The 57671-nt window shown below is 35.7% G+C and carries 47 protein-coding genes, 14 tRNA genes and 2 rRNA genes (1 of these 63 running past the window's edge); 50 read left to right on the forward strand and 13 right to left on the reverse strand.

The genetic code is table 11. The features are described from left to right. The 16 genes from D2K60_RS19005 to D2K60_RS19080 all read left to right on the forward strand — a co-directional run. A 23S ribosomal RNA gene (locus D2K60_RS19005) occupies positions 1 to 122 on the forward strand; the annotation flags it as partial. Between the two features lie 155 nt (positions 123 to 277). After that, a 5S ribosomal RNA gene (gene rrf, locus D2K60_RS19010) occupies positions 278 to 393 on the forward strand. Between the two features lie 14 nt (positions 394 to 407). Then, positions 408 to 482, forward strand: a tRNA-Asn gene (locus D2K60_RS19015). Positions 483 to 485: 3 nt separating this feature from the next. After that, a tRNA-Ser gene (locus D2K60_RS19020) sits at positions 486 to 577 on the forward strand. A gap of 27 nt (positions 578 to 604) precedes the next feature. Further along, positions 605 to 679 (forward strand) — tRNA-Glu (locus tag D2K60_RS19025). A 2-nt stretch (positions 680 to 681) separates the two neighbouring features. Continuing rightward, positions 682 to 757: transfer RNA gene (locus D2K60_RS19030), tRNA-Val, on the forward strand. Between the two features lie 47 nt (positions 758 to 804). Further along, positions 805 to 881: transfer RNA gene (locus D2K60_RS19035), tRNA-Met, on the forward strand. Positions 882 to 888: 7 nt separating this feature from the next. Continuing rightward, positions 889 to 965: transfer RNA gene (locus D2K60_RS19040), tRNA-Asp, on the forward strand. A gap of 33 nt (positions 966 to 998) precedes the next feature. Continuing rightward, a tRNA-Phe gene (locus D2K60_RS19045) sits at positions 999 to 1071 on the forward strand. A gap of 14 nt (positions 1072 to 1085) precedes the next feature. Further along, a tRNA-Tyr gene (locus tag D2K60_RS19050) sits at positions 1086 to 1171 on the forward strand. A gap of 28 nt (positions 1172 to 1199) precedes the next feature. Continuing rightward, a tRNA-Trp gene (locus D2K60_RS19055) sits at positions 1200 to 1270 on the forward strand. Positions 1271 to 1285: 15 nt separating this feature from the next. Beyond that, a tRNA-His gene (locus D2K60_RS19060) sits at positions 1286 to 1358 on the forward strand. 14 nt (positions 1359 to 1372) lie between these two features. Continuing rightward, positions 1373 to 1447: transfer RNA gene (locus tag D2K60_RS19065), tRNA-Gln, on the forward strand. 7 nt (positions 1448 to 1454) lie between these two features. Further along, positions 1455 to 1526 (forward strand) — tRNA-Gly (locus tag D2K60_RS19070). Positions 1527 to 1552: 26 nt separating this feature from the next. Next, positions 1553 to 1626: transfer RNA gene (locus D2K60_RS19075), tRNA-Cys, on the forward strand. A 9-nt stretch (positions 1627 to 1635) separates the two neighbouring features. Then, a tRNA-Leu gene (locus D2K60_RS19080) sits at positions 1636 to 1717 on the forward strand. Positions 1718 to 1954: 237 nt separating this feature from the next. On the opposite strand, the gene D2K60_RS19085 is transcribed toward D2K60_RS19080, so the two are convergent. Next, a complete protein-coding gene (locus D2K60_RS19085; RefSeq protein WP_117170687.1) occupies positions 1955 to 2866 on the reverse strand; it encodes an AraC family transcriptional regulator in 912 nt (303 codons plus the stop codon). A 209-nt stretch (positions 2867 to 3075) separates the two neighbouring features. On the opposite strand from D2K60_RS19085, the gene D2K60_RS19090 reads away from it, so the two are divergent. From D2K60_RS19090 to D2K60_RS19125, 8 genes are all read left to right on the forward strand, one after another. Then, positions 3076 to 3360, forward strand: a complete 285-nt coding sequence (locus tag D2K60_RS19090; protein WP_117170689.1) for a PTS sugar transporter subunit IIA — start codon at positions 3076 to 3078, stop codon at positions 3358 to 3360. 32 nt (positions 3361 to 3392) lie between these two features. Next, positions 3393 to 5516, forward strand: a complete 2124-nt coding sequence (locus D2K60_RS19095) for a glycoside hydrolase family 3 protein (protein WP_117170692.1) — start codon at positions 3393 to 3395, stop codon at positions 5514 to 5516. 318 nt (positions 5517 to 5834) lie between these two features. Beyond that, a complete protein-coding gene (locus tag D2K60_RS19100; RefSeq protein ID WP_117170693.1) occupies positions 5835 to 6794 on the forward strand; it encodes a sugar kinase in 960 nt (319 codons plus the stop codon). A gap of 43 nt (positions 6795 to 6837) precedes the next feature. Further along, the gene (kduI, locus tag D2K60_RS19105) at positions 6838 to 7668 is read left to right on the forward strand and encodes a 5-dehydro-4-deoxy-D-glucuronate isomerase (protein WP_117170694.1); all 831 of its coding nucleotides are present in this window, start codon (positions 6838 to 6840) and stop codon (positions 7666 to 7668) included. A gap of 57 nt (positions 7669 to 7725) precedes the next feature. Continuing rightward, entirely contained in the window at positions 7726 to 8502 is a 777-nt protein-coding gene (kduD, locus tag D2K60_RS19110; RefSeq protein WP_117170696.1) for a 2-dehydro-3-deoxy-D-gluconate 5-dehydrogenase KduD, read from the forward strand. 271 nt (positions 8503 to 8773) lie between these two features. Further along, a complete protein-coding gene (locus D2K60_RS19115; RefSeq protein ID WP_117170698.1) occupies positions 8774 to 10240 on the forward strand; it encodes a tagaturonate reductase in 1467 nt (488 codons plus the stop codon). Then, positions 10233 to 11720 (forward strand): UxaA family hydrolase, encoded by a 1488-nt coding sequence (locus D2K60_RS19120; protein WP_117170700.1) that lies wholly within the window; start codon positions 10233 to 10235, stop codon positions 11718 to 11720. Before D2K60_RS19115 ends, D2K60_RS19120 begins: the two co-directional genes overlap by 8 nt. 35 nt (positions 11721 to 11755) lie before the next feature. Then, the gene (locus D2K60_RS19125) at positions 11756 to 12760 is read left to right on the forward strand and encodes an alpha/beta hydrolase family protein (protein ID WP_162880795.1); all 1005 of its coding nucleotides are present in this window, start codon (positions 11756 to 11758) and stop codon (positions 12758 to 12760) included. Between the two features lie 74 nt (positions 12761 to 12834). On the opposite strand, the gene D2K60_RS19130 is transcribed toward D2K60_RS19125, so the two are convergent. Together D2K60_RS19130 and D2K60_RS19135 are read right to left on the reverse strand one after the other, a co-directional pair. Continuing rightward, positions 12835 to 15135 (reverse strand): helix-turn-helix domain-containing protein, encoded by a 2301-nt coding sequence (locus D2K60_RS19130; RefSeq protein ID WP_117170703.1) that lies wholly within the window; start codon positions 15133 to 15135, stop codon positions 12835 to 12837. Between the two features lie 83 nt (positions 15136 to 15218). Beyond that, positions 15219 to 15869, reverse strand: coding sequence for a YesL family protein (locus D2K60_RS19135; RefSeq protein WP_117170705.1), 651 nt, complete (start codon positions 15867 to 15869; stop codon positions 15219 to 15221). Between the two features lie 430 nt (positions 15870 to 16299). Here D2K60_RS19135 and D2K60_RS19140 point away from each other — a divergent pair, with 430 nt between their 5' ends. The 15 genes from D2K60_RS19140 to larE all read left to right on the forward strand — a co-directional run bounded on the left by D2K60_RS19140 (position 16300) and on the right by larE (position 37890). After that, the gene (locus D2K60_RS19140) at positions 16300 to 17832 is read left to right on the forward strand and encodes an extracellular solute-binding protein (RefSeq protein ID WP_205418624.1); all 1533 of its coding nucleotides are present in this window, start codon (positions 16300 to 16302) and stop codon (positions 17830 to 17832) included. 287 nt (positions 17833 to 18119) lie between these two features. Next, a complete protein-coding gene (gene pelA / locus D2K60_RS20795) occupies positions 18120 to 22673 on the forward strand; it encodes a pectate lyase (RefSeq protein WP_205418625.1) in 4554 nt (1517 codons plus the stop codon). A gap of 240 nt (positions 22674 to 22913) precedes the next feature. Continuing rightward, on the forward strand, positions 22914 to 23882 hold the full coding sequence (locus D2K60_RS19160) for an ABC transporter permease (protein ID WP_117170706.1): 969 nt from the start codon (positions 22914 to 22916) through the stop codon (positions 23880 to 23882). A 22-nt stretch (positions 23883 to 23904) separates the two neighbouring features. After that, positions 23905 to 24795, forward strand: a complete 891-nt coding sequence (locus D2K60_RS19165; protein WP_117170708.1) for a carbohydrate ABC transporter permease — start codon at positions 23905 to 23907, stop codon at positions 24793 to 24795. 281 nt (positions 24796 to 25076) lie between these two features. Then, positions 25077 to 26195 carry a prenyltransferase/squalene oxidase repeat-containing protein gene (locus tag D2K60_RS19170; RefSeq protein WP_240335353.1) on the forward strand — a complete coding sequence of 373 codons (1119 nt, stop codon included), beginning with the start codon at positions 25077 to 25079 and terminating at the stop codon, positions 26193 to 26195. Positions 26196 to 26217: 22 nt separating this feature from the next. After that, positions 26218 to 27426, forward strand: a complete 1209-nt coding sequence (locus D2K60_RS19175; RefSeq protein WP_117170710.1) for an MFS transporter — start codon at positions 26218 to 26220, stop codon at positions 27424 to 27426. Positions 27427 to 27438: 12 nt separating this feature from the next. After that, on the forward strand, positions 27439 to 27753 hold the full coding sequence (locus D2K60_RS19180) for a cupin domain-containing protein (protein ID WP_117170711.1): 315 nt from the start codon (positions 27439 to 27441) through the stop codon (positions 27751 to 27753). 37 nt (positions 27754 to 27790) lie between these two features. Then, a complete protein-coding gene (locus D2K60_RS19185; RefSeq protein ID WP_117170713.1) occupies positions 27791 to 29320 on the forward strand; it encodes a glycoside hydrolase family 28 protein in 1530 nt (509 codons plus the stop codon). A 21-nt stretch (positions 29321 to 29341) separates the two neighbouring features. Next, a complete protein-coding gene (locus D2K60_RS19190; protein ID WP_117170715.1) occupies positions 29342 to 30898 on the forward strand; it encodes a glycoside hydrolase family 43 protein in 1557 nt (518 codons plus the stop codon). Positions 30899 to 30928: 30 nt separating this feature from the next. Then, the gene (locus D2K60_RS19195; RefSeq protein ID WP_117170716.1) at positions 30929 to 32026 is read left to right on the forward strand and encodes a glycoside hydrolase family 88/105 protein; all 1098 of its coding nucleotides are present in this window, start codon (positions 30929 to 30931) and stop codon (positions 32024 to 32026) included. Positions 32027 to 32064: 38 nt separating this feature from the next. Further along, positions 32065 to 32574 (forward strand): hypothetical protein, encoded by a 510-nt coding sequence (locus tag D2K60_RS19200; protein WP_162880796.1) that lies wholly within the window; start codon positions 32065 to 32067, stop codon positions 32572 to 32574. Between the two features lie 23 nt (positions 32575 to 32597). Then, positions 32598 to 34823 carry a glycosyl hydrolase family 28 protein gene (locus D2K60_RS19205; protein WP_162880797.1) on the forward strand — a complete coding sequence of 742 codons (2226 nt, stop codon included), beginning with the start codon at positions 32598 to 32600 and terminating at the stop codon, positions 34821 to 34823. Between the two features lie 29 nt (positions 34824 to 34852). Beyond that, positions 34853 to 35698 carry a sugar phosphate isomerase/epimerase family protein gene (locus D2K60_RS19210; protein ID WP_117170722.1) on the forward strand — a complete coding sequence of 282 codons (846 nt, stop codon included), beginning with the start codon at positions 34853 to 34855 and terminating at the stop codon, positions 35696 to 35698. Positions 35699 to 35721: 23 nt separating this feature from the next. Further along, positions 35722 to 36990, forward strand: coding sequence for a nickel pincer cofactor-dependent isomerase, group 22 (locus tag D2K60_RS19215; RefSeq protein WP_117170724.1), 1269 nt, complete (start codon positions 35722 to 35724; stop codon positions 36988 to 36990). A 69-nt stretch (positions 36991 to 37059) separates the two neighbouring features. Beyond that, positions 37060 to 37890, forward strand: a complete 831-nt coding sequence (gene larE, locus D2K60_RS19220) for an ATP-dependent sacrificial sulfur transferase LarE (protein WP_117170726.1) — start codon at positions 37060 to 37062, stop codon at positions 37888 to 37890. Positions 37891 to 37993: 103 nt separating this feature from the next. Here larE and D2K60_RS19225 read toward each other — a convergent pair whose 3' ends face one another. Beyond that, a complete protein-coding gene (locus tag D2K60_RS19225; RefSeq protein ID WP_117170728.1) occupies positions 37994 to 38983 on the reverse strand; it encodes a LacI family DNA-binding transcriptional regulator in 990 nt (329 codons plus the stop codon). A 256-nt stretch (positions 38984 to 39239) separates the two neighbouring features. On the opposite strand from D2K60_RS19225, the gene D2K60_RS19230 reads away from it, so the two are divergent. Then, positions 39240 to 40733, forward strand: coding sequence for a tagaturonate epimerase family protein (locus D2K60_RS19230; protein WP_117170729.1), 1494 nt, complete (start codon positions 39240 to 39242; stop codon positions 40731 to 40733). A gap of 26 nt (positions 40734 to 40759) precedes the next feature. Then, complete coding sequence (uxaC, locus tag D2K60_RS19235) at positions 40760 to 42163, forward strand: glucuronate isomerase (protein ID WP_240335354.1); 1404 nt, start codon at positions 40760 to 40762, stop codon at positions 42161 to 42163. A gap of 507 nt (positions 42164 to 42670) precedes the next feature. Here the strand turns inward: uxaC and D2K60_RS19240 are convergent. The 3 genes from D2K60_RS19240 to D2K60_RS19250 are packed head-to-tail and all read right to left on the reverse strand — an operon-like array spanning position 42671 to position 44653. Then, positions 42671 to 43405, reverse strand: a complete 735-nt coding sequence (locus D2K60_RS19240) for a glucose 1-dehydrogenase (RefSeq protein WP_117170730.1) — start codon at positions 43403 to 43405, stop codon at positions 42671 to 42673. 14 nt (positions 43406 to 43419) lie between these two features. Further along, positions 43420 to 43866, reverse strand: coding sequence for a MarR family winged helix-turn-helix transcriptional regulator (locus D2K60_RS19245; protein ID WP_117170731.1), 447 nt, complete (start codon positions 43864 to 43866; stop codon positions 43420 to 43422). Between the two features lie 31 nt (positions 43867 to 43897). Next, complete coding sequence (locus D2K60_RS19250) at positions 43898 to 44653, reverse strand: SDR family NAD(P)-dependent oxidoreductase (RefSeq protein ID WP_117170732.1); 756 nt, start codon at positions 44651 to 44653, stop codon at positions 43898 to 43900. 573 nt (positions 44654 to 45226) lie between these two features. Between D2K60_RS19250 and D2K60_RS19255 the strand changes: the two genes are divergently transcribed. Together D2K60_RS19255 and glsA are read left to right on the forward strand one after the other, a co-directional pair. Beyond that, positions 45227 to 45949, forward strand: coding sequence for an NAD-dependent epimerase/dehydratase family protein (locus D2K60_RS19255; protein WP_117170733.1), 723 nt, complete (start codon positions 45227 to 45229; stop codon positions 45947 to 45949). A 52-nt stretch (positions 45950 to 46001) separates the two neighbouring features. Next, positions 46002 to 46931 carry a glutaminase A gene (gene glsA / locus D2K60_RS19260; protein ID WP_117170734.1) on the forward strand — a complete coding sequence of 310 codons (930 nt, stop codon included), beginning with the start codon at positions 46002 to 46004 and terminating at the stop codon, positions 46929 to 46931. A 71-nt stretch (positions 46932 to 47002) separates the two neighbouring features. Here the strand turns inward: glsA and D2K60_RS19265 are convergent, their stop codons facing one another. The 3 genes from D2K60_RS19265 to D2K60_RS19275 all read right to left on the reverse strand — a co-directional run bounded on the left by D2K60_RS19265 (position 47003) and on the right by D2K60_RS19275 (position 48493). Beyond that, positions 47003 to 47518, reverse strand: a complete 516-nt coding sequence (locus tag D2K60_RS19265; RefSeq protein WP_117170735.1) for a hypothetical protein — start codon at positions 47516 to 47518, stop codon at positions 47003 to 47005. Positions 47519 to 47603: 85 nt separating this feature from the next. Next, complete coding sequence (gene mscL, locus D2K60_RS19270; protein ID WP_117170736.1) at positions 47604 to 48095, reverse strand: large conductance mechanosensitive channel protein MscL; 492 nt, start codon at positions 48093 to 48095, stop codon at positions 47604 to 47606. 62 nt (positions 48096 to 48157) lie between these two features. Beyond that, positions 48158 to 48493 (reverse strand): winged helix-turn-helix transcriptional regulator, encoded by a 336-nt coding sequence (locus tag D2K60_RS19275; protein ID WP_117170737.1) that lies wholly within the window; start codon positions 48491 to 48493, stop codon positions 48158 to 48160. A gap of 116 nt (positions 48494 to 48609) precedes the next feature. Here D2K60_RS19275 and D2K60_RS19280 point away from each other — a divergent pair, with 116 nt between their 5' ends. The 3 genes from D2K60_RS19280 (at position 48610) to D2K60_RS20775 (ending at position 50595) form a co-directional block, all read left to right on the forward strand. Then, positions 48610 to 49668: an LLM class flavin-dependent oxidoreductase gene (locus D2K60_RS19280; RefSeq protein ID WP_117170738.1), complete on the forward strand. Its 1059-nt coding sequence runs from the start codon at positions 48610 to 48612 to the stop codon at positions 49666 to 49668. Positions 49669 to 49680: 12 nt separating this feature from the next. Next, positions 49681 to 50247 carry an NADPH-dependent FMN reductase gene (locus D2K60_RS19285; RefSeq protein ID WP_117170739.1) on the forward strand — a complete coding sequence of 189 codons (567 nt, stop codon included), beginning with the start codon at positions 49681 to 49683 and terminating at the stop codon, positions 50245 to 50247. A gap of 201 nt (positions 50248 to 50448) precedes the next feature. Next, on the forward strand, positions 50449 to 50595 hold the full coding sequence (locus tag D2K60_RS20775; protein WP_162880798.1) for a hypothetical protein: 147 nt from the start codon (positions 50449 to 50451) through the stop codon (positions 50593 to 50595). A gap of 605 nt (positions 50596 to 51200) precedes the next feature. Here D2K60_RS20775 and D2K60_RS19290 read toward each other — a convergent pair. Continuing rightward, complete coding sequence (locus tag D2K60_RS19290; protein WP_117170740.1) at positions 51201 to 51521, reverse strand: YppG family protein; 321 nt, start codon at positions 51519 to 51521, stop codon at positions 51201 to 51203. A 185-nt stretch (positions 51522 to 51706) separates the two neighbouring features. Here D2K60_RS19290 and D2K60_RS19295 point away from each other — a divergent pair, with 185 nt between their 5' ends. Together D2K60_RS19295 and D2K60_RS19300 are read left to right on the forward strand one after the other, a co-directional pair. Further along, positions 51707 to 52102: a DUF4181 domain-containing protein gene (locus D2K60_RS19295; protein ID WP_117170741.1), complete on the forward strand. Its 396-nt coding sequence runs from the start codon at positions 51707 to 51709 to the stop codon at positions 52100 to 52102. A gap of 90 nt (positions 52103 to 52192) precedes the next feature. Further along, positions 52193 to 53038: an MBL fold metallo-hydrolase gene (locus D2K60_RS19300; protein ID WP_117170742.1), complete on the forward strand. Its 846-nt coding sequence runs from the start codon at positions 52193 to 52195 to the stop codon at positions 53036 to 53038. A gap of 40 nt (positions 53039 to 53078) precedes the next feature. Here D2K60_RS19300 and D2K60_RS19305 read toward each other — a convergent pair whose 3' ends face one another. Continuing rightward, positions 53079 to 54797 carry an ABC transporter ATP-binding protein gene (locus D2K60_RS19305; RefSeq protein WP_117170743.1) on the reverse strand — a complete coding sequence of 573 codons (1719 nt, stop codon included), beginning with the start codon at positions 54795 to 54797 and terminating at the stop codon, positions 53079 to 53081. A gap of 138 nt (positions 54798 to 54935) precedes the next feature. Here D2K60_RS19305 and D2K60_RS19310 point away from each other — a divergent pair, with 138 nt between their 5' ends. Further along, positions 54936 to 55835 (forward strand): 5'-3' exonuclease, encoded by a 900-nt coding sequence (locus D2K60_RS19310; protein WP_117170744.1) that lies wholly within the window; start codon positions 54936 to 54938, stop codon positions 55833 to 55835. Between the two features lie 66 nt (positions 55836 to 55901). Here the strand turns inward: D2K60_RS19310 and D2K60_RS19315 are convergent, their stop codons facing one another. Further along, a complete protein-coding gene (locus D2K60_RS19315) occupies positions 55902 to 56141 on the reverse strand; it encodes a hypothetical protein (RefSeq protein ID WP_117170745.1) in 240 nt (79 codons plus the stop codon). A gap of 734 nt (positions 56142 to 56875) precedes the next feature. On the opposite strand from D2K60_RS19315, the gene D2K60_RS19320 reads away from it, so the two are divergent. Beyond that, positions 56876 to 57671, forward strand: partial view of a cation-translocating P-type ATPase gene (locus D2K60_RS19320; RefSeq protein ID WP_117170746.1) — the 5' portion only. Its footprint extends 1850 nt past the window's final position; only the first 796 of its 2646 coding nucleotides appear in the window; the start codon lies at positions 56876 to 56878; its stop codon lies beyond the right edge, outside the window.

Below are 57671 nucleotides of genomic sequence, written 5' to 3' on the forward strand. Positions count from 1 at the left end.
AGATGAGACTTCTCATCTTTTTAGAGTAAGATCCCTCAGAGACGATGAGGTTGATAGGTTCGAGGTGGAAGCGTGGTGACACGTGTAGCTGACGAATACTAATAGATCGAGGACTTAACTATAATATATATGTTTATGTTGTCTTGTTGTAATTCTTATCTAGTTTTGAAGGTACATTAATTTTATTCTTTGAAACTCTTGATTTTTTATGAAAAGCAGGTATAATACTTGTTGTCATTAAAATTAAAGAAATCACTTGGATGTATACTCAGAATGATCTGGTGACAATAGCGAAGAGGTCACACCTGTTCCCATGCCGAACACAGTAGTTAAGCTCTTCAGCGCTCATGGTAGTTGGGGCTTTGCCCCTGCAAGAGTAGGACGTCGCCAGGCATATATTCCATTATTCCACAGTAGCTCAGTGGTAGAGCAATCGGCTGTTAACCGATCGGTCGTAGGTTCGAGTCCTACCTGTGGAGCCATATGGAGAGCTGTCCGAGTGGCCGAAGGAGCACGATTGGAAATCGTGTAAACCGCTAACGCGGTTTCGAGGGTTCGAATCCCTCGCTCTCCGCCACTTACATACAACTCATTGTATAATAAAGGCCCGTTGGTCAAGCGGTTAAGACACCGCCCTTTCACGGCGGTATCACGGGTTCGATTCCCGTACGGGTCACCAATGGAGGATTAGCTCAGCTGGGAGAGCACCTGCCTTACAAGCAGGGGGTCGCAGGTTCGAGCCCTGCATCCTCCACCATTTTAAATTAGTAAATTTTATAGTAGAATTATTAAATTCTACATTATCGCGGGGTGGAGCAGTCTGGTAGCTCGTCGGGCTCATAACCCGAAGGTCGCAAGTTCAAATCTTGCCCCCGCAACCAAAATTTTGGTCCGGTAGTTCAGTTGGTTAGAATGCCTGCCTGTCACGCAGGAGGTCGCGGGTTCGAGTCCCGTCCGGACCGCCATTTTTTCATTATAAAGTTACACCTATTTTTATTGGCTCGGTAGCTCAGTCGGTAGAGCAACGGACTGAAAATCCGTGTGTCGGCGGTTCGATTCCGTCCCGAGCCACCTTTTTTTCATTTGGAGGGATAGCGAAGTTGGCCAAACGCGGCGGACTGTAAATCCGCTCCCATCGGGTTCGTAGGTTCGAGTCCTACTCCCTCCACCATTTTCAAAACAAATTTATATAGTAATATAGGGGTATAGTTTAAAGGTAGAACAGAGGTCTCCAAAACCTCCGGTGTGGGTTCAATTCCTACTACCCCTGCTTTTTTTTACTGTGGCGGTCGTGGCGAAGGGGTAAACGCACCGGATTGTGATTCCGGCATACGTGGGTTCAATTCCCACCGGTCGCCCTATTTTTTTCCATTGGGCTATAGCCAAGCGGTAAGGCAACGGTTTTTGGTATCGTCATGCGCTGGTTCGAATCCAGCTAGCCCAGCCATCATCTTGCGGAAGTAGTTCAGTGGTAGAACATCACCTTGCCAAGGTGGGGGTCGCGGGTTCGAATCCCGTCTTCCGCTCTCTTTTCATATAGTTTTATTATAATGGCGGTATAGCCAAGTGGTAAGGCAGAGGTCTGCAAAACCTTTATCACCGGTTCAAATCCGGTTACCGCCTCCAAATAATCATGCCGGTGTGGCGGAATTGGCAGACGCGCATGACTCAAAATCATGTTCCTTCGGGAGTGCCGGTTCGACCCCGGCCACCGGTATCGAATAAACGTTACTAAAGCGACGTTCTAGCGAGTTAATCCTCGTTAGAACGTCGCTTTTTTGCGTTATAAACATACTAATCTCAGTATGTTTATTGTACAATCATTTTTCATCGACTTTTTAAAAAATAGATGCATACAACCGATATAAAATATAATTTTCAAAAAAAGTTGGATTAATAGGTCCGAGTCTAAATTACTTAAATAATTCATTGTACTCCAAAACTGATTTACTTATTAATTTTTCTTATGCTTTTTTTGTAAGTTTTTAGGTGAGATATTATATTCCTTTTTGAATAGTCGATAAAAACTAGAATAGTCCTGAAAACCACATTCTTGGGCGACTTCTTCCATAGCAATTTCATTTTGCTTAATCATCGTGACTGCTATTGCCAAACGCTTTAATAATACATAACGATAGAACGATACATTCATATTGTTTTTGAAATAATGGGAAAAATAATATTTGTTTAAATGAAATTGCTTCGATATATTACCTAAATTCAAATCTGTAGCAGTTAAATTCCTTTCAATGTAATCGATTATTTCTAATAGTCGTTGATCAGGATCATTTACTATATGGTGCGACGGCTCACTGCTTTCAGGGTTTAAGATTGTTTGAATAGATTGGAATAATAGATATTGCAATGCAAAATCATGATTTTCTTTGTCGCTTTTTAACCGATGGCTTACTTCCTTAAATAGAGCAATAATTTCAAGTAATTTATCGGACTGCAAATGAATTACATGTGAACCACTTTTTTTATGATAGATCACGCTTTCGTTCATGACTGGTGATATAGATAAAAAGTCAGCTAGTAACGGTTTACTTATGTTGAATACGATGCGTTCATAGGTTTCAAAATCTTTTACTTTTGCTTTATGAACCGCATAAGGAGGTACGACAACAATATCTCCAGGGTTCAGTTGATAAGTATTACCTTCACAAATATATTCACACTCTCCACCTAAAAATACGAGAAATTCCATCGCATCATGACTGTGTAATCGGAACAACGGTTCAATTTCAGAATAATTTTTAGCTAATTTGTCAGGCTTTACCCCAAAACCGTCTGATTGATATTCCTTCGTCCAATAATGAAGCTCAAAGTTCTGATCCATCACTGGCATAAATATTGATTCTTTCATTTTAGTATCCTTTCATACAGCAATATATACAATATTTATAGCAAAAAACGCAATTTATTTTATGCTCTTATTTGGTATTATACTACTATAGTTTTGAAAAACATACTCAAACATTTAAAATTGTAAGCCTTATCTTATTTGATATTACAGTTTTAAGTAGACAATCAGATAAGATCTTAGCTAGTCAATAAGTTCATTTAGATTTAAAAATGCAACTCGGGAGTAGGATATTATATGCAACAGAGATATTAATTTATATCGGCAACGACACGATTAAATTGAAAGGGGAGTTTATCACTTCTCATGTAACACAATGGGATAGAGTGAATAAAGGAGATCTACTGATTGAAATAGATCTTGAGAACATCAAAGCTGCAGGGTATGATGTTAAAACTCCTGTCGTCATAACAAATACCGAACAATATAAAGAGGTACAACAAATCAAAGTTGGAGACGTAATAGTAAGTGAGAACATACTCCAGCTAAAAGTTTAGAAAAAACTAAGGTACCAAAATAAAAATGAGGAGTGAGTTCATTGACAAAACAACCAGAATTAGAAGTAAGAAAGAAAAAACTCATAGAAAAAGATTGTTTGAAATTTAAAGATTTAAATAACAACGGAAAGCTCGATCCTTATGAAGACTGGCGTTTAAGCCCAAAAGAACGTGCTGATAATCTAGTTTCCTTAATGACTATTGATGAAAAAATCGGCTTAATGTTGATAAATTCTCGAAAGATGGGAATTGCGCAGGAAGATGAAAATAAAACTAGCCATGATGGAGTGTTAGATGAAGGAATTATTGAAAAAGGGGAAAATATTTTTGCTACAAGCAAGGTATTTGGAACAACCTATACGATTGAAACGAGGAAATTAAGACATTTCATCTTAAGAGACAACTATAGTCCAGCCGAAATGGCTGAGTGGATTAACACGATGAATGAAGTGGCTGAAGGGACTCGTTTAGGTATTCCAGTCCTAATTACATCAAATTCACGAAATGAAAATGCTGAAGCTGTGTTCGGTATGAATGATGCAGCTGGTATTTTCTCGACATGGCCAGGAACACTTGGTCTTGCTGCAGCAGCAAAAGGTGACATTGAAAAAGGCGGAGATGCAGGTATAATTAGCGAATTTGCGAGAATTGCACGAAAGGAATGGGATGCGACTGGTATAAGAAAAGGCTATATGTACATGGCCGATGTTGTAACAGATCCAAGATGGCAGCGTACTTACGGTACGTTTGGTGAAGATCCAGAATTTATTTCAGAAGCAATTGGTCGGATTATTGATGAATTCCAAGGTAAAGAGCTTGGGAACCATAGTATTGCGATGACCACAAAGCACTTCCCTGGTGGCGGAGCTAGAGAAAATGGATTTGATCCTCATTATGAGGAAGGAAAATGGAATCTGTATCCAACTCCAGGCAGCTTAGAAAAATATCATTTACCACCATTTAGAGCTGCAGTAGAGCATGGCACGTCTTCTATTATGCCATATTACTCGATTCCAAGTATTAAGAAAAGTATGGTCCAAGAATTCGAAGGAGAAGATATTCCGTTCGAAGAGGTTGGGTTTACCTTTAACCATTACTTCTTAAATCATATCCTTCGTGGCGAGCTTGGATTTAAAGGCTATGTGAATAGCGACAGTGGAATTGTTAATAAAATGAGTTGGGGCATGGAAAATAGTAGTGAAGCAGAACGTTTTGCAAAAGCAATTAATGCTGGTACAGACATGATTGCCGATACCAATGATATTGAAAATCTGAAGTTGGCTATTAGCAAAGGGTGGGTTAGCGAAAAACGAATCAACGAAGCCAACGTTCGACTTCTATCGGAAATGTTCGCATTAGGTTTATTTGATGAGCGTACGTACAATACCGCGGAACATGCTACAGAAGTAGTTAGTAGAAAAGAGCATTGGGACGCTGCTTATGAAGCACATAAAAAATCAGTTACCATTTTAAAAAATTCAAATAAAACATTGCCGTTAACAAAAGACAAGGTCGATGGCAAAAAGGTTTATGTGGAAGTATTCCATAAGGATTCTAAAAAAGCTACTTCTTACACGGAACAAGCAAGAAACGAAGCAAAAGAACTGGGTCTATATACATTAACAGAAAACTATCAAGAAGCAGATACTGCAATTTTATTCTTACATCCAAAATCAGGCTCATACTTCAACGCGACACTTGGTCTGTTAGAATTGGAAATGTGTGAAGACAAAGTAGTCTCTGGTTTGGACGGAACGTTGTATCAAGAGAAAACGATAACTGGTATGAATCGTCTGAAGGAAATAGCAGATAACATCCACAAGCGTGATGGAAAAGTAGTGATGAGCGTTAATGTCATCCTACCTTGGATTCTCGGAAATGTGGAACCTCTGGCTGATGCGCTAATCGCTGGGTACGATACATTCTTTAACGCACAGTTAGATGTTATAGCAGGTAATCACAAACCAACTGGTGTACTACCAATAACATTACCAGCAAGTGATTATGTTATAGCGGTTCGCCAAAATGGTGAATGTGTATCAAGAAATGACGTACCAGGTTTTGATAAAGATAAGTACATGCCAACAGGAATGAGCTATGCTTATCAAGATAGCGACAAAAATGTGTACGCACTTGGTCATGGATTGAAATATTAAGAGGATGCAGGGGGCGGCCCCCTGCTTCTTTTTTTTGATGAAAGCAAAAGAACCGTAGCCTAACTTCTGGTTAATTGCAATAATATTTATCATTGACATTAATAATGAAAGCGGTATAATTTATATTATAGAACACAGTTCCGTAATGTGGAACATCATATTAGATCTTGCACAACCAGTACTTTTTATTCAATGTATTAGAATTTTTATTTACCAAATGTAATCCTTGGAACATGGATAGTTAGTTTTATCGTTTTTGCATATGTTTGCAAAAAGGGCTTCTAAAGAGGCTACTACTATTAGTGAGGAAGATGTTTTATGAGTAAGAAGATAATTACAATTGGGGAGGCTATGGGTTTGTTTGTAGCTGATGAGGTAGGTCGGCTTGAAGATGTACAGAAGTTTACTAGATCAATAGCAGGTGCCGAACTAAATGTTAGTGTTGGCCTAGCTAGATTGGATCACGAGGTATATTATGCTACCAAAATTGGAAGTGATCCACTTGGAGAATCAATCATAAAATTTATTGAAAAAGAAAGAATTCATAATGATTTTGTTTATCGAAGTAAGAAACGTTTAACGGGATTACAATTAAAGGAAAAATCGATAGAAGGGGATCCGAGTGTATCAAGTTTTCGTAAGAATAGTGCAGCTAGTAAATTTAGTTTAGCTACTATACAAGAAGTAGACTTTTCTATTTTTGATTTTGTTCATCTAAGTGGAATATTCTTAGCTCTGTCTCCTGAAACGAAAGCTGTTTCTCATTATTTTGCTGAGGAAGGAAGAAGAAATGGCGCATGTATAACGTTTGATCCCAACCTTCGTCCTAACTTGTGGGGTAGTAAGGAAGAGATGATTAAAAATATAAATGAATTAGCAACAAAATGTGATATCGTTCTTCCAGGCATTTCTGAAGGGAAAATTCTTACCGGATACAATGAACCAGAGGATATTGCTAACTTTTATTTAGAAGGCAATGCAAAATACGTTGTTATCAAGCTTGGTGAGGAAGGTGCATATGTAAAAGGTAATGACAAAGAAGGTAAATACATTAATGGTTTTAAAGTAGCTGAAATTGTGGATACTGTAGGAGCTGGAGATGGTTTTGCAGTCGGTGTAGTAAGTGGCTTAGCTGAAGGATTATCAATTGAGGAGTCTGTTACTAGAGGAAATGCAATTGGTGCTATTCAACTACTTTCAACAAGTGATAATGAAGGCTTACCAAATCGAGGTATGTTAGATAACTTTTTAAATACATCAAAGCACCAAAAAATTTAAATTTAGAAACAACAATTTTTATAATCTATAGGAGGCTTTTAAAATGGAAAAAAGATATGCAACACATCCAGATCACGCAAAAACATTCGGTACGGAAGAGTTACGTCAGCACTATTTGATTGAGGAACTTTTTGTGCTTGGGCAAACCAAATTGGTTTATTCAATGGAAGATAGAACTGTTATAGGCGGTGCAACACCTACTGAGAAAGCAATCACTTTAGAAGCTGATGAGGAAATAAAGGCTGATTACTTTTTGGAACGAAGGGAATTAGGGATTATTAATGTAGGCAATTCAGGCAAAGTTGTGATTGATGGTCAAGAATTTCTGATGGATAACAAAGACTGTTTATATGTTGGAAAAGGAAATAAAGAAGTTTTATTCTCTAGTGATGTAGCGAGTGAACCTGCAAAGTTTTACTTATTTTCTGCACCCGCTCATAAGGAATATCCGATTCAAAAGGTTTCTTTTAATAGTATTGACGGGGATCAATTAGGAACAAATGAGAGTGCAAATGAACGTGTCCTTCGCCGTATGATCCATGATGATGGCATACAAAGCTGCCAAATTGTTATGGGAATGACGCAATTAAAATCTGGAAGTGTATGGAACTCAATGCCAACGCACACGCATGACCGCAGAATGGAAGCCTACTTATATATTGATTTAGATGAAAATGCTAGAATGGTTCATTTAATGGGACAACCGAGCGATACGAGACATCTTATAATGAAAAATGAGCAAGCGGTAATTTCACCACCTTGGTCTATCCATTGTGGGGCTGCTACAAGTAATTATACGTTTGTATGGGCTATGGCTGGGGAGAATAAACAGTTCACTGATATGGATCATGTACAGATGGATAAATTAAGATAATCTAGTAGATAAATAGTATTGCGTGAAAAATAAATCAAAAAGAATGGGGTTTAAACCATGACTTTAGAAAATTTTTCGTTAGACTTTTTTTCATTAACTGATAAAGTTGCGATTGTTACAGGAGGAAATACAGGATTAGGACAGGGTTATGCTGTCGCTCTTGCTAAGGCGGGCGCAGATTTATTTGTAGTAACATATGGTACAGATTGGGATGAAACGAGAGAGCTTATTGAAGAAACTGGACAAAAGGTTACTTTTTTTCAAGCAGATCTTTCAAACAGAGATAGCATTAAGGAAGTTGTCGATACATGTGTAAATACTTATGGTAAGGTTGATATCTTAGTCAATAATGCAGGGACAATTCGTCGTGCACCATTACTCGAATATAAGCCTGAAGATTGGGATGCCGTGATGGAAATTAATTTGAATTCTGTTTATTTCCTAAGCCAAGAGGTAGCAAAGGTAATGGCTAAGCAAGGTAATGGTAAGATTATAAATATAGCTTCCATGCTTTCATTTCAAGGTGGTAAATTTGTTCCATCATATACAGCAAGTAAGCATGCAGTAGCAGGTATTACGAAGGCATTTGCAAATGAGTTAGGTGAAAAAAATATTCAGATAAACGCAATAGCACCTGGATATGTAGCGACAAAAAATACAGCTCCTATTCGGGCAGATGAAAAACGTAACGCAGAAATTCTATCGCGTATTCCAGCAGGACGTTGGGCCGAACCAGCTGATTTAATGGGTGTTGTTGTCTTCTTATCTAGTAGGGCTTCAGATTATATGAATGGACATATCCTTGCAATTGATGGTGGATGGTTAGCGCGTTAAAAGTACTAGTGAATAATCAGAGGTGTGGACACACTGTTGGTGTATAAAAAAGTAGTATAAATGAACGATTAGTGAGCGTTGAAATGACCTTATTAATCGTTTGTTTTTTATTTTCAAAGTTTTATATTATGCTGCTATTTTCTCCTGATAATCGTAATTGTGTCATCTTTGCAAAGCTTTCCATACATCTATAGACCGAACATATAGGAGGTGGTAGACTATAAATAACAACGTTGTTATTTATAGTCTGAATATGTTTGGAGGGGAAATAATGAAAAAACTATCAAAAGAAATTGTTGCGAAAAAACTTTATCCGGAGCGTGTTTTACAGTTTGGAGAAGGGAACTTTATGCGTGCTTTTGTTGATTGGCAAATTGATCTGATGAATGAAGCAGGTGTGTTTAATGGAAGTGTTGTAGCCGTCCAGCCTATTGAGCATGGAATGGTTGATACATTAAATCAGCAAGACGGCTTGTATACGGTAATCTTGGAAGGTGTTAAGGATGGTTCAATTGTTAGAGAAAAGCGGGTAATTCAATCAATTAGTCGTGGAATTAATCCATATCAGGACCTTGAAGGTTATCTTGCATTGGCGGAGCTTGAAGATTTACAATTCATTTTCTCTAACACAACGGAAGCGGGAATCGTTTTTAATGAGGATGACCAGTTAGATGATGCCTTACAAAAGACGTTTCCTGCAAAGCTAACAGCATTTCTTTACCGCCGTTTTTTACATTTTGATGGTGATATAAATAAAGGACTGACGATCATACCGTGTGAACTTATCGATCGTAATGCAGACTACTTAAAGAAATATGTTTTACAGTATGCATCATTATGGAACCTTTCGGAAGCGTTTACAAAATGGTTGGATAATGCAAACACGTTTTGTTGTAGCTTAGTAGATAGGATTGTACCTGGTTTTCCTAAAGATAGTTCAAATTCAATCGAAAAGGAGTTGGGATATCGAGATGAATTAATGGTTGTAGGAGAGCACTATCATCAATGGATAATAGAAGGATCGGACATTTTAAGAGATACTTTTCCAGCAGATAAGATTGGGTTAAATACTGTTTTTGCTACAGATTTAGATCCTTATCGCACGCGCAAAGTGAAAATACTGAACGGTGCCCATACAGCAATGACTCCTGTTGCATATCTTTCTGGTGTTGATACGGTACAAAATGCAGTAGAAGATAAACTAATCGGTAAATATATCGAAGCACTTCTTTATCAGGAAATTTTACCAACAATTGATTTTCCAGAAAGTGAGCTACACACGTTTACTGAGAATGTTCTTGATCGTTTTCGAAATCCTTTTATTGAACACTATCTGATAAGTATCTCTTTGAATTCAGTTGCAAAGTTTAAGGCGCGAGATCTACCTACTTTATTAGAGTACGTCACCTTGAAAAATGAAATTCCGAAAAAGTTAGCTTTTGCATTTGCAGCGCTAGTTTATTTTTATCGGGGTAAAAGAGGAGCGGAATCTATTGATCTAAAAGATGATCCTGAAATAGTAGCATATTTTACTACGCAATGGAATAGTTATGATGGATCAAGTGAGAAGATGGTGGACATTGTCCGTAATATACTAGCAAAAAAAGACTGGTGGAGAATCGATCTAAACGATTGTGTTGGTCTATGCGATGTAATAGCTACTAATCTTTATACAATGGACAGACATGGCGTAAGGAAGGCATTGTTAGAACTAATGGAGGCTGAGGCACATGCATGAGTTCATTCAATTACAGAAAGACGATAATGTAGTAGTTGCCCTAAATGATTTGAAATCGGGTACTACACTAACGATTGATAATATATTAGTAACACTTAGAGATGATGTGCCACAAGGACATAAGGTTGCAATTCTACCTATTGATAGTAATGCAGATATTATCAAATATGGCTATCCGATAGGGCATGCAAAAGAAGCAATTGAAGAAGGCACACATGTACACACAAAAAATATGAAAACTAACCTTACTGGAATTGAAAATTATACGTATCAACCTAAAGTGACAAAGAATCTTTATTCAAATGAGAGTCATACTTTTCAAGGTTATCGCAGGCAAGGTGGTAACGTAGGGATTCGTAATGAGTTATGGATTGTTCCTACTGTTGGATGCGTAAATGGTGTTGCAGATAGAATATTAGATAAATTTAAAGCAGATGTAGGGGATATTGCTCCTTTTGATCAAGTATTGGTATTGTCACATCAATATGGCTGCTCACAACTAGGAGACGATCATCAGAATACAAGACAAATTTTGTCTAATATTGTCCTACATCCAAATGCAGGTGGTGTCCTTGTGCTAGGCCTTGGTTGTGAGAATAATATTGTCGAAGAGTTTGAACAAGGACTAGGCAACTATAATAAGAGTCGTATACGTTTTCTTGTTTCGCAGCTTGTATCGGATGAAATAGAAGAAGGTGTTCGAATTTTAAAAGAGATTTATCAAGAGGCAAAACAAGATAGACGTGAATCGATTCCATTATCGGAATTACGAGTAGGTCTAAAATGTGGAGGTTCAGATGGATTATCTGGTATTACAGCCAATCCATTAGTTGGTGATTTTTCGGACTATTTGGTTGCACAAGGTGGGACGACAGTATTAACAGAAGTTCCTGAAATGTTTGGAGCTGAAACAATTTTAATGGAACGCTGTGAAAATGAACAAATTTTCCAAGATACAGTTTCTATGATAAATGATTTTAAGCAATATTTTATCAAAAATGAACAACCGGTTTATGAAAATCCCTCTCCAGGAAATAAAGCAGGTGGAATAACGACATTAGAGGATAAGTCACTCGGTTGTACGCAAAAGGCAGGGACGACTGTTGTGAAAGGTGTATTGAAATATGGAGAACGACTAAAAGAGCATGGCTTAAACCTACTAAGTGCGCCTGGTAATGATTTGGTTGCAGCTTCAGCACTTGCTTCAGCTGGATGCCATCTTGTACTATTTACAACAGGAAGAGGTACACCATTTGGAACATTTGTACCAACATTAAAAGTATCGTCTAATACAACCTTATACGAGAGAAAACCACACTGGATTGATTTTAATGCAGGCATATTACTAGATGCACAAAAGGAAATAGTACTGAAGGATTTTGTGAATCATGTAATTGAAGTTGCAAGTGGAAAGGAAGCTAATAATGAAGTAAATGGTTACCGAGAACTAGCAATTTTTAAAACAGGAGTAACACTTTAACAATTGGATGCATTAAAATGGTGAGGAGGGTCATAATGGGATCTGTCGAAGTATTCTTAGATACCTTATACAAGGAAGTCTCACAAAGCAACCCTATTAGAGACGAACAAGCTTTTAGAGTTCAGTTACGTGCAGACATTTCACGAACTTTAGGCCATTTTGATTATGTTTCTAAGGATGGTCATGCCATTATACTAGAAAAAAAGGAAATGGAAGGTTATACAAGATTAAGGCTACAGATTAATACCATTGGTGCATTGCGTATGTCTTTTTATTTATTGATACCACGAATAAATAAACGTGAAAAAGTTCCAGCAGTTATAGCTGTTCATGGTCACGGCTATGGTAGCAGAGAAATAATCGGTCTAAATCCAGATGGAAATGAAACAGAAGAGCCAGGCATATATAAAGATTTTGCAGTGGAATTAGTAAAAAAAGGTGTGGTGGTGCTTGTTCCAGAATTAGTAGGATTTGGTGATCGTAAGCTTGAGGAAGACAATAATGAGGAGAATTCATGTTATCGGATTGCTAGTCAGTTATTACTTTGTGGTAAAACGTTAGCTGGACTGCGTGTAGCTGAATGCAGAAGGTTACTAGATTATATCGAAAGTTATGACCTAATAGATGCAAATAAAATAGGTATTATGGGCTTGTCAGGTGGAGGGCTTGTTGCAGGATTCACATCAATCCTTGATCAAAGAATACAGGCTACTGTAATTAGTGGTTATACAAATACATTCAAAAATGGAATTATGGCTCGGAGGCATTGTCTCGATAATTATATTCCGAATATCTTATCATGTGGTGAATTGCCAGATTTAATAGGTTTAATTGCTCCAAGACCGCTGTTTATTGAAGCCGGTAAATCAGATCATCTATTTCCAATCGAAACGGTTAAGACTGCAATGGACAAACTAAAAAAAATCTACAACCTGCAACTAGCTGATAATAATTTAGCGAGTCATCTATTTGAAGGCGGTCATGAAATTAGTGGAGAGCTATCAAATCAATGGCTAATAGAACAGTTAGCTGCTGGGTAAGTAAAGGCTTTCTCAATATATTAAAAAGAAAAAAGCTGTTGTTTTTGCTAATTGATTAGCATAGAAAACAGCTTTTATTTGTGTTTATGATCCGTTCTGTACTTACCTGGTGTAATGCCTTCTATTTTTCTAAAGGAACGAATGAAGTTTTGAGAATTGTTATATTGTAAGTTAGCTGCAATTTCTTTTACAGATAAGTCGGTCTCGACAAGCCATTCCTTCGCTTTGTTCAGACGATACATTAAAAGGTATTCGCTAAAAGAACGCTTTGTTTCTTTTAGAAAAATATTACTCAAATAATTAGGATTATAGTGCAGTTGTGCTGCAATTGAATCCAGTGAAATATCTTTGTCATAACTGTCTTGAATGATGTGAATTATTTTATCTGATAATGACTTATTATCATTTTTAGTGCGTTTGTCTACTTTCTCAATTAAGGGATGCACAAGTTGTTCTTTAAACCAGTCTTGAATAGTTTGTAATGTTTTTAAATCGTAAATTTCCATTAAGAAGGGACGATTATCCAATTCAACTATTTCAATACCTAATAATTGCTTTAACTCCATTAAGTCATACAAAAACCGCGTGAGAATAACATTATAATAATTATGATGCAAGTCCCCATTAGAGATATATTCAAAAAAATTGTCTAGTTCAGTATTCGCCTTCGTTTTATCAGCTAGCTTAATAGCATCAAATAGTTTGTACTTAATGTTAGAAGGATAGTCAATAAAGAATTGATAGTTTCTGTTTAGGTTATCATAAAAAATTATTGACTCTTTGCCATGTTTCAAACGATATTTAAGCGCTTCTTGACTTTCATTAAAGGCTAATTTTGCTTGTAGTAAATCTGTAAAAGGACGACTGATTCCGATACTGATAGATAAATGAAAAATATTTTTGATCTCATTTTGTACTAAAGCAGCTTGCTGATTGATAAAAAAAGTATGTTCATTTTCATTTTCAAAATCAGTAACTAGAACTGTCGCTTGTGTCTGATTAATAACAACAGGTGTTAAGCGTCTTTCTGAATCAATCAAATCTTCAAGAACGTTATTAATTGCAAATAACAAAAGATCCGTGTCACTTTTATTAAAACTACTATTCTCAAAAGTATCAATTTGTAAAGCGAAAACGCTCAGTTGTTGCCATGATTGTTTATAATTAAATGATGTAAGCTTAATTGGAACCTCATGCTTACCTACTTTACCTTGCAACAATCGAATAATAAATAGCTGTTTTAATTGATTAACTTGTCTTTGCATTTTAACTTCCAAGTCATTATTTTTACTTAGCAGCTGGTTAATATGTGACTCAATTAATTCAAATTCATCATGCTTCGTTTTCTGCATGTCACTTTTATCAGGAGTAGAATTTCGAATTAGTTCCTGGATGTGTCGAATTGGTTTATAGATATTTCTGCTTCCAATAATAGAAAAGATTAAGGTTAGGCAAAGTAGTATGGAACAGATGGCTATTGTTAACCATCGAATCGAGCTTAATTTACTATTTAAGTCACTAATTTTTACAAAGGATAAGTAAGTCCAATCGTTATAATCCGACGTTCGGTAAGTGACTTTATAATCGGTACCATCAATTTCATTATTAAATTGACCGTCCACAGGTGACGTATTTATTTTAGAAATAATAGTTTCAGGGATTTCAAAATTCTCTCCAATATATCCAGGATTGCTATGAGCAATTACTTTGTTTGAATCATCAACTATTAAAAAGGATTCGGAATCAATTTTTTCTGCCATAATATTAGTTAAAGAACAACTTGGAATATAAACAACCACCATTCCCGTTTTCTTAGAATGAAGTAAAGGTAATCTTTTTACTAGACTAATATAATGGGAACAACTATTCTGAACGTTATTTTTTACAACAATTGAATCAAACTCTTCAAGTAGCCAAGAAGAATTATCGGTAATTGACATGTATTTTATGTACATAGCATCGTTCTCTTCTTTACTAATAAAGGAAAGGCCATTGTTGTTGATTAACCAGTCGTTCTCAAAACTAACTAAGACGATATCTTCAATACCAGTATCCAATGTTTGTAAATGATTCAGGTCACTTTTGATTGTTTGATAATTGTAGAATACTTCAGCAGACATTTCTTCTCTGATAAACTGTTGTGTTTGTGACGTTCTAACGAAATAAGTGACTGATTGATCAATATTTTTTAGAACTTGCTCTACATTGGTTTGGATTTGATACACATTTTGTACTTTCTCCTGTGTGGAATACTCTTGAATGGCTTGAGCTGATTTCCAATAAGAAAGAGAACCTGTAATAATGACAGGAACCGTACTTAATAAAATAAATAAGATTATCAATTTATAATAATGCTGTATGGTTCCATTTTTCATCAAAGCCACCCCCAATAGGATTGTTATGAATTTTTAGTGGTATGTTTCCAAAGAAGTATGTTAGTAAGTCTATGTTTATTTATCTAGATAGATGTATTTGAATCGATTTGAGCTTGCTGCTTCTTTAATAAATTGTTAAAAGATAGATTGGCGAAATACATCGTGATATAAGCGCTTACACTAAAACTAAAAAATAAAGTGATTCCTGGTACTTTCATAGATGTGTAATAGATGCTAGACAACGCTATTAAGATCGCGATAGTATATAGAAGATTAGTTGCGCCAATCATAATCGAGTAAGTAAGATATCTGCGAATAGATAATTGGTAATGTACATAAACTGGCGCTATAAAAACTACTAATATGAAATATAGAAAACTAGCTATGAATAAAATCCCTAAGAAAACATTGTAAAACCCACTTTCTCTCATATAACCAGTGAAGCGTAAGTCGATAAACAAAAGTACCCCTATTATACCGAGTATAATCATGATCAAGTTCGTTTTTAAAAATTCCTTTTTATATGTAGAAAAAAAAGTTTTGAATATTGGAATATCATTTTCTTTCATAACCCATTTTCTAACTACAGTAAACATACTAATGGTAGCAGGCATGATGCCAACTACTACAAGACCAAGAATTGTTGCAAAAATCCAAAGCAAATTAAGATAAGCCAGACGACTTATTACCACACTGACTTTATAAAATGCTCCCCATAAACCTTTCATTTCCATATTAATCCCTCATTAAATAATATATTTAATTTCCATTTTATTATAACATGGATGTATAATAATGTAAGATAAATTAGAAAGGAAAAGTAATCATTAGATTAGATCTATTTATATCACTGTCGCAAACTATTAGTATGTCCCAAGACAGTAAGAAATATTAAAACAGTTGTTTGCTATACCGAAAGTAAGAGGACTTTTCTTTAGAAATGTTTAATGATATCAGGAAATAGAATAATCATTATGTAAGATACTTTGTAATGAATAATACATAATATTTTTTAAAATGAAAGGTTAATCCGCAAAAAAACTAGGTAATACATGGAATTTACAACGTTGTTATTTACATGTAATATTGATTATATACAATTTTTAACTTATGAAATAAGATTGGAGATGCAACAAATAATTGTATTTTATGGAGGTTAGTACAATGAGTATTTGGAGAAAGTTTGGTTTAGTTACATTGTTTTTAGTAGCAGGATTAGTATTATTCGCATGTAATAATGAAAGCGCTTCCGAAGGGGGAGATGAAGAGGATTCAGAGAGTACAGGGGACACAGAAGAAGAAGGGCCATATGAGTTTTCAATTATGGCGAATTTGCACACTCCAGAGGTACCAGCAGAAAAGGTACTAGAAGAAATTGAAGGGTTAACAAATACAGATGTTGAAATGCAATGGATTCCTGATAACAACTATGAAGATCGTTTAAACACTGCATTTGCAACGAATACTTTGCCAGAAGCAGTATTTTTGAAGAATCAAAGCACATTTGTGCAATTTAGGGATGCAATTCAGGATGATCAGTTCTGGGATCTAACAGAATTGATTGGTGAATACGAAAATTTAAGTAAACTAAAAGAAAACGTTGTAGATAATACAAGAGTTAATGGAAATGTTTATACATTATATCAAGGACGGCCTTTATCAAGACAAGGTATAATTTACAGAAAAGACTGGGCGGATAACTTAGGACTAGAAGCGCCAACTACAACAGAAGAATTCTATGAAATGGCAAGAGCTTTTACTGAAGATGATCCTGATGGTAACGGAAAAGATGACACATTTGGGATAACTGACAGAAGCGATTTAATTTATGGTGCATTTAAAACTGTTTCTTCTTGGTTCGGTACACCTAACTATTGGGGAGAAAAAGATGGAGAATTAGCTCCCGAATTTGTATTTGATGAATACGTTGAAACAATGGATTTCTTTAAAGATATACATGAAAACGGTTATATTAATCAAGACTTTCCTGTAACAAGTAAAATTGATCAGCAAGAATTCATCAAAAATGGGACTGCTGGTATTTACGTAGGTTCTATGGGTGATGTAGGCAGTCTTTACGATGACGCAGTTGCGATTAATCCGGATCTTGAATATGACGTGCATAATAATATAGCGGGTCCAGATGGCGAATTTGGTACTTGGTCAATTCCTGGCTATGGTAACTTGGTTATGTTTCCTAAAAGCGCAGTAGAAACCGAAGAAGAGTTGAAAAAAATCTTAGGCTTCTTTGATCAATTGATGACACCTGAAGTTATGAACCTAGCTTATTGGGGAATCGAAGGTGAGCACTATGAAGTGACTGATGGAAGTGCGCTTCCAGTTGATGATGCTTCTTTATTTGAACGAGAAGTTAGACCATATCAGTCAATTGAAATTGGTGAACCTGCAACAAATGGTCGTTATGAAGGTGCATTTGATTATGATGTCAAAGCTAAATCAGAGGAATTGTATTTAGACAATGAAAATAATCTAATTGATGATCCTACTGTTCCGCTATACTCTGAGACATTTGCTCAAGATGGTGCTAGATTACAGCAAATTATCACGGATGCAACTTATCAGTATATTTTAGGACAGTTAGATATGGATGGCTTTAACGATGCAGTGGAAAATTGGAAGTCGCAAGGTGGAGATAACATTATCACCGAATATAATGCGGAGTATACTGCGAATTAAATTAGTAATTTAGTGTTTTGAAAATAAGTTTATGGAGTGCCTGGTTCCTTCGGTGATATAAGGAGGCAGGCATTTTATTTGAACGCGTTGATTATCATAAAAGATTTATAGTCTTTCTCTCACTTCAAAACTATATACGCTGTCATAAGAAAGACGTTACAACTACATCGTGTTTTGCATCTTTCCAACTAGAATTAGAGCATACAACATTTATGATTTTTCGAGCTAGTAAAGCTATAAATTGATGCTAATAATTATAAAAAGTTAGAAGGAAAGGTGAAAATTCTATGAATGTAGTAGGTAAACGAATTGGCTATCTTGTAATGGTAGCAATGCTTTTGTTTATTTCTGTTTCTTCAGCAATACAACCGGTGAGGGTAAGTGCCGAAGAAGTTGTTTCTTTTCAAACTGATTTTAATGATGAAATAACAGGAGACATTCCTAAAGATTTAGATGTGTCCGAAAATGGTGGAACGGTTAGATTAGTTGACCTTCCTGACATAAGTAATAAAAGCGTTTTTTTGAATGATACTAGCGATACCACAAATGTTAGTCTCAGCAAATCTTTTGATGACTTAGTTGGTATTGTGACAGTTGAAATGTCATTTATGCAACCAACTTACACGAGCTCAACAAAGGTAATGAGAATAAAAGGTGACGCTACACCAGTTATTATTGAAACGAAAAACGGAAGTATAACTTATCGGACTGGGAATAACTATGAACCATTAATTGAAGTAGAAGAAAACCAATGGTATAGGATTAAAGTGGCTATTGACTTAGATACGCAAAAAGCAGATGTCATGATTAATGATGAACTTTTGCTAGAAGCGGCGCCATTAAATGAGGTGGCGACTAAGATTGATTTTATCGAGACATTCACACCAAACAGTGGTACAGATGGGCACTATATCGATGATATCAGTATTCAAGGATCATCACCTGAAGAGGTAGTGGAACCGACAGACCCAGAACCAGAGGGTGATGGAATTAATGGAGTCTATGAAGCGGAATATGCAGTGCTTGATGGAGCAATTATAGACAACAAACACATTGGTTTTACTGGAACAGGTTTTGTTGATTACAATCCTAATGCACCTGGGGGAAGTATTGAGTGGATAGTTGATGCTCCCGTAGACGGGGAGTATAATCTCGATTTTCGCTATGCGCATGGTGGAACAGATTTACGTCCTGCAGAGATAATGGTCAATGGGGAGGTAGTGAATGACGGACTAGTTTTTGATTCGACTGGAGGTTTTGCAGTATGGGACAATACATCAATGAAAGCGGACTTAAAGGCTGGGGAGAATATCATAATTGCTACAGCTACAGGTGCTAGTGGAGGAGCAAATATTGATCATTTAAAAGTGTATATGGAAGTTGATGATATTTATGAAGCGGAAGACGCAGCATTAGAACCAGATACAGTTATTATTGACAACAAACATATTGGATTTACTGGAACAGGCTTTATTGATTATAATCCAAATACACCTGGGAGTTGGGTGGAATGGACAGTTGATTTACCGATTGAGGGGGATTATTACCTAGATTTTCGCTATGCACATGGTGGTACAGATTCCCGCCCAGCTGAAATAGTGGTTAATGATGAAATTATTGAACCAGAATTGACATTTGACCCATCTGGTGGCTGGGCAACGTGGGTCTATACGTCTACACAAGCAAATTTAAAGTCGGGTGAAAATGTTATTCGTGCAACGGGTGTTGGTGCAAGTGGAGGAGCAAATATTGATCATCTGCGGATTCACAATAAAGATGAGATAGATAATGAAGGACCAGTAGATGTTGAAGATGCTGAAATAGCGGATATTATTAGCGGTTTAGAATTGAAGAAACTGAAAGAGTTAGGGATGGTTGTCGATCAAAAAGCTAGTGATGATCAACCAATTACTAGATTAGCCTTTATGTCGCTGATTAATGAAGCATTTGGATATGTAGAAGAGGAGAAATTTAAAAATATCAGTAACGATACACATGTTTGGGAAATTTCTCTTGAAGAATGGTATTCCTATGTCCTAAAAGTTGCGAAAAAAGAAGGATATATGATTGATCTGGTTGTTGATGGAAAAATTAATCCTAATGAAGAGTTAACAAAGCAGGAAGCTCAAAATATAATTGCGACTATTCAAGGTGAGTCATCTACTTCTAAAGTTGAAGATGTATTGACATGGGGAGAAGCAAAAGAATTAGTGGCACCTTTTCGTGAAAATAATAGTAGTGAACAAGTAAATATTGTTGGGGTTCATGCAGTAACAACTAATCTTATGGTGGTAACGTTAGATAGTTACTTTGAAACATTTGATTTTTCAGATATTGATGTTGTTATTCCAACAAATGAGTGGGAGCAACTTTCGCTAGGATTTAAAAATTTACGTATTGATAAAGCTGCTCAAGGAATCAATGAATTTGGACAGACGGTAGTTGTCTTGCGCAGTTTGGATGAATGGGATGAATATGCCGAATATCAGGAACAAATAGAGGAAGTAAGATTTTCAGGTGACCTAGATAAAGCAATTCAAGAAGCGGATAATCTATTGACTTGGCAAATGGACCACGGTGGTTGGACTAAAAATTGGCCGCAGATATACACACGTGCATGGGATGGTGTAGAGTCCCGTTCGGAATGGGTAGAAGATGGTAATGAATTAGGAACGATTGATAACGATGCAACAATTGCAGAAATGATATATCTTGCACAGATATATCAGGAAACAAAAGATGCAAAGTATCAAGACAGTTTAGAGAAAGCTTTGGATTTCTTATTTGAGTTGCAATATCCAACAGGCGGTTTTGCACAAGTATATCCAGCTAGAGGGAATTACTCTGACTATGTGACCTTTAATGATGAGGCAATGGTTAATGTTTTAGAATTAATGGATTTAGTATCAGAACGAAAATATCCATTTGATTCCGATTTAATTAGTGATGAATACCTTGTGAAAGTTACTAGTTCAATTGATTTAGCAGTTGATTATATTCTTCAAGCACAAATTGAAGTAGATGGCGAATCAACAGCGTGGTCTGCGCAACATGATCCAATCACATATGAAGCAAAAGGAGCGCGCGCATATGAACATCCATCTATTTCTGGGCAGGAGTCGGTCGGTATTATTCGTTATCTAATGTCTAGACCGCAAACAGAGAGGATTAATCAATCTGTTAAAGCTGCATTAGAATGGTTAGATGAAGTGAAATTAGAGGATACACGCTATGTTAGTGGGGATCCAAACAATGAATACTTTGTTGAAGATACAAATGCAACAGCTTGGTATCGTTTTTATGAAATTGGTACGAACAAACCAATCTTTTCTGGCCGTGATGGTGTTATTAAATATGACATTATGGAGATTGAAGAAGAGAGACGTAATGGCTATTCTTGGGGTGGTCATTGGGGAACGTCGTTACTAGATATTGCACAGCAAACGGGTAATTACACGAATAAAGTATTTGTTCAAGTAGCTGAAACAAAATCAGTTGACACATATGGCAGAACATTAGCTACTGGAGATGTAAAGGAGTTGGAAGGACAGATGAAGCGTTTAGCTGAAATTGATAACACAATAACGGTTGCACAAGATGGAAGTGGGGATTATGATACGGTCCAATCTGCAATTGATGCTGTGCCTATTAACAACAGTCAAACTGTAATGATCTATGTGAAAAATGGGACGTATAAAGAAGTTATTAATATTCCCGCTAACAAACCGTTCATTACATTGATTGGTGAAAATGAAAAAGAGACAGTCATCACATATGATAATTATGCTGGTAGAGATAATGGAGTAGGTGGGACTCTTGGAACAAGTGGCAGTGCAAGTGCATACCTTCGAGCTGATGATCTTAAAGTAGAAAATCTAACATTTGAAAATTCTTTTGATGAAACAATTGATACTGATGGGAGACAAGCGGTTGCAGTCTACGCAAGTGGTGATCGACTCTATTTTAAAAATGTAAGTTTTATTGGAAATCAAGATACATTGTATGTAAATGCTGGTACGCATTATTATGACCATGTTTACGTAGAAGGTGATGTAGACTTTATTTTTGGGGCTGCTAGAGTAGTATTTGCGAATTCAGTGATCCATTCGTTTGATAGAGGTTCCGAGTCTACAAATGGTTATGTTACCGCTGCTAGTACGTTGATTTCAGATGAGTATGGCATGATGATTATGAATAGTAAGTTAACGAGTGATGCAGCAGCAGGTACGGTTTATCTAGGAAGACCGTGGCCATCTGGTGGTAATCCCAGTGCAATAGGAAGTGTTTTGATCAAGAATAGCGAACTGGGCGAACATATCAACCCAGATGGATGGACATCAATGAGTGGATTACAACCTGAAGATGCTAGATTATTTGAATATAAAAATACTGGCCCAGGTGCAGTAGTAAATGATTCCAGAAGACAATTAACAGATGAAGAAGAAGCTGAGTGGACAGTTGAAAATGTATTAAAAGGTTGGAATCCTGTTCCAGATCAAGAGGAACCAGAGGATAATCCTGATGTGGAAGAACCAGAAGAAGTACCTGTCGATGAAGATCAGCAAGAAGAAGGTCAACAAGATGTAGAAGATAATGAATCTAGTCAAGATGAAGATCAAGAAAACGAAAACGAAAACGAAAACGACGAAAATGAAGTCACAGATATTAAAGCAGAAGATACTAATTCAGGTGATAAGAATCAAGAGAAAACGAAAAGTCCAGAAAATTTACCAGCAACCGCAACATCAATGTTTAATTTGTTACTAATTGGACTCGCTACATTATTTGCTGGAGCAATGTTGCATATGTTAAATCAAAATAAAAGGAATAAGATGGAGTAATTATAAATGAGCATTCACATGTGTGAATGCTCATTTTAAAGTAACTGACCCATAACCATAGTGTTTATCCAATAATCATTATCTTATATTGTAATAAAATACAGGTTATCAGTAATGTAAACGCATACTTATTCAGGGTTAATAACATAATGATTATTTACGAGGTCATTATCTTACTCTACATTAAATGTAAGCAAGAAATGGTTTGGAAAAGATAAAATTATAGAAAGGGTTTTGCTAATGGCTAATACAGTGGTTACAGAAGCTAATACAAAAATACCTGTTGATTACAAGAAAAAACGAAGACAAGAATTGTGGAGGCGTACGAAAAAAAATAAAATGCTTTATCTAATGATTCTTCCAGGGATTATTTATTTTCTAATCTATAAATATCTTCCTATGTATGGATTAATCATCTCCTTTATGGATTACAAACCGTATTTAGGTATATCAGGTAGTGAGTGGGTTGGATTTGAACATTTTCGTCGATTATTCGCAAGCCCTGAGTTTTGGAGTATTTTTAGAAACACGCTCGTATTATTTGCTTTACAAATATTTGTGTTTTTTCCGATTCCAATTGTTATATCTCTCATGTTAAATGAGGTAAGACATTCGTTTTATAAACGAGGCATCCAGACACTAATTTATATTCCGCATTTTATGTCTTGGGTTGTTATTGTATCTATCAGCTTTGTAATGTTTACTTTGGACGATGGTATTATCAATTCAATGTTAGAAGTTTTTGGATTTGAGAAAATTAATTTTCTGATGAGTTCTGATTGGTTTCGACCAATGTATATTCTCCAAGTTATATGGAGAGAAGCTGGGTGGGGAACAATTATTTTCTTGGCAGCAATAACCGCAGTCGATCCGCAGTTATATGAAGCTGCAAAAATAGATGGTGCTACGCGTCTTAGACAAATGTGGCATATTACACTTCCAGCAATTCGAAGTGTCATCATCGTATTACTTATTCTTAAAATTGGTGATGTACTTGAACTCGGATTTGAGCATGTATATCTATTATTAAATTCCTCAAATCGAGAAGTAGCTGAAATCTTTGATACGTATGTATATGTCGCCGGTATCCAGCAAGGACAATTTAGTTATAGTACAGCAGTTGGATTTTTTAAAGGCGCCGTTGGTTTGGTGATGGTAATTTTCGCGAATAAGTTAGCTAAGGTATTTGATGAAGAAGGAATCTATTAATCGGTATAAGGAGTGAAAAAAAATGACAAAAAAACAAAGAAAAAATAGAGTGTCAGTCGGCAGTAGGGTATTTGATACATTTAATTATATACTGTTGGGACTTATCGGACTGATAACTATCCTACCATTTATTCATGTATTGGGAAGTTCATTCGCCACAAGTGCCGAAATTGCTGATACTACGTTTTTGTTATTTCCCACTGAATTTAGTTTGAATGCTTATCGTTATATCTTCTCTACTGATACTATTTTTAAAGCATTAGGTGTTTCCATCACTGTAACAATTGGTGGAACTTTATGGAGTATGTTCTTATCAACGTTAACTGCCTATGGTCTTTCGCGTAGGGATCTTATAGGTAGAAGGCATATAAACTTTCTTATTGTTTTTACGATGTTATTTAATGGTGGGATGATTCCAACATTTTTAGTTGTACAACAGACAGGGTTATTAGACTCCCTTTTGGCACTAATTGTACCTGTTTCGATTAATGCTTTTAATATGATTATCTTAAGGAGCTTTTTCTTAAATCTTCCACAGGGATTAGAAGAGTCAGCAAAAATAGATGGAGCGAATGACTTTGGTATATTATTTCGAATCGTAATTCCAATTTCATTGCCAGCCATTGCAACGATTTCACTTTTTTATGCAGTTACGTATTGGAACACTTATATGCACGCGATTCTTTATTTGAGTGATGCAGGAAAGTGGCCAGTTCAAGTTCTTTTAAGACAAATTGTGGTACTTGCAAGTGGTATTAGTTATGATGGATCGTCATTTACTGATGTCCCACCACCAGAAGTTACTGTAAAAATGGCAACAATCGTTGTCGCAACAGTCCCAGTTTTATTAGTATATCCTTTCTTACAAAAGTATTTCACAAAAGGTGCATTACTAGGGTCTGTAAAAGGTTAACAGAATATAGAAGTGAAAAAAACTTTAAATTTCGTTTCAATATTATAGTACGACGTAGTGAAAACTTCTTACTCGCTATGTCAGCAAATGGTCTCGCTTTCCGTGGACACAACCTAAAGCTTATACAGAAGCAAAGAACGCTTCTATAGAGGAACTTCGGTTTGTGCTGTTCCCACTGGAGTCTCAACCATTTGCTTCCTTCGCTGATTATAGCAACTATTTCTAAATGTTAAACAATATTAACTACAGAAAACAGTCAATTTTAAAAAGCAGGTGGAGAGGTGTCTATTTACTCAAATGGTTATGTGGGGTTATTAGATAAGATGGATGATTTATTTCCTAACTTGTTTTCATGGTTAGCCAAACAATATGATCCGAGTACAGGTGGATTTTATTATGCAAGAAGTTCGATGGAAATAGAAGGATTGATCCCAGATATAGAATCAACTGCTCAAGGGTTAAACATCTTAATCAGAAATAACTTACTTGATAGTCTACCAGAGGATATGAAAGAAAAAATGATAGTTTTTTTTCAAAAGAAACAAGATAGTAAAACAGGTTACTTTTTTGATGCCAATCCATCGATGAGAAATGATGAAGTTATGGTTCATCGTGCGATTAGTTATGCAACAGGTGCTTTAAAAAGACTTGGAAGTGCACCTTTGTATCCATTACCACTGGAGCAACATACAGCTCCAGCATATGTGGAAACAACCGCTTCTTACTTAGAAAAATGGAAAAGTATTGATTTACGTAATAGTTGGCGAGGATGCGATTTATTTGCAAATTCTTGTGTGTATATACGTGAATTTAACAAAGAACAACAGCAAGTATACCTGAACCAAGCAGTTTCATATTTAAAAAGTATACAAGATAAACAAACAGGACTATGGGGTGAAGGTAGTTTATATGTCAGGATTTCAGGGACGTTTAAACTACTGACATTTTATAATAGTTTCCAGTTGAAGATGCCTAATCCGAATCTTGTTTACCAAAGTATTTTACACTGTCTTCGTACAGAAGAAGCGAAGGATATGTGTTATATCCGTAATCCGATTAACCTTATTGCTTATTTGGAAATAGCAATACCTAAGTCTGAGTTAGAAGAGATTATCGAGATTACGATCAACAATATGAAAAAGTTTAAAAAGAATGATGGTGGATTTTCTAGAGAAATTGTTTATTCACCATCTGCACCAAATGTTGCTCAAGTGAAAAGCGGTGAATATTATCCCAATATGCCAAATCCTGTACATTTAGGATTAGGTTTAGAAGAAGGGGATATGAATGCAAGTACACAGGCTACATTGATACGCCTGCAACTTTATCAATTGTGTAAAAAAACAATTCAACCGTTACCAGAGGCGGAAAAATTTCACTACTATCTTGGTAAACATTAATTGAAAGAAGTGCATGAAATAGATGAAAAAATGGGAAATGAATCGAAAGAAGAAATTGTCTTCACAAGCGGTGCAAATTCTATTTAATCACGGGATTTATCAATTTGGAAATTCCTTATCGATCATATTTGTCAATTTGTATTTATGGCGTCTTACAAATAGCTTATGGATTAGCGGGATGTACAACTTAATTGCGATATTGGCACAAGCTGTAACAACATTCTTAATAGGAAAACGCTCTAAAAAATTCGGACGCACGCTGATGTATCGGTATGGAATTTTGCTAACCGCACTCTTTTATTTATTTATTGTTGTATTACAGGAAAATATCGTTCAGCACTTTTATTGGTTCGCATTGATCAAAGGAATTGCTCAGGGAATGTATTGGGTAGCTTATTTCACTATTGTCCATGAGTTTTCTTCTGATCAAAACAGGCTTCGATATTTAGGGTGGAACCAAATTGTAATGGGTGGATCTAATCTACTCGGTCCTGCAATTGCTGGTTTTATTATTAGTTTGTCAAATGAGCTTAGCGGCTATATTATCGTATTTTCATTGGCGTTTTTAATGTTTGTTATTGCAACAATGGGGAGTTTTCGAATTCAAAAGGAAGATATGTCACATAAGTCATATTATATGAAATATTTAAAATTAATCATTAATCGAGAACCAAACTTTTTAAAAGCACTTATTGGCTGGTTTGTCCTTGGATTTCCGCAAGGTATTCTCATGTACATTCCGCCAATTTTGATTTATAGCATTTTCAATAATGAAAGTGTTGTTGGTTATTTAAACATAGTGTTTTTAAGTTTATCAATCTTCTCTAGTTATCTCATTTCTAGATTTGCAGAGATTGAAGCAACAAGAGCATATTTGTTATTTGCTGCATTTGGTTTTATCTTAGCCAGTCTGTTTTTAATTTGGGAAATTAATATGATTACAGTTATTTTGTTTATGTCCGTTCATCATTTGTTTAAACCATTACAAGGAAACGCCTATGCGGCTTTTTATTTTCAATGGATAGATTTGTTGCCACTAAAAGGTGCGTTTCGCGTAGAATCTGTTGTGCTTCGTGAAACGATTATCAACCTGGGTAGAGCAATGGGAATCATTACTTTTATGTTTTTTTCAGCAGATATTGATGGCTCGATTGTAGCCTACGTAATTCTAGCAGTGATGTTGATTCAATTGGTACTTCCTTTTCTTGCAAAGGATAACGCACTTAAATGAGGAGGAATTCTTATGTCAGGTATTGGCGAATGGGAAATAGTAGATTCAGGCGTCACTAGAAAGATTCACCCAACTGGTAAAAAATTAATGATGATGGAAGTAGAATTTGAAGTAGGGGCAGTTGGAAAGGTACACAGTCATCCGCATGAACAATTGACTTACTGCTTAAAGGGAAAGCTTGAATTTAAATTAAATGAAAAGATTCATACTTTATCAAAGGGAGAATCACTTTATATTCCAAGTAATACGGAGCATGGTGTGATTGCATTAGAACCAAGTAGTCTATTAGACACATTTACACCATTACGTGAGGATTTACTTTCTTAGCAATAAGTGAACGTTATAAATAAAGGAGGTATAAACCATGTATGCTTATAATGTTGAAGAATACGGTGCGATAAATGATGGTCAAATAGATAATAGTCTGGCGATTGCGAACACAATAAATGATTGTAGTAAGCATGGTGGCGGGATTGTTTATTTTCCAGCGGGCACATATAAAACAGGAGCAATCCAGTTGCAAAGTAATATTACTTTATACATTGATGCAGGTGCAAAGATTTTATTTACCGATGACTTTTCCGCTTATAATCCTGTTTACACGAGGTGGTCTGGCTATCAATGTTATGGATTTTCTCCTCTTATTTATGGAAAAGGATTGAAAAATGTCGCAATTAAAGGCGACGGTGTCATTGATGGGCAAGGGATGGCTTGGTGGGAAATTAATAAAGAGTTGAAAAAGGGTATCGATTATCAATCTGAAATGACGGATAAGATTAGCGAATTAAATAAGGATTTCACGGAACCAAATGATACGAATTTAGTTGAGTGGCCGTCACAATTTTTACGGCCGCCCTTAGTACAATTGATTGATTGCGAACATGTCAAACTAGAAGGTATTACGTTACAGAATTCTCCTTTTTGGAACACCCATCTTGTATATTGTAACAATGTAACTGTTCGAGATCTAACTATTAAAAATCCATCAGATACACCGAATGGTGATGGATTAGATATTGATTCGTGCTCGAACGTAAGAGTTTCTGATTGTCATTTTGATGTTGGGGACGATTGTATCGCAGTTAAATCTGGTATTAATGCAAATGGTAGAGAAATTGGAATACCATCTGAAAACATAACAGTGACTAACTGTACCATGTTACATGGACATGGCGGAATTGTTATGGGGAGTGAAAACTCTGGAGGAATAGAAAATGTTACTGTATCGAATTGTGTATTTATTGGTACAGATAGAGGAATTCGGTTAAAAACAAATCGCGCGCGTGGTGGCTACATTCGTAATATTCTAGTAAGTAATATCGTAATGGACAATTGTTTATGCCCGATAGCTATCAACGCATTTTATCGGTATGGTGTCGACTTAGATGATCCCTTGATGGTAAAGCCTGAGCGAATACCTGTAAGTGAGAAAACGCCGGTAATTGAACACATTCAATTAAGTAACATAACCGCTAAAAATTGTCGCGCAGCAGCTGGTTTCATTTATGGATTGCCAGAGATGCCTATAAAAGACATTTCATTAAATCAGATAACCATAGAAATGGTTACGGATGCAGATGCAGTAGGCGGTGAACCTGATATGGTAAAAGAAGAATTATATATGGTTGGTGATGGCATTTACGGAAGATACATTGAAGGTATTACAATAGACAGGGTTCGGGTGGATACAAGACAAGGATCATCTTTACACTTAGAGAATACAAAAGATGCTGACATAAATAATTTCACAACTAAGAACATTCATGTTGATACGCCAATAATTCTATTAAATCAAGTTGAAGGTGTAGGTATTACTGGAAGACAAGTTACTAATTTACCAGATAGTTATTTAAAATTAGTGAAAACTGTTCGTGATAACGTGATCTTCTATTAATGAAATAATAAGGAGGAAAAAATGAAAACGTTTAAAAATCCAATTATTGCAGGCTTTTACCCAGATCCATCAATTTGTCGCGTTGACGATGACTATTACTTGGTGACGTCAACTTTCGAGTACTTCCCAGGAGTTCCGATCTTTCATAGTAAAGATTTAGTACATTGGAAACAGATCGGCCATGTTTTAGACAGACCTTCCCAACTAAATCTAGATGAAACACCATATTCAAAGGGAATCTATGCACCAACCATTCGTTATAACGATGGTATCTTTTATATGATTACAACCTTTGTAGTTAGTCAAACTGGCGCAAGGAAAAACTTCTATGTTACTGCAACAGATCCAGCGGGCCCTTGGTCTGATCCAAACTGGTTAGTCGATGCTCCAGGAATAGATCCGTCTTTACTTTTTGATGATGGAAAAGTGTATTATACCGGTAATCGTCGACCACCTAATGGCAGTGAATATCCGAAACATAATCAAATATGGTTACAAGAGCTTGATCTAAAACAGAAAAAGCTTGTTGGCCCAACTTTTGCTTTATGGGAAGGTGCATTGAAGTATGCACATGCGCAAGAAGCACCACATTTATATAAAATTGATAATTACTATTATTTGATGATAGCGGAAGGTGGAACAGGCTTTACTCACGCAGTAACGATCGCAAGGAGTAAAAATGTAACTGGACCTTATGAGTCAACCGAAACAAATCCAATTTTGACTCACCGTCACCTAGGAAGAAACCATGAAATTTCAAATGTTGGCCATGCAGATATCATTCAAACCCAAACCGGTGATTGGTGGATGGTTTGTCTTGCATCACGTCCATATGGTGGTTACCGAAACCTTGGTAGAGAAACCTTTCTTGTTCCATTTAAGTGGGAAAACGGTTGGCCAGTAGTTAATCCTGGAAAAGGAATGATTGAAACTGAGATGGCATTTCCAGCATTAAAAGAATACAAGTGGCCAACACTACCTGCTTGTGATCAATTTGAGAAAGAAGTGCTTTCTTTACAATGGAACTTTTTGCGAACACCGAGAGGAGATTTCTGGTCATTGATGGAACGCCCTGGCTTTCTAAGGTTAAAGACAAAGAAGGAAACGATTATGGAATCTAGTAATCCATCCTTTGTTGGTCGACGTCAACAAGATATCAATTTTTATGCTAGTACAGTAATGGAATTTAAGCCGGAAGATCCTTGTGAATCAGCAGGGTTAGTATTGCTACAAAACGAGGGCTTTCAGTTTCGTATGGAGCGAATTTTAAAAGATAACAAAAATTACATTCAACTCGTTCGTCGAGAAGAGGGTAAGGATGAATTAAGTGCTTGTCTTGAACTAGATGATGTGAAAAAACTCTATTTAAAGGTAGAAGCGTATGCGCAAGCCTATAGTTTTTATTATGGAACAATAGTGGATGAGTGGAAAACCCTAGCAACTGATATAGATGGAACAATTCTTAGTACTGACAAAGCTGGTGGATTTGTTGGAGCATATATTGGCATGTATGTCAGTAGTAATGGATCTACTAGTAGTAACTATGCTGATTTTGATTGGTTCGAATATAAAGTATAGAGTAAAAAACTTGTGAGGAGGTTGGATAACATGTCTACTTATCAGAACAAAACAGGCCTAGAATGGGCAGAAACAGCATGTCAAAGTTTAATGAATCAATATCAACCAATCTTACTTCCACCTGAAAATCGTTGGCACTATCATCAAGGTGTTTTTCTGTGTGGTATGTACGATGTTTGGTTACAAACAAAAAATAAAGTTTATTTTGATTATGTCAAAGAATACGTGGATAAATTAGTTGATGAGCAAGGGAATTTTCTTTTTGCGCGGGGTGAATTAGATGCAATTCAACCGGGATTATTATTACTACCTTTGTACAAAGAAACTGGTGATAAACGCTACCAGTTAGCTGCTTTAAAGCTAAGAAACTTGTTGAAAACATTAAATCGGACGAAACAGGGTGGATTTTGGCACAAAGATAAATACCCATACCAAATGTGGCTTGATGGATTATATATGGCAGGTCCATTCGCTATCCAATATGGTCAGATGTTTCGGGAATCTGAATTAATTGATTTAATCATGCATCAGGAAAAATTGATGCGAGAGCATACATTTGATGAAAAAACAGGATTGTATTTTCACGGATATGATGAAAGTAAAGAAACACCGTGGGCAACAGCAAAGGGCCATGCTCCTGAGATATGGGGACGTGCACTCGGTTGGTACAGTATGGTGTTAGTTAATTTTATTGAACTTTTAGAAGATGGACATCCGAAAAAAGAAGAATTACGTGTGGTAGTGCAGCAATTAATAGACCGTTTACTACAGTATCAGGATAAAGAAACCGGTTTATGGTATCAAGTGATAGATAAAGGAGATCGAGAGGATAACTGGCTCGAGAGTTCATGCTCCAGCTTATTTGTTTATGCGATAGCCAAAGCTGTTAACAAAGGATATATTAAAGAAAAATATTTTAAAAGTGCAAAATTCGGTTATGAAGGTATTTTGAAACATAAGGTAAGTTTGGATGAGAACGATACTTTCCAGTTGCATGGTATTAGCATAGGGACATCTATTGGTGTCTATGATTACTATATTAATAGAGAATCAAGCGTTAATGATCTTCATGGTGTAGGTGCATTTATTCTTGCTAGTGCTCAAATAGATCAACATGATTATATCTAATGCGTAATTAAAAATTCCTGATGAAGGGCAGGTTGAAAATGATGCAGATTATAAAACGATGGGCAATACTACTAACTTTTAGCTTCCTATTAGCAGGCTGTGGTGATAACGAGGAACAAGTCAATTTGTTGTTTTTTACTGATATTGAAGAGACGGCGGAAGAAGAACTAATCACAACTGTTCAGGCACAACTTGATGATAGTTTAAGTCAATCAATTGATCTAGAAGTCTATTCACCTGTCTATGAACGGCTAATTTCAGAGATTGCAGGTCATAATGGTGACGTTATTCTAGTTGATGCGGATATGGTTACACCTGCTGTATTAGAGCCTGAAGGATTAGTAGAGCTTGATCATATTGTTACCGATAGTCAAACATATATGGCTACGAATCCAAAAACAGGAGAAGAACATGTATATGGGATAACTATAAATACAAATCTTACTTCTGAAGAAGGCGGTAGTAGCCACGAGCTTGTAGCGCTTATTCCAATATATAGTGATTATGCAAAGCAAGCTATTACAGTTTTAGAGAAACTGAGTGAATAGAGTAAATGCGGAGGCGTAAAAAAATGAACGTATTTTTAGCTGGTGACTCGACAATGTCATATTATCCAAAAGAAAGATTTCCAAGAACAGGGTGGGGACAAGTTTTTCAGGACTATTTTAATGATGATGTAATGGTTATTAATGAGGGCGCTTCAGGACGTTCTACAAGGACATTTATTGAGGAGGAACGTCTTAATAAGATTGATGGGCAGATTAGAGTGGGAGATTATCTATTTATTCAATTTGGTCATAATGATGCAAAAGTGAATAGTGAGAGATATACAGAACCACATACAACGTATAAACAGAATTTAACTAAATTTGTTGAGGTAGCTTGGAAACGCCAAGCGTACCCAGTGTTAGTAACCCCAGTACAAAGAAGAAACTTTAATGCTGATGGTACGGTGCTGGATTCGCATGATCAATATGCTGTCGCTATAAGAGAACTGGCAGAAGAATTAGACGTTCCTTTACTTGATATAACGAAATCAAGTACGGTGCTACTGGAGGAAATTGGTGACGAAAATTCAAAAAAATTATTCATGTGGATAGAACCAAATCAATACGAGTATTATCCAGAGGGTGAAAAGGATAATACCCATTTTTCATTAGAAGGTGCAAAAGAGATTGCTCGTTTAGTTATAGAGGCTATTAAACAGAAACAACTTCCTTTGTGTCATTACTTAAAAAAGGTGTGGGATAAGCAACAATTACCGACCTTTACAGTTTCTAATCCAGATATACCTAGTAAACAATTTGATATAACGGAATTTGGTGCGATAGGAAACGGAATTCATAATAATACGGAAGCATTTAAGAAAACCATTGAGGCATGTACTAAAGCTGGTGGTGGTAAGGTGGTTGTTCCAGCGGGAATTTGGCTTACTGGCCCAATTAGGTTACAGAGTAAAATAAATTTACATGTAAAGAGTGGTGCGCTTGTACGATTCACAGGTAACTTTAATGACTACCCATTGATAATTTCCAGCTTTGAAGGTAAGGAGACTGTCCGTTGTCAATCACCTATAGATGGAGAAGGGCTTGAGGATATTGCTATCACGGGAAAAGGCATATTTGATGGCGCTGGAGATTATTGGAGGCCAATAAAAAAATGGAAAATGACAGCATTACAATGGACAGAATTGATCACAACAGGCGGAGTGGTTGATGAGCATGAACAGATTTGGTGGCCTACAGAGAATGCTATGAAAGGTGCAAGTGTAGTTGATGCGCTAGCGGAAAAAACGAACATAGAGATCGACGATTACTTGCCAGCACGTGACTATTTAAGACCTAACCTTGTAAGCCTTCGAAAATGCACAAGAGTAGTACTAGATGGCCCTACTTTTCAAAATTCACCAGCATGGAATGTTCATCCATGGTTATGTGAGCATGTGAAGATTAAGAATATAAAAGTTCGGAATCCTTGGTATGCACAAAACGGGGATGGATTGGATTTGGAATCATGTCGATATGCAATCGTGTCTAGATGTGAATTTGACGTAGGTGATGATGCCATTTGTATCAAATCTGGAAAAGACGAAGCGGGACGCAAATTGGCTGTGCCTAGTCAAGATATATTAATAGAAAAATGTACGGTTTTTAATGGTCATGGTGGATTTGTTATCGGTAGTGAGATGTCAGGAGATGTACGGAATATTCAAATAGCAGATTGTGTTTTTTCAGGGACAGACAAGGGTATTCGTTTGAAAACAGCAAGAGGACGAGGCGGTAGTATTGAAAACATCGTAATTGAAAATATAAAAATGCTCGATATCTCTAAAGAAGCGGTCATAATACAAATGTATTATGAGAGTGAACAAGTTGGAGCGGCACAACCAGTTACTGAAAAAACGCCTGTCATTCGAAATATATGGTTAGAAAAAATTGATTGCTATGATGCACAAGCAGCAATTGTCTTAAAAGGACTACCAGAAAGTCCATTAACAGGCATCACTTGTAAAGAAATGACGCTCACTTCTAAAGAAGGAATAACATGTTTACACACAAGTTCTCTACTATTAGATTCTTTTGAAGGAAATATTGCACAAGCCCCTCTTATTCAGTTAGATAATTGTGATCATTTTCATATTAGAAAATTCAGAAACAACAATAAGGTGAAAACATTTATAAAAGTAACTGGTAAAGACACGAAAGCAATTGATTGTTCAGGACTTCTTAATATGGAACGATTAATTGAGATAGGAAGAGAAGTTGATGTTGGTCAAATAGTAATATCCAATAGCTAACGCTAATTACAAAAATGGTAGGTGATCAAATGGAATTAAACCTAGGAATACGGGCACATGATATTAATTTTCATACAGAAGAGGAAATAGCCGATGAAGTGGCGAATAAAGGATTAAAGGCAATTCAATTAGCACTTCCAAAATCATTCAAACAACTTTCGTTTGAAAAGGGCGCGTTAACTCCTGGGTTTGCTAAACGTATAAATAAACCGTTTCATAATATACAAATCGATATTGCCGTCTTAGGTTGTTATATTAACATGATCCATCCGAATCAAGAAGATAGAAGAAAAGCATTAGATCGATTTAAAGAGCATATCCGCTTTGCACGTGATTTTAATTGCAGTATTGTCGGTACGGAAACTGGAAATGTGCATGCGAAAATGGGTTATACAACTGATAACTTTACAGAAAAACCGTTTCTTGCTGTTGTTGATAGTGTAAGGGAACTTGTTAGGGAAGCAGAAAAATTCGGTGTTATTGTTGGGATTGAAGGTGGTGTCAATCATCCAGTTCACACACCAGAATTAATGAAAGAATTAGTAGATCGTGTTGACTCAAACAATCTTCAAGTAATCTATGATCCTGCGAATTATATTACGGTTGATAATTATAAGCAACAGGAAAAGTTATTTCAAACAGCAGTAAACTTGTTTGGTGATCGAATCGTAATTATTCATGCTAAAGACTTTATAGTTGAATCGAATCAAATAAAGATGGTACCTGTTGGAAAAGGGATACTAGATTATCAGCAGATTTTCTCTTGGATAAAAACAAATAAGCCGCATATCCATGTTTTATTAGAAAACACGAAAGAACCATATATTGATGGGAGTATTAGCTATTTAAAACAAATATTTGAGATGAGCCAGTAAATATAAAAAGGGGTGTAGATGCGATGGGGATCTTACAAGATTTACTGAAGGACATTCCAATTCCACAAGTGGCATCAGTAAAGCAAACATTTGCAAATGAACAAATTGATGATTTGTCTGAAGAACTCAGAAATCGTCTCGATCAAGAAGAAATAATAGAGCAGATAAAACCAGGAATGGAAATAGCGGTGGCTGTCGGTAGTCGTGGGCTTGATCGACTTGTTGCATTAACGAAAGAGACGATTGCTTTTCTACAAAGCTTAGGAGCAAAGCCATTTATTGTTCCGAGTATGGGAAGTCACGGAGGTGCAACTGCAGAAGGACAAAAAGCAGTGCTTGAGCACTTAGGGATAACAAAGGAAAGTGTCAACGCCGAAATACGCTCATCGATGGAAGTAATTGAAGTCGGAAAGTTACCTAATGGATTACCCGTTTATGTCGACAAACTAGCAGCAGAAGCGGACGGTATTGTTGTGATTAATCGAGTTAAACCCCATACTGCCTTTCGAGGACCAGTAGAAAGTGGCATTATGAAGATGATAAGTATTGGACTGGGCAAACAAAAGGGTGCAGAAGCTTGTCATCAACTAGGGTTTAAATATATGGCTGAACATGTACCAGCGATGGCAAAGTTAACCTTAGCTAGTATGCCGATTTTATTTGCTGTTGCAACCGTGGAAAATGCGTTTGATAAAATTACTAGAGTTGAAGTATGGAAACCGGAAGAAATTGAAGAAAAGGAAGCAGATATGCAGAAATTATCGAAACAGCTGTTACCAAAGCTATTTTTCGAAAAAATCGATGTGCTCGTAATAGATCAGATAGGTAAGAATATTAGTGGTGACGGTATGGATCCTAATATTACGGGACGTTATCCTACACCCTATGCATATGGTGGACCAGAAGTAACGAAAATGGTTGTATTAGATTTGACGAAACAAACTGAAGGAAATGCCAATGGTGTCGGGACGGCAGACTTTACTACGCAAAAACTGGTAGATAAAATGGACCGGGATACAACCTATGCCAATGGTTTAACGTCGACAGTTGTTGGACCGACGAATATATCAACAACACTTCCAAATGATAAACAGGCAATTCAAGCAGCTATCAAAACGTGTAATATCTTAGATTTCACAAAAGTAAGGCTTGTGCGAATCAAAAATACGTTGGATATAGGAACAATAGAAGTATCTGCTGCGTTATTAAATGAAGTGGACCAACATGATAATTTAGAGCAACTAACTGATTTGCAAGATATGAAGTTTACTACATTAGATGATTTATTGTGAGATAACCATAGGTTTCGCGAAATTATTTATGGCGAAATTTTAAAAAGATAATTAATGAGAGTGAGGAGAATGAGAATGCTAGAAAAAGACCGAAAATTAGGAGAAACACTTTGTGAGATGAGACGCGTACTGGTAGCTTTTTCTGGAGGAGTGGACAGTACATTCGTATTAAAAAGAGCACATCAAGAATTAGGTTCTGATAATGTTTTAGCGGTTGTTGTCGCATCTGAATTATTTCGTAAAGAAGAATTTGAAGGGGCAGTTAACCTAGCGAAACAAATGAATATTCCTGTTTTAGAAACAGAAATACAAGAACTAGAAGAAGATGCTATCGTGGCAAATACACCAGATAGTTGGTATTACAGCAAAAAAATGCTATATAATCACCTAAATAAATTAGCTAAGCAAAGAGGTTTTTATTATGTATTGGATGGAATGATTATGGATGATTTAGATGATTTCCGTCCTGGCTTAAAAGCGCGAACCGAAGCAGGTGTTAGAAGTATACTACAAGAAGCAGACCTTTATAAGCGAGAAATTCGTATCTTAGCTAAAGAGCTAGAAGTACCTGTTTGGGATAAACCAGCATCTTGTAGCTTAGCTTCTAGGGTTCCATATGGAACAAGAATAACAAAACATAATATTGATCAAGTGAATCAAGCAGAACAATATATTCAAACGCTAGGGTTTAGTGTTGTACGTGTACGTCATCATGGGGATGTTGCAAGAATTGAAGCTTTACCAGAAGATATAGTAGCTTTACTTGCTAGTAAAGAAAAAATAGGACGGAAATTACAATCATTAGGATTTGCTTATGTTTCTGTTGATCTTTTTGGCTATCGTGTAGGAAGCATGAATGAAGTAATAGATGAGAAACAACAACATTCTGAAGTTGGGTAGACCGGGTTTCATAATAAAGAATAGCAACTCCAATAAATCCTACCTCATTTAATGTTGTAAAAGAGGTAGGATTTGTCAGGATTTTCTAATTTTTTGATTCGAATCATTTTTTTACATATGCACAGGAAGATCTCTCTACAAGGGTTGGGTTCATTTTTTTTGTAATTGGATTTACCTGTTCTGTGTCTACTAAAGCGATCATTGCTTCAACAATCTCTTTAGCCAGTTCTTCTAAAGATACACCAATAGCTGTTAAAGGTATTTCCATCGTTTCCATTTGTGGAATATTGTCATAGCTAATTACAGACATATCTTTAGGAATACTAATATTGTTCTCTCTTAAACAACGGATCACACCGCCACTAATATCGTAACTCCCACTCACAATTGCGGTAGGTAATGGTTGTGTGTTAACTAGTTTTTTTACTGCTGTATAGCCATCATACCAATTTAACCCATTTGTATTTATTACATGACTATTATCAAAAGGTAGTTGATGTTGCTTCATGGCAGCTTCAAAACCTCGATACTTTTCCATTTGTAGTGGATCAGTAGGAGAAATATTCCCGATATAAGTTATTTTTCGATGTCCTAATCGATATAAATAAGCAATGGCTATATCCATTGCTTGTTCATGATTCGCATCAATTATTGGATAGGAAGTATTTTTTTCACTAGATACGCCATAAGAAATGAGTGGAATATTCTGTTCACTAATCGAAACGTTGTTATTTTCTTCAAATAATATAATGCCATCGACCTGAAACTTTCTAAATGTCTCAAGAGCTTTAGGGACAGGGTCTACTGATAGAATCATTGAATAATCCGTTTTATCGATTTCATTACTAATGTTCGTCACAAGCGTTGATAAAACAGTTCTTTCTATTGTAGGCCAAATTAAACCAATTATTTTCGTTTTTTTACTTACAAGCCGTTGTGCTGCAAAATTGGGTTCATAGCCCATTTTATTTGCAAGCGCAACAATCTTTTGTTTTGTTCCATTTTTAACAAGCGGGCTGTCATTAAGGGCTTTGGAAACGGTTGAATAGCTAACACCTGCAATATTTGCTATATCTTTAATTGTTACTGTCATAAACATCACCTATCGACTTTTATTCTGTCTATTCCTAGTAGTTATACATATAATGTACCACAACTTTAATGCGTTTTCACTTAAAAAAATTTAATCTTAAATTTGCTAGTCAAAACAGTTGTTGAATTATTTAAAATAGGTTATGATTAAAATAACAACGTTGTTATTTTAATCATAAGAAAGTTATATAAACATATTTGAAAGCGGTATCAATTAGGGGGAAGTGAAAATCATAAATAAAGGGAGTAGTGAAAAGATGGAACATTTTGTTACAGTACTTCAATCATTAGCTGAAAGTAAAGTAGCTGTCTCGAATGAACAGGTTAAAGTTTATCCAAATTCTTTTGTAGAATATGAAAAGGATAAGTTAATCATGGTTAAGGATTTAGAAACGAAGTGGATCTTAGCTGTAGGAGATGGTGTACTCTATGAATCACTCACTGGTGAGACAGTAAAAGGATATGGAAAACGATGTGCATTATCTCATAAAAACCGTCTAGTCTTAAATCAGTATTTTCCATACACGGTGCCACAGGCTTTTGGAACTGATATAGCAACAATGGGATTAGGTGATCGTCTTGGGTTAGCATCGCCTGGACATATTGAAACGATTAAATCATACCGCGTTAAACCAATTCTAGCACAACAAAGTATCCGTGAATTAGCACTTACAAACCGTTCGATGTTAGATATCCTGGATGCAGCTGCTTTTGCTGTCTTTCAAGAAGGCTATAAAGATGGCTACGGTGCAGATGGAGATCACATTAAGCTTGAGAAGGATATTGAATATGCACTTTCTTTAGGTATCTCCTTTCTTACATTAGATTGTTCCGATCAGATTAGAAATGACTTAGAAACCACATCTGTTAGTGATATAGAAGCAGAATATGAAAAGTTACCTGAAGCAACAAAGACTTATTACGATGACCAGTATTTTAATAAACAATTTGATGTGAATGGGTTAGAAATTCACTATGATAAAGTAGATGTGATTAAGAATGCACTATTATATGGAGAAGCTTTGGACTATACGGAGCACGTTTATAAAACATATATTCAAAAAGCAGAAAAAAAAGTAGATTTCGAGATATCAATTGATGAAACCGAAACGATTACCTCACCTGCGGCACATTTTTTTGTTGCAAATGAGTTAATAAGAAGAGGCGTTAATGTGACTAGCTTGGCACCAAGATTTTGTGGAGAGTTTCAAAAGGGAATTGATTATATTGGCGATATTAATCAATTTGAAAAGGAATTAAAAGAACATGCGATTATCTCTCAATATTTTGGTTATAAATTAAGCATCCACTCAGGAAGCGATAAATTTAGTGTTTTCCCTATAATTGGCGAACATACAAAGGGTTTACTTCATATTAAAACTGCTGGAACAAATTGGCTTGAAGCAGTCAGAGTAGTTGCTACTACAAATCCTGATTTATATCGAAGGATGCATGTTCATGCCCTAGAACATTTTGAAGAAACGCTACAGTATTATCATATCACGCCTAACCTAGATACAATTACGCCGTTAGAGGGGCAAACGGATGAATCATTACCTGCATATATGAATCATGATGCTGCTCGCCAGTTATTCCATGTCACATATGGTATTTTATTAACGGCAAAGGATGATCAAGGTAAATTTTTATTTAAAGACGCCTTCTTTCAAACGTTAAACGAAAATGAGGACGTATATCGTCAAGCACTTGTTAAACATATCGGAAAACACCTTGAATTATTGGGATTATAATATTAAAAATAGAAAGGAAATGTGGAATGAAGCAGTTTATGGATGAAGATTTCCTATTGGAAAGTGATTTAGCTAAAACGCTATTTAAAGATTATGCGAAGGATCTGCCAATCATTGATTATCACTGTCACTTGAGCCCAAAAGAAATATATGAAAATAAGATGTTTAAAAACATTACGGAAATATGGTTGTACGGGGACCACTATAAATGGCGGGCAATGCGAGCGAACGGTATTGACGAAGCATATATAACAGGTGATGCGAAAGACTATGATAAGTTTATCGCCTGGGCAAAAACAATCCCAATGCTCATAGGTAATCCATTATATAATTGGACACACTTAGAGCTCCAACGATTTTTTGATATTAATACTGTACTTAATGAAGAAACAGCACCCGAGATTTGGGAAAAGGTTAATGAAAAATTAACTAGTGGAAAGCTCGGTGCTCGTAATTTAATTGAAAAGTCGAATGTAGAAGTGGTTTGTACAACAGATGACCCAATCGACGATTTGCAATATCATCAGAAAATACAAAAGGATGATAGCTTTTTGGTTAAAGTTCTACCGAGTTTTCGTCCCGATAAAGGATTGGAAATAAATCGAGAGGGTTTTCAAGATTGGACGAAATCATTAGCAGAAGTATCTGGCGTTGCAATATCTTCTTACGATGATTTTTTAAAAGCATTAGAATCAAGAGTGGAATTTTTTCATGCTATTGGTGGGCGAGTGTCGGATCATGCGCTTGACGCAGTGATGTATACTGAGGCTACGAAACAAGAAGTAGAGGAAGTTTTTCAACGTGTTATAAATGGGGAAAAAGTTTCTGAAATAGATGAAGGTAAATTTAAAGCGCAAACACTTTTATTCTTAGGTAAACTTTATTCCAAGCTTAACTGGGCGATGCAATTTCATATCAATGCGTTTCGAAATAACAATACAAGAATGTTTAATAAGTTAGGTCCTGATACAGGATACGACGCAATGAATGATGGATTAATTGCTAGACCATTAGTTAAATTACTTGATTCAATGGAAAAGGAAAACGCACTACCAAGAACGATTCTATATTCATTAAATCCAAAAGATAATAATACGATAGCGACAATCAGTGGTAGTTTTCAAAGTGGTGGAATTCCAGGCAAAATTCAATTAGGAACTGCGTGGTGGTACAACGATACAAAAGCAGGAATGCTAAGTCAGATGGAAACCTTAGCAAGTATTGGTGTATTTAGTCGTTTTATTGGTATGTTAACGGACTCAAGAAGTTTTTTATCCTATCCAAGACACGAGTATTTTAGAAGGCTAGTATGCTCGTTGATAGCAAAATGGGTGGAAAATGGAGAAGTGCCAGAAGACGTGGAAGCCTTAGGTGACATTGTCCAAGGGATATCTTACTATAATGCAAAGAATTATTTTCAATTTGAATAACCTCACTATTAATATGGTTTCAAGACTCTTGTTAAATAATAGCAAGGGTCTTTTTGTGCAAAAGGCAGCAGCACCGTTCCACGCAAGAAGTTGGATCGAATATTACGTAAGTATATAGTACCGTCTTAAATATAATATGGAATTGGTTGAAAGCAGGAAAAGAGAATGAGATTCTCATATGCTTTCAAGATTTTCAAATTTTCTCCTAAAAAATAACCTCTTTTAGCCTACTCGTGGAGTTACTACGATAATAACGAACAAGAGATTAGCCAAGTTCAGGCTAATCTCTTGTGTACAATATTACCACAAAGGTACGAAATTGAACTGCCGTATAAGGATCTATATGGTGTGTGTGAGGTCGGATAATTAGTCAATGATTATCTTCCTACTCGCGAGCGCTCTATTTTAATAAATTAAATTCTAATAGGATGAGCAAACCTTGCAGTGATTTTTTATTATTCCTTTTGTTTTATAATATAACTACTTTGTAAATAGTCTTCATATATTCTATTGTGCAGTTAATCCTCCGTCAACAACAAACTCAGAACCAGTGCTATAACTTGATTCGTCTGAAGCAAGGAATAAAACAAGGTTTGAAACTTCCTCAGGTTTTGCAACTCTTCCCGTTGGTATATGTTTTGCGAATTCTTTGATTACATCTTTGGAATCTTCATTAAGAATCATTGGAGTTTCTATTACACCTGGGTGAACCGAATTTACACGAATACCATAATGAGCTAATCCCAGAGCAGCAGCTTTCGTCATTCCTCGTACTGCAAACTTTGTATCTGTATAGCCAATTGCACCACCAACAAGACCATTCATAGATGAAATATTTACAATCGAACCGCCACTAGCTTTTTTCATTGATGGGATAATTGCCTTCATACCAAGAAACACGGACACTTGGTTAATGTTTATGATTCTTCTGTACTCTTCTTCCGTTATGTCTTCAATGGATTTATTCATGCTAATGCCTGCATTGTTGATTAATACATTTATAGGACCAAATGCTTTTTCTGATTCTGAGACAACTTCGTCCCAATTTGTTGCTTTTGTTACATCAAGTTTTATAAATTGCGCATTTTCTCCAAGTTCCTTGGCTAATGCTTGCCCTTCTTCTTCAAGGATATCTGCAATGATTACTTTAGCACCCTCCTTTACAAGCAAACGTGCATGAGAAGCACCCATTCCACTTGCACCTCCAGTAATAATTGCAAATTTATCATTTAATCTGTTCATGAGAATTCCTCCTATTAAGCTCTATTATCTTTTTTTCTATCTTGTATACCTTTTATTAATTTCTCTTGAATTAATAAATATTGATTAATTTCTTCTTCACTTAAAATTTCAAAGTGCTTCATAAATACTTCTTGCCCAATTTTTTGTGCTTCTGATAATGCATTTATGCCAGCAGTTGTTATTTTTAACTGGATCGTCCGGCGATCACTTTCATTATATAATCTTTCAGCTAGCCCTAAATCAACTAGCTTTGTTGCAATACTTGTCATCGCGCCCTTAGTATAGCCAAGTGGTTCAGCTAATTCTACCTGTTTCCTTGGGCCTTCCACCCTTAATTCACTTAATACGAGAATCTGTGAAATTCCAAGTGGATAAGGAAAGGCTCTAGTAAATCTTACAATATTATCATTATTCAATTGTTCAATCGCACGAATTAATTTAAAGATATTTGTTTTATTCAAAAGATTCACCTTCCAACGAAAAATAATAATATTAACGGAGCATTATGGAACCGCCATCGGCCATTATCGTCTGCCCAGTAATATATTTTGAATCCTCTGAAGCAAGGAATACTGCAACACGCCCTATTTCTTTTTCTACATCACCAAAATGTCCCATTGGAATTTTGCTCCTAACGGCTTCATAATAATCAGGCTGTGCTTTTGCCCATGCCTCAACACCGGGTGTATTAGCAATTGGGCTAATTAAGTTAACATTAATTCCGAATTTACCCCATTCATTTGCAGCAACACGTGAAATTCCGCGAATAGCTTCTTTTGCTGCCGCATATGCCACTTGTGTTTCATGACCATCTAAACCAGCACCAGATGCAAAATTAATCACATTTCCTTTTGATTCTTTCAAATATGGAAGTGCAGCTTTCATTAAATAAAATGTTGGATAAAATCCAGTACCAAATGATAAATCTAGATCAGCTTGTGTAGTATCCTCAAATGCTTTTTGTTTTGAGTCATGTGCATTATTTACTAATACGTCAAGTTTTCCGTACTTTTTAACTACTGTAGCGATAATTTGTTCATGATTTTCTCTATCCAATAGATTAGCTTGAAGAAACATTGACTTTGACGAAATAGTTTGTAATTCTTTCTCCATTGCTTTACCGGTTTCTTCGTTAACATCAACTATAGTAACTATTGCACCTTCTTTAACCATCGCTTTCGCAATACCACTACCAATTCCACCAGCACCGCCAGTAATAATGATTACTTTGTCTTGTAATTTATCCAATTTAATCACCCTTTCAAATAATAGTTTAGTGTTAAACTATTAAATATAGTATAGCACTAAACTATATTTCAGGTAATAGATTTGAATAGTTTTTTTAACTTTTTTTTTTAAAGCCTTTGTTGTTGCTATATGGAGGCAATGAACTCATGCGATTATTTTGTTAATTGTGACCTAGGGGTATACTCATGAAAATAAGTTGAGAACTTTCGCCATTTTTTATTCGCTAGGCTGGAGTGTAGATCATGCATTCTTCATTCAAATTCTGTTGATAGTCTCCTGTAATTTGCTTAACAAATCTTGCTCTCAAAATTTGTAGGTCATAAGCCCTGTCTTTATCGTAAGGTTTCTGTGTTGATCTAAAGTAGGTATGCTAAGTCAGGAGGAATCCATAAGGAATTGTCCAAGAGAAATCTTACTATAATGCAAAGAATTATTTTCAATTTGAATAACCTCACTATTAATATGGTTTCAAGACTCTTGTTAAATAATAGCAAGGGTCTTTTTTTTGTGATAATTACAAATCAACTGGTAATGATAAAATTATGTAGAAAAGAGAAAGGAATTAACCGATAAATGAAAAAGGTCGTTATTATAGGTGGTTCTGGAACTGTAGGTAAAATTTTGTACAAAGGTTTAAGTAAAATACATGATTGCTATGTATTAGATAATCGTATTGATATGGATAATCCTCATTTTATTTATGTTGATGCTACTAACTATCAGCAACTTTTAGAAAAGATTCCTTCGCAGACAGATGTGATTATAAATCTACTCCGGATGGAGACAGATAATGCAATTGAGGATATCGAAGCATTTGATAAAATGACAGCTGTATTCTTTCAAGCTAGCTATTATATTTTACAGGCTGCAAATCAATTAAACATCTCAAAGGTTATTTTTGCTAGTAGTAATCATGTAACGGATTATTATGAAGAAGACGGGGATTCGTTATTGAATCGTGAAATTAATGTCAAGGATTATCCGTATCCCAAAGGGTTATATGGTGTTCTAAAACTAGCTTCTGAACAACTTGGATTTATCTATTATTTAAATAGTGATATGTCTATTATTAATATTCGGATTGGTTCTGTACCTGCCAAAAGCGAACAAAAGGCTATTGAAGAAAATAGTCGATTAGAAAAAACAATCCTACATAAACGGGATTTGATTGAATTATTTTCGGTAGCTATTACAGCAAAAGAAAGGTTTGGCACCTATTATGGCGTATCCAATAATCCAGGTAAGCCATGGGATATTTCTAATGCAACAGTAGAACTGGGCTATCAACCAGAATGAAATAGCATAATTTATTACTGCTATTAGTTCATACTATAAATGGGTGATGTATATGTTTTGTCAAACAGACAAGGAGTTAGAAGTATTGGTGGAAGAAGCGAGAAATTACACACAATATGGGAAAGTTGCAGATTATATTCCGGCATTAGGAAAGGCAAATCCAACTGATTTATCGATTGCTATTAATTATCCTGATGGTCGTTGTGTATCAGCTGGAGATGTTCAAAAAAAGTTTACACTACAAAGTATTTCAAAAGTGATTAGTTTGGCTTTTGTATTAATGGAAAGGGGACCCAGTGAAGTATTTGAAAATGTTGGGATGGAGCCAACTGGAGATCCATTTAACTCTATTGCTAAACTAGAGAAAATGATTCCGGCTAAACCGCTTAATCCGATGATAAATGCAGGGGCGCTAGTTGTGACACACATGCTAAAAGGTAATACAGTTGAAGATAGATTTCAACGGCTTTTATCCTTTATTCAGGAGTTAGCAGACGATTCGACGATTAGTTATAGTGAAGAGATAGCACATTCTGAGTTTGAAACAGCTGATTTAAATCGAGCATTATGCTATTTTTTAAAACAGCATAAACGATTGGACGGGGACGTGGATGACCTCATTAGATTGTATACGAAACAGTGCGCGGTTGAAATGAATTGCTTGGATTTGGCTCGAATTGGTCTAGTGTTTGCAATGAACGGATTTGATCCACAAACCAATAAACAGATTATACCTCAGAATGTAGCACGTATTTGCAAAACCTTTATGGTGACCTGTGGCATGTATAATGCTTCAGGCGAGTTCGCAATGAAAATAGGTATCCCAGCAAAAAGCGGTGTAGCTGGTGGTATTATGGGTGCTACGCCTGGAAGATTTGGTATTGGTATCTTTGGACCTGCCTTAGATGAAAAAGGTAATAGCATTGCAGGCATACATTTATTAGAAATGTTATCAAAGAAATATAGCTTGAGTATGTTTTGAATGGATTCATACCTTTTCATGCGTACGATCAATAAAAATAAGGTTGCAACTAGTAGCAACCTTATTTTTATTTAAATTAACGAATTAAAGTGTTCTATAACCTTTCTTTGCGTAACCTGTGATGCTTTAATAGAAGGTGCCCAATCTTTCTCTTTTACAAATGCACTAATGTAATTCATATAGGTGGCCTGTTGAACGGCCATTTCGTAATGAACATGTTTAACATTTTCGTTCTTCATCATTAATGCTGAAGTAAAATTCGTATGTGCCATTGCTTTTGCTGCTGACTGAAGTTCTAATGTAATTCGTTTTGTTAGGGTATCAAAATCTGAGTAAACTGGCCATGAAATTGATAACTTTTCCTCTAGATTTATACTTGGAAGTTCAATCCAATTCTCATTAGACGGGTTTAATAGTTCCAACATGACTTGTATGTGTGATTTAAGTACCGTTTGTTGTATCGTTATTATTTTTTGTAGGTACGTGGCTGAAGAATCGATTAGATAGAGATCTAATTTTCCGAGGAGACCTTCGTGTGTTGAAAGATGTTCGTTCATTAATCCGACGTCGATGATTGGTAATAACATGTGTAACACCCCTTCATGTAAATCAATTAATACATAATATGAAGGATGGGCATAATGGTTCTTTTTACTAGAGAAACAATGCGAATTATTTAACTCTTATATAGGCTTTCTTCGTCCGTTGCTTATCTGGTATCACGTCAAGTGTAGAGGAACAATTTGGACAGATAATTGCTTGATTAGGAATCATTGTACAGCAATAGGTGCATTCTTTTTTTGTCATTGCATCTAACGGACTTTGATGTGGTTTTTTCCAGCGATTAATTTGCCGGATCACAAGGAAAACAACAAATAGTACAATTACAAAGCGAACGGCTGCAGTGACAAATAAACCATAATTAATTGTTGCAATACCCGCTTCCTTTGCGTCTGCTAAAGAAGAATAGCGTACACCACTTAGACTGATATACATGTTCTCGAAATTCATTCTTTTATATAAAAGACCGATTGGTGGGAGTAAGATATCTCTAACTAAAGAATCAATGAAACCACTAAATGCAGCACCTAAAACTACACCAACTCCCATATCGACTGCATTTCCTTTCAGCGTAAATTGACGGAATTCATGCAACAGTCCCATGTTAATCCCTCCTCCAAATAATTCTATGAATGAAGAGGACAAACTATGAGAAAGTTATGTTTCTAATTTAGGTTTTGCCTTTTGTGTAAGGTATGTTTTGTACCCCATTCGTGCATGGCATCTAAAATTGGCTCCAAACTCTTTCCATAATCAGTAATAGAGTATTCAACTTTAGGTGGAACTTGTGCATAAACAACACGCTTGATAATATCCTCATTTTCCAATTCGCGTAATTGTTTTGTTAACATCTTTTGAGTGATTCCTGGCATACTACGCTTTAATTCATTGAAACGCTTCGTGCCATTCTGTAATAAATGTAACAAGATAACAGGTTTCCATTTACCGACTAAAATTCCTAATGCATCTTCTACGCGACAATACTCTGGTGCTTTCTCCACATTAATTCCTCCAATAGTATCTTTTTGTATACTATACCACTATAAAGTGCTTACTTACTAAAATGTATTATATATTCTATAATAGTAACATAAAATAAAAAGGGATTGAGATATAGATGGAAAAATATCGGATTGATCAAAGTAAAGGACTAGAGTTTGGTATATATACATTAGGTGATCATTTACCGAACCCATTAACAGGAGAACGAATTTCTGCGGAACAACGGATTCATGAAATAATTGATTACGCGAAGCTAGCAGATCAAGCTGGGATCGATTTCTTTAGTGTTGGTGAAAGTCATCAAGAGTATTTCGCAACACAAGCACACGCTGTTGTGTTATCTGCTATTGCCCAAGCAACAGAGGAAATTAAGATTGCAAGTTCATCAACGATTATTAGCACGTCAGATCCAGTACGTGTATATGAAAATTTTGCAACGTTAGATTTAATTTCAAAAGGTCGAGCAGAGATAATTGCAGGCCGTGCATCTAGAATAGGATTATTTGATTTGTTGGGTTATAACGTTAGAGATTATGAAGAGTTATTTGAGGAAAAGTTTGACTTATTAAGACAGATTAATGAAGAGAATGTTGTTAATTGGAGTGGAGAATTCCGTGCTCCTCTAAAAGATGCACAAGTTCTTCCACGACCGCAAAGTGGGTCAATGCCAATTTGGCGCGCAGTTGGTGGATCTCCTGCAAGTGCAATGAAAGCAGGTTATGCTGGTGTTCCAATGTTTATGGCTCATTTAGGTGGACCGGTTAGTGTTTTCAAACAAACAATTGATGCCTATCGTGGTGCTGCGGAACGTGGTGGTTTTGATCCAACAGAACTACCTGTTTCAACTGCAGGTTTTTTCTATGCGGCAGAAACATCTCAGCAAGCTCTAAAAGATATGTACCCTCATATTAACGAAGGTATGAAACGAACAAATGGACAGGGATTTCCGAAGCAACACTTTGCACAGGGGGTAGATCCACAAAATGTTATGAATATCGGTAGTCCACAGGAGATTATCGAAAAAATGCTCTATCAACATGAACAATTTGGACATCAGCGTTATATCGCTCAAATAGATTTTGGTGGCATGCCATATGGTAAATTAATGAAAAACATTGAAATTATTGGTACGGAAATTTTACCAGCAATAAAGAAACACACAGCAAAAAAGTAGGAGATTGAGATAATGAAGATTGTAGGATTGTCAGGATCAAATGTAGGATCTAAAACGAGAACTGCCATGGACTATACAGTCAAATCAGTTAAAGAGAATAATCCAGAAGTTGAAGTGACACTAATTGATTTAGCGGAATATGATTTACAATTTAGCGATGGTCGTAATTACTTAGAATATAAAGGAGATACAGGATATGTCGTACAAACAATAATGGAGGCAGATGCCATTATTATTGGCACACCTATTTTTCAAGCCTCTATTCCCGCTGCGCTGAAAAATATTTTTGATTTATTACCTGTTAATGCTTTTCGTGATAAAGTTGTTAGTATGTTTGCAACGGCTGGTTCACAAAAACATTATTTGATCGTGGAACAGCAATTAAAGCCAATAGTAAGCTATATGAAAGCTCAAATTGTTCAGTCCTATGTTTTTATTGAAGAAAAGGACTTTCAACGAAAAGAAATTATTAATGAGGATGTCTTTTTTCGAATTGACCGTCTAGTAGAAGATACAGTAGTACTTACGGAAACATATAAAAAAATCCGTGAAGCCAAAGAAGAAGCATATGATTTTTAATAAGTTAGATAAACACTCTTAACATTAGTTAAGGGTGTTTTAAGGTTTTTAACGTACCTTATGAATATAGGAATAATAATCATAGGAGTTGAAAACGATGAATATTTCGTCAGTTGGTATAAATAATAGTACATCACAAAGTACGCCTCAACTCAAGACGCAGAAACAAAACAAGATAACCTGAAGCAATTGGAACAAAAAATGCAACAAATAGAAATTAAAATTCAACGCTTGAAAGCAAATTCAGAGGAACAGGTTGAAGAATCTAAGAACCAGGAAACCCAAGATATTCTTGAAATTAGTGATCAGACAAGTTCACTATTTCTCGAGTTACAAGGAGCAGATTAATTTATAAAAATCTGTATTATAAAAGATCGTTGCTTTGGTGGGATAACTTGCCTTGCGTCGAAATAATCATCAACTACGACGTAACAGAATTTTCCGCCCCGCTTCACAAGTGAAATTGACTCCCTTTCCGCAGGCACGGCTTCAGCTAACTCGGATAAGCAAAGTACGCTTTCCGAGTGGATCTTCAGCCCGTGCTGTTCCTGCTGGAGTGTCGTCAATTTCACTTGATACGCTAGTTTCTTATAACGTGATAATAATAGAGATAAATTGCATTGTTATATAATAATAATGATATTTGTCGCATAGGTACGCTATCCAGCGAAGGAAGCAAATGGATGACACTCCTGTGGGAACAGCACAAGTTGAAGATCCACTTGGTAAAGTGTTTTTCTTTACCAAGTTAGCTGAGACTGTGCCCACGGAAAGGGTATCCATTTGCTGACGTAGCGGGTAAGAAAGTTCCACTACGGCGCAGTTTCTATCTACTGTGTCTTTTAATATTTGAACTGTTGCTTATAAAACACACCGCTTGAATCAAGCGGTGTGTTTACTATTTGTACTGTTATTTATGGTACTAAATATACTGGATTGTACTACTTAACTATTTAAAATAAACCTCTTACCATTTTAATTACTGGACCTGCTTGACTTGCTACGCCCATAACATTTCTAAAACCTTTATCTATCTTACCCATATCTATCTTGCCGTTTTCATCTCTGATCAGTGAACCTAACCCTTGTGAAGGACGCTGTTGCCCATAAAATTGAGGCCTTTGTGGGGTCATGAAATTTCTTTGAAACGGACTGTTTGCTTGCCCAAATGGACTATTGCCTTGGAAAGGAAAAGCATTTGGTGGTAAAACTCTTCTGCCTTGTCGTTGATTACGATATGGACGACGTTGTGGTGGGGGTCCTAGTTGTAACATACAATTACCTCCTTCCAATATTAATCTACTTATTTGTCTAGTTGAAACATGGTATGTCTTATCAAATGATAGTGGCACGGTGAAAGAACTAGTCTAATTTTTATAGGAAATTCAATTATTTAAAACTATTCAATTAAAATTTTTGATACTATAAAAATATATGGTATTAAAAGGGAGAGCATACTATGCAAACGCTATTTATTTTTCTTGGTATTTTTCTGGTAATGCAAATTTTTCTTAATAAATGGTTGCGCAAAAAATTAGAAGTTAGAAAAAAAGAATGGTTCTCTTATAATCATGTAAATAAGCTACATAAATGGCTTGATTGGTCATTGCGTTTCGTGGCGATGTTTGCTTTGCTAATTAGTTTTGTAATAACTATTTCTGTTGAAACGAATGAATACGCTTGGTTACAGTTCATTATTCTCATGGTGTATCATATTTTAGAAGGCTTGCTAAGAACGTTTATGGAGTGGAAATACTATCCTGAACGAAAAGATTATATTGTGACATTGATTAATACGATAGTTTTATTTTTCTTTATTTGTATGTTTTATATTTGGATTATCAATCAGTTCTAATACTATTTCTTTTATTAAATTCTATACATAAGTTCTTTAAAAATCCTCATAGTATAGTTATTCCTATACAAAAGAGGAGGACTACTAGAAATGGATAATGAAATGTCATACGGAGAAGATTATAAAGCTATTCCTGCTACATCAATAGGTAGTGGTGTTGGGATTTCTGTTTTACCTGATTTATTTTGTTATACAGTACAAATTGTTAATGTCTGTTTATTTGGTGACGAAGAATCGAATGATTTTGTTTTAATTGATGCAGGTATGCCAAATTCAGCTGAAGAAATTATTAAAATGACTGAGTCTCATTATGGTGCTAATAGTCGACCAAGGGCTATAATTTTGACACATGGTCATTTTGATCATGTGGGAGCCATTTTGGAATTGATTAATTATTGGGATGTATCGGTTTATGCGCATGAACTAGAAATACCATATTTAACGGGTGTGAAAAGCTATCCTGAGCCAGATCCAAGTGTTGAAGGTGGTCTGATAGCAAAATTTTCTGGGCTATTTCCAAATGAACCGATAAATATAGCAGGTCATGTAAAAGCACTACCAGAGGATAATAGTGTTCCTCACATGCCGGACTTTCGTTGGATCCACACACCAGGACATACAGCGGGTCATGTTTCTTTTTTTAGGGAAAAGGATAGGGTACTTATTGCTGGAGATGCTTTTGTGACTGTTAAACAAGATGCATTATATAAGGTATTAACACAAGAAGTAGAAATAAGCGGTCCACCAAGGTATTTAACGCCAGACTGGAAAGTATCAAAAAAGTCGGTTGAACAATTAGAGATACTAAAACCATCAATAGCGGTAACAGGTCATGGACATCCAGTTTCTGGGGAAGAACTAACAAAAGGGTTGAAAAGGTTAGTAGCTAATTTTGAATCGTTGGCAGTTCCTGATTATGGTAAATACTTGAATTAAACAAAGCAGGTGTCTGATAGAAGACACCTGCTTTTTATGTTTAACGATCTGCGAACTGTATACGATGTAAGTTGGCAAAAATGCCATCTTTGTCTAATAGTTCTTGATACGTACCTTGCTCTGCAATTCCGTCATTGGTTACTACAACAACTCGATCAGCATCTCGAATGGTAGCTAGACGATGCGCGATCACTAGTGTTGTACGATTTAAAGCTAGCTGATCTAATGATTTTTGAATTATTTTTTCCGTCTGTGTATCAAGTGCGGATGTTGCTTCATCCAATATTAAAATCGGTGGATTTTTCAAGAAAGTACGAGCGATAGCTAGGCGTTGTTTTTGTCCACCAGATAGTTTAAGACCACGCTCACCAATTTGTGTATCATACCCATTTGGTAAGTCCGCGATTACATCATCTAGATGTGCTTGATGAGCGGCTAGTTGTATTTCATCTATCGTTGCATCTCTCTTTCCGTATGCGATGTTTTCACTTACTGTCCCAGCAAATAAAAATACGTCTTGCTGCACGATACCTATTTGTGAACGAAGCGATTTTTTCGTCATGTCGCGTATATCGGTCCCGTCGATTGTGATTTCTCCTTGATCAATATCATAAAATCGCGGTATTAATGAACAAATAGTTGTTTTCCCAGCACCGGATGGTCCAACGAACGCAACCGTTTCTCCTGGGTGTATCTTTATATTAATATTTTTCAAAACATTTTTATGTTGGTCATAAGAAAATCCAACATTATTAAATTTAATATTGCCTTCAAAAGTTTCAACGTCCTTTGCATTTGGACGATCTTGAATATCCGGTTCTTGTGCGATTAGTTCTTGGAATCGTCTGAAACCAGCCATTCCTTTTGGATAAAGTTCTAACAGTGCACTTACTTTATCAATTGGTTTAATTAATACATTTGTATAAAGGATGAAACTAACTAATTCACCATACGTTAGTTTATCATTAAAGCTAAGCCAAGCACCAACGACTAATACTAATAATGTTAATAGTCGTGTCATCATATAAATACTTGAATGGGTACCAGCCATGACGCGGTATGCTTTTATTTTTGCGGTCCGAAATAGTCCGTTATCTTTTTTAAAACGCTCAATTTCAAAGTCTTCGTTCGTAAAAGATTGGACAACGCGTACACCAGAAACGGCATCTTCTACACGACTATTGACATCGGCAATTTTCCCGTACATATTATGCCACGCTTTGTTCATTGCTACATTGCAATAAGTAACTAGTACAATAAGAAATGGCACCATTACAAGTGCAATTAAAGCGAGCGATGGATTAATCGTGAACATGATCCAAAACGCACCAGTAAAGGTCATAATCGAAATAAATAAATCTTCTGGTCCATGATGGGCAAGTTCGCCAATATCAAATAAATCATTTGTAATTCTACTCATGATATTTCCTGTTTTGGTATTATCAAAAAAGCGAAAGGACTGTCGTTGGACATGACCAAATAATTCCTCGCGCATGTCGGTTTCAATATTAATACCTAACTTATGACCAAGGTAGCTAACAATATATTGTAACAACGTACTAAATAAGTAGATGACAAGTAATAGAATACTGACGGTAACAATAACATTCCATTTACCTTTTTCTAATAAATCATCAATAAGCCACTGGACTGCTAGTGGAAATGCAAGTTCTAATAGTGCGACGATTACTGCACTACTGAAATCGATGATAAATAAGCGTTTGTGCGGTTTATAATATGAGAAAAATTGTTTTATCATGTATGTAACTCCTATCTGATTCAGATCTTACATATTATATCAAAAATTGACTTTGGTTGCTTGGAAAATATTTTTTATTTATAGATTATGTTTGAATGTTAAACTAGTAATAGTTGATTATGTATGGGGGAGATTGGGATGGGAAAAGAGAAATTATTATTAGTTGATGGATTTAATCTATTAAGTAGAGGGTATTTTGCGACAGCATATAATAAATTAGAAGAAGAACTGACAAAAACAAGTGATGGTATCTATACAAATGCATTGCGTGTTTTTTTTCAGAAGTTATTTAACTTGATTGATCAGCATGATATTAGCCATCTAGCGATTGCATGGGATGTAAAGCGCGAAGAAACAAATAGGAGAATTAAATATGACTTTTATAAGGCTAGCAGAAATGCATTGCCAGAACCACTTATCGAGCAATACGAAACATTAACACGTGTACTTGATACTATTGGTATAACACAACTAGTAGTTCCACCGTATGAAGCGGATGATGTTATTGGTACATTATCAACAAAATGGTCCAATGATACGGACAATCATTGTCTTATTTATAGTAATGATAAGGACCTGTTACAGCTATTAGATAAACAAACGACGCAGATAATTGCACAAAAGCGACAAGAAACACTCTATACTATCGGTCATTTTCAAACGGAATATGGAATTGATTCGAGTCAGTGGATAGATGTAAAAGCGTTATTAGGTGATGCAAGTGATAATATTCCGGGATGTCCTGGTGTTGGGGCAAAATCAGCACTTCCATTAATCCAGCAATATTTAAATGTCGAGCAATTATTTGAGCAACTAGACGGTTTAGATCCAAAATTTAATCGTTATAAGAAGAAGTTAACAGAGGGGAAAGAATCTGTTTTTATTAGTAAGGAGCTTGCAACAATAGAAAGGAATATTACCTTGTTTGATACGTATGATTTCAATGAATTGAAGCTTGAAGTGGAACATCATATGGTAGAGGAAGCAATGAAAGGATTGGAATTGCGGATTAAATACAAAGGAAAGCAAGTGGGGTAAATCTATGCCTCTTTAATAAAAAAAATCAAAAAGTAGCATGTTACATGTGCTACTTTTTGATTTTTTTTATTCGATTTCTTTTAATAATTTCTCAACTGAAATTAAGCGATGATTCATTTCAATAATCGTCGCCATCTGTAGCTTTTGGGAAGCGGTATTTTCACGGTCTAGTTGCAACCTTTGTTCTGCGCGTTGTTCGGAACGACGAATGACTTTTATAACATGAACAATAATCAAAATAACGAGTATTATTACTATAAGTGGTAGGATAGTTGAAGAAAAAATTAAGAATGACGTGAATGACAATTTTGAGCTCCCTTCTATTACAAATAACTGTTTTTTTAATAAAGTCATAAAAGCAGATGTTAATTTTAAATATATAATTAATTAATCCTATGCCTACCTATTCTACCTCTATCAATAATTTCTCAATAACTATTAAACGTTGATTCAATTCGTTGATCGATTCCGTCTGTAGTTGTTGAAAAGTGGTATTTTCACGGTCTAGTTGTAGTCGTTCTTTGCTTTTCCACTGTCTGGTATTTCATGATGGACTTTAATTAGACCTGCAATTCATCACCAGATAATTTAGGAATTATATGTAATAATTATATTACAGGTATACATGTATCACAATATTTATTTGTTAAAATTATGAAATCATTTTAAATGGTCAAGAAGGAAACACACATGAAATATGTAAGCTTTGAAGTTAAAAATTAACTTGACAAGTATTTCTATTAATCGTATGATTAATTTAATATTAAAGGGGAGTAGCTGCTACAATTATGTCGTCATTACGAGAAGAATCTCCGGCATAATTGGCAACCGACGTTGTTAGCAAGACCTTTATCGTTTGTGTTTACAAACGGTAAAGGTCTTTTTTTATTGGTTTTAATCTGAAGTTTTGGTTTAAACTATATCTAATAGGGCTAATGATGAAAAATGGCAGTATTTTGATGAAAGATGTTAGAATTAACAGATTAGTAATAATAATTGTTTAAATAAGCAAGTAGATTTAGAAGGAGATGAAAAAACAGATGGAATTTTATCGTGCAGATAAAGAAGCTGTTCTAAAAGAAATTGAAGCAACGGAAGAAGGACTCTCATCTGCTGAAGTAACTAAGCGGGTTGAAAGAGATGGTTATAACGAATTTGAAGATAAAGAAAAAGTACCGACTTGGAAGTTATTCTTAGAAACATTTAAAGATGCAATGGTAATTGTCTTATTGGTTGCAGCAGGTGTACAGCTATTACTAGGTGAAGTTGTTGAAACAGTCGTAATTGTATTTGTTTTAATAATGAATGCAGTAATTAGTGTTGTTCAAACTAAAAAAGCGGAGAGTTCACTCGATGCATTAAGGGATATGTCTGCACCGGAGGCAAAAGTTATCCGAAATGGAACGAAACAGACTGTTCCTGCTAGGGAATTAGTTCAAGGTGACATTGTATACTTAGAAGCTGGGGATTTTATTCCAGCAGACGGTCGCATTTTAGAGAATGGTTCTTTAAAAGTAAATGAAGGAATGCTTACTGGTGAATCAGAAGCTGTTAATAAAACGATAGATGTAATTGAAGAAGAATCGGCATTAGGTGACCGTACAAATATGGTTTTTAGTAGTTCTCTAGTGGTATACGGACGTGCAACTTTTGTTGTAACGGGAACTGGCGAGAATACTGAAATTGGTAAAATAGCAACGTTGATATCTACAGCTGAACAAAAACAAACACCACTTCAGCGTAAATTAGACGTATTTAGTAAAAAATTAGGAATTGGAATCTTACTATTATCTGTCGCTATTTTTGCTATACAAGCAGCACGTATTTGGCTAGGTG

The sequence above is a fragment of the Paraliobacillus sediminis genome (genome assembly GCF_003426055.1).

Bases quoted from the DNA above. Each gene is read 5' to 3' on its own strand.
- D2K60_RS19085 (WP_117170687.1), bottom strand. From the start codon at position 2,866: ATGAAAGAATCAATATTTATGCCAGTGATGGATCAGAACTTTGAGCTT.
- D2K60_RS19090 (WP_117170689.1), top strand. From the start codon at position 3,076: ATGCAACTCGGGAGTAGGATATTATATGCAACAGAGATATTAATTTAT.
- D2K60_RS19100 (WP_117170693.1), top strand. From the start codon at position 5,835: ATGAGTAAGAAGATAATTACAATTGGGGAGGCTATGGGTTTGTTTGTA.
- kduI (WP_117170694.1), top strand. From the start codon at position 6,838: ATGGAAAAAAGATATGCAACACATCCAGATCACGCAAAAACATTCGGT.
- kduD (WP_117170696.1), top strand. From the start codon at position 7,726: ATGACTTTAGAAAATTTTTCGTTAGACTTTTTTTCATTAACTGATAAA.
- D2K60_RS19115 (WP_117170698.1), top strand. From the start codon at position 8,774: ATGAAAAAACTATCAAAAGAAATTGTTGCGAAAAAACTTTATCCGGAG.
- D2K60_RS19120 (WP_117170700.1), top strand. From the start codon at position 10,233: ATGCATGAGTTCATTCAATTACAGAAAGACGATAATGTAGTAGTTGCC.
- D2K60_RS19125 (WP_162880795.1), top strand. From the start codon at position 11,756: ATGGGATCTGTCGAAGTATTCTTAGATACCTTATACAAGGAAGTCTCA.
- D2K60_RS19130 (WP_117170703.1), bottom strand. From the start codon at position 15,135: ATGAAAAATGGAACCATACAGCATTATTATAAATTGATAATCTTATTT.
- D2K60_RS19135 (WP_117170705.1), bottom strand. From the start codon at position 15,869: ATGGAAATGAAAGGTTTATGGGGAGCATTTTATAAAGTCAGTGTGGTA.
- D2K60_RS19140 (WP_205418624.1), top strand. From the start codon at position 16,300: ATGAGTATTTGGAGAAAGTTTGGTTTAGTTACATTGTTTTTAGTAGCA.
- pelA (WP_205418625.1), top strand. From the start codon at position 18,120: ATGAATGTAGTAGGTAAACGAATTGGCTATCTTGTAATGGTAGCAATG.
- D2K60_RS19160 (WP_117170706.1), top strand. From the start codon at position 22,914: ATGGCTAATACAGTGGTTACAGAAGCTAATACAAAAATACCTGTTGAT.
- D2K60_RS19165 (WP_117170708.1), top strand. From the start codon at position 23,905: ATGACAAAAAAACAAAGAAAAAATAGAGTGTCAGTCGGCAGTAGGGTA.
- D2K60_RS19175 (WP_117170710.1), top strand. From the start codon at position 26,218: ATGAAAAAATGGGAAATGAATCGAAAGAAGAAATTGTCTTCACAAGCG.
- D2K60_RS19180 (WP_117170711.1), top strand. From the start codon at position 27,439: ATGTCAGGTATTGGCGAATGGGAAATAGTAGATTCAGGCGTCACTAGA.
- D2K60_RS19185 (WP_117170713.1), top strand. From the start codon at position 27,791: ATGTATGCTTATAATGTTGAAGAATACGGTGCGATAAATGATGGTCAA.
- D2K60_RS19190 (WP_117170715.1), top strand. From the start codon at position 29,342: ATGAAAACGTTTAAAAATCCAATTATTGCAGGCTTTTACCCAGATCCA.
- D2K60_RS19195 (WP_117170716.1), top strand. From the start codon at position 30,929: ATGTCTACTTATCAGAACAAAACAGGCCTAGAATGGGCAGAAACAGCA.
- D2K60_RS19200 (WP_162880796.1), top strand. From the start codon at position 32,065: ATGATGCAGATTATAAAACGATGGGCAATACTACTAACTTTTAGCTTC.
- D2K60_RS19205 (WP_162880797.1), top strand. From the start codon at position 32,598: ATGAACGTATTTTTAGCTGGTGACTCGACAATGTCATATTATCCAAAA.
- D2K60_RS19210 (WP_117170722.1), top strand. From the start codon at position 34,853: ATGGAATTAAACCTAGGAATACGGGCACATGATATTAATTTTCATACA.
- D2K60_RS19215 (WP_117170724.1), top strand. From the start codon at position 35,722: ATGGGGATCTTACAAGATTTACTGAAGGACATTCCAATTCCACAAGTG.
- larE (WP_117170726.1), top strand. From the start codon at position 37,060: ATGAGAATGCTAGAAAAAGACCGAAAATTAGGAGAAACACTTTGTGAG.
- D2K60_RS19225 (WP_117170728.1), bottom strand. From the start codon at position 38,983: ATGACAGTAACAATTAAAGATATAGCAAATATTGCAGGTGTTAGCTAT.
- D2K60_RS19230 (WP_117170729.1), top strand. From the start codon at position 39,240: ATGGAACATTTTGTTACAGTACTTCAATCATTAGCTGAAAGTAAAGTA.
- uxaC (WP_240335354.1), top strand. From the start codon at position 40,760: ATGAAGCAGTTTATGGATGAAGATTTCCTATTGGAAAGTGATTTAGCT.
- D2K60_RS19240 (WP_117170730.1), bottom strand. From the start codon at position 43,405: ATGAACAGATTAAATGATAAATTTGCAATTATTACTGGAGGTGCAAGT.
- D2K60_RS19255 (WP_117170733.1), top strand. From the start codon at position 45,227: ATGAAAAAGGTCGTTATTATAGGTGGTTCTGGAACTGTAGGTAAAATT.
- glsA (WP_117170734.1), top strand. From the start codon at position 46,002: ATGTTTTGTCAAACAGACAAGGAGTTAGAAGTATTGGTGGAAGAAGCG.
- D2K60_RS19265 (WP_117170735.1), bottom strand. From the start codon at position 47,518: ATGTTATTACCAATCATCGACGTCGGATTAATGAACGAACATCTTTCA.
- mscL (WP_117170736.1), bottom strand. From the start codon at position 48,095: ATGGGACTGTTGCATGAATTCCGTCAATTTACGCTGAAAGGAAATGCA.
- D2K60_RS19280 (WP_117170738.1), top strand. From the start codon at position 48,610: ATGGAAAAATATCGGATTGATCAAAGTAAAGGACTAGAGTTTGGTATA.
- D2K60_RS19285 (WP_117170739.1), top strand. From the start codon at position 49,681: ATGAAGATTGTAGGATTGTCAGGATCAAATGTAGGATCTAAAACGAGA.
- D2K60_RS20775 (WP_162880798.1), top strand. From the start codon at position 50,449: ATGCAACAAATAGAAATTAAAATTCAACGCTTGAAAGCAAATTCAGAG.
- D2K60_RS19290 (WP_117170740.1), bottom strand. From the start codon at position 51,521: ATGTTACAACTAGGACCCCCACCACAACGTCGTCCATATCGTAATCAA.
- D2K60_RS19295 (WP_117170741.1), top strand. From the start codon at position 51,707: ATGCAAACGCTATTTATTTTTCTTGGTATTTTTCTGGTAATGCAAATT.
- D2K60_RS19300 (WP_117170742.1), top strand. From the start codon at position 52,193: ATGGATAATGAAATGTCATACGGAGAAGATTATAAAGCTATTCCTGCT.
- D2K60_RS19305 (WP_117170743.1), bottom strand. From the start codon at position 54,797: ATGATAAAACAATTTTTCTCATATTATAAACCGCACAAACGCTTATTT.
- D2K60_RS19310 (WP_117170744.1), top strand. From the start codon at position 54,936: ATGGGAAAAGAGAAATTATTATTAGTTGATGGATTTAATCTATTAAGT.